Below are 57,671 nucleotides of genomic sequence, written 5' to 3'. Positions count from 1 at the left end.
ATTCTCCTTTTGAATTGATCAGCCTAAAATCGTGACCGTGTAAATGCATCGGATGCCGCATCATCGAGTTATTGTACAAAGTAATTCGCAAAACCTCTCCTTTTTTCACTAAAATCTTATCTGTTTCTGTAACCGTTTTATTATCTAAAGTCCACAGATAATGATTCATATTTCCTTCCAGCGTAAATTTCATTTCACGAACATTTTCTGTAGGAAGAATTGTTTTTTCTGGAGATTTTAAAATATTGTATGATAATCTTTTGATTGATTTCTCTTCTTCCATTCCCGAATGTTGAGAATGGTCTTCTTCTTTTTCTGATTTTTTTTCTTTAATCCCCATCATTTCATTCATGTGCTTCATCGTCATTTTTCGCTGACTTTCAGAAAGTTCAGGATACATCACTTCATTCATGTCCATCATCTGATTTCCCATGACCATGTTCATCGGTTTCATATTTCCGCTCATCTTCATCATGCCGTTCATCATTTTCATCCCTTCGAAAAGCTTTAATCTCGGTAAATTGGGAGCTTCAATTTTCTCACCTGAACCTAACCATAAAGAAGCGTGACCAATTCTGTCTTCTGAAGTTGCACGAAATTCAAAACTTTTGTTCTCAGGTATCGTAACTTCGATATCATAGGTTTCCGAAACACCTACAATTAAGCGATCTACTTCTACAGGGACGACATCATTTCCGTCATTTCCGACCACTTTTATTTTTCCGCCTCCAAAATTTAGCCAGAAATAAGTGGAAGATCCTCCATTGGCGACTCTCAAGCGGACTTTATCTCCCGCTTTTAGATTTGAATATTCAGAACTTGGAAAACCGTTGATCAAAAATTTATCGTAATAGACATCGCTTACATCCATAGCTTCCATCCTCTTCCATTCATTAAGGGCTTTTGTTCCAAAGTTTCCGGATTTTATTGCTTCCCAATAACTCTGGACTGCATTTTTCTTAATCGCATACCAATCGGTATTCGCCATATGAAGTCTTCTTGCAATCTGCATAGGATCTTCGTCACTCCATTCACCTAAAAGCACCGGAATTTCTTTTGTGTATTCCGTTTTAGGCTCGCCTTCTCTTTTATTGAAAACCAGAATTCCGTTCATCCCGATTTGCTCCTGCAAACCCTTGTGTGAATGATACCAATACGTTCCGTTCTGCGAAACTCTGAATTTATATAAATGAGTTTCTCCGGGCTCCACAGGTTTCGTCGTCAAATAGGGAACTCCGTCGTGTTCATTAGGTAAAATCACGCCATGCCAATGGAAACCCGTATTTTCTTTCAACATATTATGAAGATAAATCTCTGCAGTGTCACCTTCTGTGAAATATAAAGTCGGAGCCTGTAATTTCCCATTCACAGCGATTGCTATGCGGTTTTCTCCCGTGAAATTGACAATTGTATCTTTTACATATAAATCATAGCGAACCGTTTTCCCACCAAATGACACTTTTCCGTTTTCTGAATTTCTTTTTAAAAAAGAATTTTTAGGTGTAGGTTCAGACTCAGATTGAGCATGATTTTCAACTTCCACTAAATCCATTCCGCATTTTGGGCATTTTCCAGGCTTGTCGGAAAGTACTTCAGGATGCATCGGACAAGTGTAGCTTATTTTAGACTGAGATTGAGACTCAGGTTTAGTTTGAGTTTTTAAATGTAAAATTGGTTTAGCACTAAGAGTTTTATTAATCTCTTTAGATTTCTTACCACTGCTTACTTTTCTAACTTCAACTTTTTTCTCAACCTTAGGCTTAGCCTTGATTTTTATTTCTGATTTTACTTTTGCTTTCGGTATATTTTTTACTGATGGTTTTTCTACAATCTTAGGTTTTATGACAACGGTTTTCTTTACCAAAGTCATTCCGCATTTAGGACAGTCACCGGGTTTTGATGCAATAACATCTTTATCCATTGGACACGTATAATATGTCTTAACGGATTGTGAAAAACTGAAAATAGAGAACAAAAGCATCAGAAACATTATTATTTTTTTCATAATATTTCAAAATTCTTTATAGCTGAATATTAATCCACTATATTAAAGTAGATTTTAATTAAATACATCTAACTGATTATTAAACAAATAAATAAGATATTTATTTAATCTCTGATTTTACAGAACCACAAGAAAGCATAGAACTTCCGTAATAAGGATTAATGATTTTTTTCTCGTTGCTCAACCAGCTTCCATCTGCCATCGGACAAAACTGAACAAAAACCGGATTTGCTGAAACTTTAAACTGCTTTGCCAAAGCAATCATGTTGTCTGAAAGATTAAAGAAACTCTCTCTTTGGGCCGCAATATCTTTAGCACCTGAAATCGCTGTTGCATCTTTTTTCAGAGTACCTACATTCCCTTCAGAAAGAACTTTGTAATCTATAGCAGAAGCAGTTTTAATAAACTCTGTTGCCGCTTGAGAAGTTTTGTCGGCATTATCTGAAGCCAACGCATCTTTGATGGTGATATAGTTTTGGTAAAGCTTTGTTACCTGAGCGTCAGATTTTAGCTGAGCAGAAACAGAAATAATTGCAAATAAAGAAAATAGGGCTGTAATGATATATTTTTTCATTGTTTGAAAATTTTAGATTGAATAATAATTTGAAAATCGCATGATGCGACAAAGTATGTCGTTCATTATGATATGAATATCAAACGACTAACAAATTTTAAATTCTAAAATTACAATGATGAATAAAGATCGGAACCGGCCAGTTTTCCGGCGGAGCATTGATCTGAATTTGAGTGAATTTTGTAGCTGAAAAAGATCTGTCTGTGAAGATAAACTGATGATTTTGAATTTCTGAAATAGTTTGCAGAAATTCAATTTTCAAGAAATCTGATTTTTGAGAATCATCAACTTTCACCAATTTTATTTCGGTTTTGCAGCAGTCTCTCTTTTCTTTCGTTCCGCATTTGCTACAGGTATCATCAGATTTTTGAGTCACTGAAACCAATTCTTTCATACAATAATGCATGCTAAAAACTGCTCCGGAAGAAAAACCGAAGTAGAAAATAGAAAATAGTATGACAAGAATCTTTTTCATAAGCTGAAACAAAGGTAAAAATATCCGTTGAATGATTGTTACAAAATTGAGGGATATTGTTATAAAATTAAGGCTAAAAAAAACTCCTGAAAATTTCAGGAGTCATTGTATATTTTTGATAAAATTTAAGTTTTTATTTAATCTTAAACTCAAGCTTGACATTAAAGAACCTTCCCGTCAAACGTACTGGAACTGGGTACATCAAATTCGTATTCGCATCAGTTATCCATTGGTTAGAAACTGTGTTGTTAATATTAAATGCATTAAAGACCTGAACTCCTAATGTTAATTCATCAAAATTACTCAAGAAACCATAAGTCTGTTTTTTTTCTTTAGCATCTACAAATGCATAAGAAAGACCTAAATCCACTCTCTTGTAAGAAGGCAGAGTTTTCTGATACTGATAAGGATCTGTGAAAACCGGCGCTCCGTTTGGTAATCCCATTGCATAGGTTAACGTAAGATTCACACGCATTTGCGGAAATCTTGGCATATAATCCTGATAAAACATTGCAAATCTGAATCTTTGATCAGTCGGTCTTGGAATATCTCCTCTTCCATCAATATTTTCATAGATTCTTGCATAACTTGCAGACAACCAAGAATCTACCCCTGGAACAAATTCTCCAAACAATCTGGTATCAAGTCCGTATGCATATCCTGAAGCGTTATTTTTACCCGAATAACGGATTCTCACATTATCCATATAATATGGAATCAGATTATCCATTTTTTTGTAGTATGCTTCAGTCGTTAATTTGAACGGACGGTTGTCAAACTCAAATTCAAAATCATTAGCTACAATTGCCTGAATCGAACGTTGGGATTTTATATTCGCATTAAAATTTCCATTTAAATCTTTAATTTCTTTATAGAAAGGTGCCTGGTAATAAATACCTCCCGAAACCCTGAACAACATATCGGTATTCCAATCTGGTTTTATTGCAAACTGAGCTCTTGGTGAGAATATGGTTTCATCATTAAAACTCCAATGGGCAACTCTCGCCCCAGCGTTTACAAAAACTTTGCTCGAACCCCAATAAAACTTCTGAGAATACTGTCCATACGCTGACATTCTCGTCGGTTCGATATGATTATTACCCTGAATGCTGTAAAATAAATCAAGATCTGAAGCATCAGGAAATCTCGGATCATCCGGAGGTCTTGGCACGCTGTATCCAGATGAATCTACTAATTTATACTCATTGGTTAAATCACGAAGATTTTCTTTTTCATATTTAAAACCAAATTCAATATCTGTATTTACATTCGGTGAAAAACGAGTTCTGAACTGCGTTCCGTAAGTTCTTACAAACAAATCATTACGAGCATGTTCAATCTGTCCGCCTATATCGTAAGATGTAATCGGATTCCCTGTAATCGGGTCAAAAGTCTGTAAAATATAACTCGAAGCGATTGTATAATATTCTTTTTCTCTGTTTTGATAAGCAAAACTGTCTAAAGTAAATCTCCATTTGTCAGACGGTTTATAGTTCATAGAGAACGTTCCCATCATGTTTTTGTACTGATCGTTTTCTTTACCGTTGTAAAAAACAGAAAGATTAATTGGCCTCTGCAAAGAACCAAAGTCTACACTTCGCTCTTTGGGAAACATTTCATAGTCGTTCTTTGAATAATATCCGATGAATGACATGGTAAATTTATCACTCACATGATAATTCAGATAGGTCTGAAAATCGTAGTATACCGGGTTAAAATCAGTATCTTCATTCAAAGTATTCAGTACCAAATTGGTATTTCTATATCTTCCTGAAAATAAAGCTGTTAATTTTTTATTTTTTGAAGCTAAACCAGTTGTTAATCTTCCACCAATTAAACTTGCCTCTCCTGAAATTTCAAATTTTTCAGGCTCACGGTAATAAATATTTAATGCTGAAGACATCTTATCACCATATCTTGGCTCAAAACCGCCGGCAGAAAAATTCACTGTAGAAACCATATCAGGATTGATGATGCTTAAACCTTCCTGCTGAGAATTTCTTATCAAGAAAGGTCTGTAGATCTCAATATCATTAATGTAAATAAGGTTTTCGTCGTAGTTTCCACCACGCACCATGTATTGCGAAGACAGTTCTGTGTTGGAGTTTACAGAAGGTAACGTTTTAATAATTCCTTCGATCCCTCCGGAAATGCTTGCCACATTCTGAGCATCTTTTGCAGATATTTTTACAGTGGTAAGGTCATTCGTGCTTCCTGTTACTTTTTTCTGGAAAACGACTTCCTCAATATCTGTTGTTCTTGTTGTATCTCTCTTTTTGGTTTGGGAGAATACTAACATCGGAACCATGAGGCTCAGTGGTAAAACTAGTTTTTTCAAAAGAAATTATTTAGAATTCTAAAATTAAGGATTTTTTAACAATTACAAAATGGATTCTCTAACTCTTGTTAATTTTTGTAATAAATCTTCTAATAAATCAAGTCTAAGCATGTTGGCTCCGTCAGATAAAGCAGTTTCCGGTGTTGGATGTGTTTCGATGAAAATTCCGTCTGCGCCAACTGCAATTCCTGCTTTGGCAACGGTTTCTATCAAATCTGGTCGTCCTCCGGTAACGCCTGAACTTTGATTAGGCTGTTGAAGAGAATGCGTGACATCCAAAATTACAGGAGCATAAGCTCTCATTGTTGGAATTCCTCTATAATCAACTATTAAATCGGTATATCCGAAAGAATTTCCTCTTTCAATGATGGCTACTTTTTGATTATCTGAATCGGTTACTTTCTGAACTGCAAACTTCATCGATTCCGGAGAAAGAAACTGGCCTTTTTTTAATGAAACACATTTTCCGGTTTTTGCAGCAGCAATTAATAAATCAGTCTGACGAACTAAAAATGCAGGGATTTGTAAAACATCAACATACTGCGCCGCCAAAGCCGCATGATCGTTTTCGTGAATATCTGTGGTGGTTGGAATATTAAAAGTTTCCCCAACTTTTTTAAGAATTTCCAGAGATTTTTCTTCACCAATTGTCGTAAAAGAATCTACTCTGCTTCTATTGGCTTTCTTGAAACTTCCTTTAAAAATGTAAGGAATATTGTATTTATTGGTCAGTTCAATTACTTTTTCTGCAATTCTCAATGCCATGTCTTCACCTTCGATGATGCATGGTCCCGCGATTAAGAAAAAGTTTTTTGAATCTTTGTGCTGTATGTTATCTAAGTACTGAATCATTTTTATTTGAATTAAAAAGTTCAGTAAAAATACTTATAAAGTTTCAGAATTGGAAATTATTTATTGCTAAGAGTAGTTAAAGATATCTTGCATGAGAGCAGTATAAAAAACAGTAATCAGAATAAAAAGTATAAAAAATAAAACTAAATACAAATAATAGTTTTCTACTCTAAATACTTTTATTAAAAGTAAATGAGCGAAAGATAAAATTGAAAAATAACCTCCAAAAGTTATAACAGCTTCCAAAATAGAACCATCTCCATCTATCAAACAATAAAATATTGTGAAAAGAATAATTATACTTAAACTTATTGAAAACCTTTTCAGTAAATTTATACGTATTGAAAAAACAAAGTAAAAGAAATTTGCTATAGCAAAAGCTATTATTAATAATAAAATTCCAAACATTAAAACTTTTTCAAAATCTTCTCAAATGTATTAATATTTCTGCTTGTAAACTGATCTTTCATATTTTTTCTGCCTAAAATTTTCCCGAAAGTAGAATCTAAAGTATTCCCTTTTGGAACCTGCCAATAGAAATTGCCGTTAACGATCTTTGCAGCTTCATTTTCTGTTTTTGAAGCGCTTTCAAATTCTTTCATTAAAACACTTTCTACATCTTTATTTCCTATAAATGTATAAGCGTGCAAATCTTCATTTTTCTCAAACGGATTTGAATTCCAAAAACTTTCAATTTCTTCTTTAGATTTCACAAAAAGAAATGCTTCATAATTAAAATGCTCCGACATTGCTTTTTCAAGAATCATTTTTAAATCTTCAACTTTTTGATCTGAAGTAAAAATAATATTTCCCGATGCCAAAACCGACACAACATCCTGCATTCCTGCATTTTTGAAGACTTCACAGACTTCTGCCATTTTCATATTCGTGCCTTTTACGTTGACACCACGGAGGAAAGCACAGTATTTCATTGGTTTAGGTTTAAAGTTCTGAATTATTTATCTTTCATTCTTTCGTAAAGATTGTAATCCGTTCCGGAAGGCTTCAGTTTGTAAATTTTCTCTAAAATCTTGTTGTCACTTTGCAAATGATTCTTCACACGGAATTCATTTAACAATTTATAATGTGTTTTATAATAATAGGCATCTTTTCCTTCAAATAAATTATTGTAGGAAAGCAGATATTTTGGTTGTCTTTTTTTAACGGTATTCAGCCAATAATGAGGTTTGTCTTTTTTTATTTCTTCCTGAATTTGCTTGTCGACCAACCCAACTTCGTCGATGGTTTTTAAGCCAGAAAAATAAGGAATGTATCCCGCAGGTTCGAGCAAAATCCATTGTTTTTTGTCTTTTTCGTAGTTGTTTAAAAATAATCCGATCGATCTTCTGTAATTCCACTCACCGTTTCCGGTTGCGATAGAATGTACGGTTTGGAAAGTCAACATTGGTAAAATATAGAAAATAATCAATGCAGAAAGCCACCAGTTTCTTTTTACTTTTTGTTCTAAAATAAAAACTAAAACCGGAACGAACAGTAAAATCTGCGGAACCCAATAATACCAGTCGAAAAGGCTTTTTTGTGAAAGAAAAATAATTTGTTTCGTCCATGCAAACAGGAAAATAATCCATAGAAAATAATTCCTTTTTTCTCTCTGTCTGACTAAATATATAAAACACAACAACTCAAAAATCGCAATAACAATCGTTAACGGATTGAAGTCACCCGGAATTTTCAACATTCCCCAGAAGTTTCCGTAATTTAATCTGAAATATTCGAAATCCTGATGGAAAGTATACACTCTATCGTACGCCAACTTTTTAGCAACAATCGTATTATTTACAATTTCACCGAAGTAAAACCAATTGAAAGCCAAAGCTGCAGATACTCCTAAAATTCCACCTAAAATATAGACCCATTTTATTTTTCTGTTCCAAAAAGTATCAACCAAAAAGACAATTCCGAGGAAAATTACGGTATCAATTCTTGTGAATAAAATCAAGATTGGAAATACAATGAGTGCCCATTTTTTTTCTTTTTTAAAGCCATAATAGAGCAAAGCCATTTCGAGGAAAAACAAAATTCCGTATTCCATTCCGAGAATCGAAATCTTGATGGAAGGCGGTAAAAGTCCAAATAAAAAGATAAAGATTGCTTTATGCCAAGGATTTTTTAATAATAAATGAGAAAGAAATAAACTTCCAATCGTAAAAAGAATGGTGTTTAAAATCAAAAGAGGTTCGATAAAATTCTCTTTCCCAAAAATTAAATTGAAAAAATAAGAAACGAAAACATACAGATGTGTTGTAGAAGCTGATATTTTGGTATCGCCATTGAAACCAATCACTCCGTAATCCAGTAAATTTTGGGCCACCCGCCAGGTGATGAAAGCGTCTTCCTGAATATGGTGCGTTAATAGAAAATAAAGTTTTGCAATCACTGCAAAGATTACAGCATACAGCGGGAGATTTTTACTGGTGTTTTCGGCCATCGCGTTTTTTTGATGCACAAATATAATTCTATTATTCTTGAATATCAACAATAAAAAAAACGGAACCGAAGTTCCGTTTTGAAGTATTTTAAAAATTGATTTTTACTGTGTCGCTTTGATAATTGCTGAAGTAATCTGATCTTCTTTTTCTTTTGAATAAGTAGAATCAAATGGCTCCATAATATCAAATAAATACTGATAGAAAGGGGTGATTTCCTGTACTTTCTCAGATTCTTTCATCGCTTTTTCTTTGCCCATCTGCTGAAGATCTTTTACGAAAACATTGAATTTCTTATCAATTGGTTCGATAGATTTTACCAGGTAAGCGTAAGCTTTTTCGTTTTGTCCGATCTTTTTATAAGCATCAGTCACTGCAGTTACTACAAGAGAATATTCCATTGGTTTTGATCTCATCTGTCTTCCGGTAAATGCCTGCTCAGATTTACTTAAACTTAAGTAATAATCGTACTCTTCAAAAATTCCTTTCTTCAAGATTTCAGCTAATTTTAATGCTTTTTGCTCTTGACCGGCAACGATGTAACCGTAAACCATTGAACTTAAAGAACGTGGATCATTGTATTTCTCTGCAGGAATTTCTTTTGATGCTAAATCTAAAATTTCTAAAGCTTTCGCTTTCTGTCCTGACAAAGCTAAAGCTGCGGCAGCTCTACTTGCAGAACTTCTGTAGCTGATAATATTTGAAGTAGCTGTCTCATCAAAATGAACGTTCAGGTCTTTGAAATTACCCCATTTGAAGTTTTTCACAACGTTGTACAATGAGTTGGCATCTACTCTACCCATTTCTCCATCACTGCTTCTTGGTGTATGAATAGGAACCAATCTGTAACTGAAACCGTCAAACTGAAGATATTCGTCTAAGAAGAAAATGTTTTCGCTTTCATAAACTCCACCTGAAGAGAAGTTAATCGGACGTTTCCAATCGAAGTTTGCCAAAATATCAAACATCATCAGGTTGTTTTTATATAAAGTACCTGATTTGTAATCAATCATAATCTGATCAACTGTATTTGGAACATCAGCAGCATTAATGATTCCTGCTTTCAAAGCATTCTGCTTGTTTACCGGTAAAATAAATTTGCTTACAGGTAAGAAATTGTATTTCTCATAACGCGCTTCACCAAAGATCATTTTTAAAATTTCATCTTTTTCAGGAGACTTCACTTTAAGAAAATTCACAGCTTCTTTTAAAGTCATTGAATCCTGAACCAAGTATTTCTGGAACGGCTGCAAAAGATTAGCAGGAGCTCCTGACTCTTGAAGATTGGCTAAAATATTCTTCCAGTCATCTTTTTTCATCAGATAAATCTGGTCATTAGAACCGTCTCTGTAATCGTCGTGGGTCAACTGACTTGGGATTCCGCTGGCGTTGTATGTTTTTCTTTTTACCTGATCGATATTCCAAGGGGTTGAAAGAAGGGTAAAGTTCACCACTTTCACATCATCACGGAATCTTTCAGTTTCCTGCATTGCCCAAACCGGATACGTATCGTTATCTCCATAAACAAATAGAATATCATCTTTTGGTAAAGATTTTAACATTGAATATGAATAATCGTACGCTGTATATCTACCGCTTCTGTCGTGAACATTATAATTCTGGAAGCCCATCATCAAAGGAACTGCCATTAAAACAACTCCAAAACCGATGTTGGCAGCATTTGATTTTACTTTAGACTGTAAATACCAGAGAATTGCTCCAGCACCGAGCCCAATCCATATTGCAAAGGCGTAGAAGGAACCGACTACTGCGTAATCTCTTTCTCTTGGCTCGAAAGGTTTCATTCCGGTGTAGAAAACAATTCCCACACTCGTTAATATAAATAAAGATAAAAGGGCATAGAATCTGCCAAAATCTCTCATAAATTGGAAATAACATCCGATAATTCCTAATAATAAAGGTAAGAAGAAGAATGCTACTGTACTTTCGTTATGAAATTTCGCAGGCATTGCATCCTGATTTCCTAAATTGAAGTTATCGATAAAAGGAATTCCGGAAATCCAATTTCCACTCGTATTTTCACTGCTTCCTTCCAGATCGTTTTGTCTTCCTGCGAAGTTCCATAAGAGATATCTAATGAAATAGTATCCATTCTGAAAGGTGATGAAATAATTCATATTCTGAGCAAAAGAAGGTCTTTGAACAGTAATTAATTCATAAGGTTTTACCTTCAAATAATCCGCGGCAGTTATACTTCCATCTTCATATTTACCTCTCAGTTCGTCAAAAATTTCTTTAGCCTGCGGATCATCAGCAATATTTTCATTGGCATAATTAAACTGAAAATCTGGCGCTCCGTACATCGAGATATAATTGCCCATTACAGCTTTGTCTTCGCTGAACATTCTCGGCATCAAGCTCACATGAGCTGGATTGAAAACATAGTTAAAACGGTCACTTGTTTTTCTGTACGTTCCTGTTTTTTCATCTTTTTCAAAAACTTCTCCTGTTTTTGTAGTTTTAAAACTTCCGTCTTCATTCTTTTCAATCCCGCTGTTATCTAAAAATGCAGTGTAGTTTTGACCGTAAATTGTAGGCCAGTCACCGTATTGCTCTCTGTTGTAATAATCAAGCATACCAATTGCGGTATCCGGATCATTCAGGTTCATTGGCGGATTTGCATTAGCTCTGATCGGAATTACCATCCAACATGAGAAACCAATCATCATATATACTACCGATAAAGCAATCGTTTGAAAAATATTTTTCTTCGCCTGTCTCGCATATTTTAGAATGAAATAACAGATAGCAACCAATATAATGAAACCGGCAATCGTTCCTGAATGGAAAGGAAGACCTATACCATTGACAAAGAATATTTCAAGTTTTCCGAATAATGACATAATTACCGGGAAAATAATTTTGAAGACAATAATTAATATTCCTAATGTAATAGCATTTGCCCAAAGGAAATTCTTCCAGGTAAATTCATAATTTCTTGCATAGTATACTAAACATATTGCAGGAATTGCCAACATACACATCATGTGAACACCTACAGAGAGACCTACAACAAAGAAGATTAAAATAATCCATCGTTCATTATCTACTTCTTTGTACTCGTTCTCCCATTTGGTGATAAGCCAAACTAAGATAGCAATAAACAGTGAAGCCATTGAATAAACCTCTCCTTCTACCGCAGAAAACCAAAAAGTATCTGACCAAGTAAAACAAAGAGCTCCAATTGCTCCGGCAAAAAGAATAGCAATTTCCTGATGTTTTGTAACTTCCTCAAAATCTTTGTTCAGAAGTCTTCTTACAAAATGGGTAATCGTCCAGAACAAAAACAGAATCGTAAATGCACTGAATAATGCAGACATTGCATTAATTACAATAGAATAATTTTCACCTTTTCCAAACGCAAAAATTGCAGCAACAGCACCCACAATCTGGAACAAAGCTGCTCCCGGTGCATGTGTTACCTCTAATTTTACGGCTGAAGAAATGTACTCACCACAATCCCAAAAACTAAAATTGGGCTCTATCGTTGATAAGTACGTGAAAAATGCAATAACGAAAATCACCCATCCGAGAAGGGTGTTCCATTGCCTAAAAGTCCAGTTTTTCATAGTATAAAATCAATTAGTGCGAAAATAAGGTTTTTAGATTAGTTTATATTCGATTTTAACAAAATTTAAAAAATTGGCGTGCTTTTTGTCAACGTTTCGAGGCTGTAATCAAAAGCTTAAAAGAGATAATTCTACTTTCAGCACTTATAATTTCTGAAAAGTTTAAAAATTATTTATTTTTTTGTATTTTTGCGGTCAGATTTTATTTGAAAAAAATAACAAATAATGAGTAATGTTTACGATAATATTCTTGGCTTGATTGGGAACACCCCTTTAGTGAAACTAAATATAGTAACTAAAGAGATTCCTGCAAAAGTTTATGCCAAGTTAGAATCATATAATCCTGGACATTCCACCAAAGATAGAATCGCACTTCATATTATTGAAAACGCTGAGAAAAAAGGTTTATTAAAGGAAGATTCTGTAGTTGTAGAAACTACTTCCGGAAATACTGGTTTTTCACTGGCTATGGTTTGTATCATCAAAGGATACAAATGTATCTTAGCTGTGAGTGACAAAACAAAAGCTGAAAAAATAGCTTATCTGAAAGCTCTTGGTGCTACAGTATATATATGTCCTGCGAATGTACCTGCGAATGACCCGAGATCATATTATGAAGTAGCAAAAAGAATTGCTGCAGAAACCCCAAATTCTGTTTATATCAATCAGTATTTTAATGAATTGAATGTTGATGCCCACTATCAGACAACAGGTCCTGAGATTTGGGAACAGACGGAAGGGAAAATTACTCACCTTTTTGCATGTACAGGAACTGGCGGAACATTATCCGGTTCTGCAAAATTCTTAAAAGAAAAAAATCCAAACATCAAAATCATCGGTGTAGATGCTGACGGATCTATTTTGAAAAGTTACCATGAAACCGGAGAAATTCATAAAGAAGATGTTCATCCTTACCAGATTGAAGGAATGGGGAAAAATTTAATTCCTTCAGCCCTGCTTTTTGATAAAGTGGATGAATTTGTAAGAGTAAATGACGAAATGTCTGCGTACAGAACCCGTGAAATTGCTTTAAAGGAAGCTATCATGGGAGGTTATACAACCGGAGCTGTTACTCAAGGATTGATACAATATGCACAATCTCATGAACTGACTGAAAATGATTTCGTTGTCATGATTTTTCCTGATCACGGATCAAGATACATTACAAAAGTGTACAGTGATAAATGGATGGAAGAACAAGGATTCATCAACAACTGTTTTCACAACTATGATGAAGTTTTCAAAACAGAATTCATCAAATAATAAGAATTTATAAATACAAATTAAGCCTTTTCGTAAATTACAAAAGGCTTTTTTACATAAAACATACTCATACAATGGTAGATATTTTTGAAAGAATAAAACAAAATCCGGGACCTCTTGGTCAGTTTGCAGATTACGCAGAAGGATATTTTGTATTCCCAAAATTGGAAGGTCCGATTGGCCCGAGAATGAAATTTCAAGGTAAAGATGTAATTTTCTGGAGTGCTAATGATTATTTAGGATTGTGTAATCATCCTGAAGTTTTGGAAGCTGACGCAAAAGCTGCTGCAGAATTCGGAATGTTTTATCCGATGGGCGCTAGAGCAATGTCCGGAGAAACTCAACAGCACCAGCAACTGGAAAAAGAATTGGCAGAATTTACTCAAAAAGATGCTGCTTATCTTTTGAATTTCGGTTACCAAGGGATGGTTTCATGTATCGATGCGTTGGTGACAAGACATGATGTGATTGTTTATGATGCAGATTCTCATGCTTGTATCGTTGATGGAGTTCGTCTTCACATGGGAAAAAGTTTCACTTTTAAACATAATGATATTGAGAGTTTAGAAAAAAACTTAGCAAGAGCAACCAAAGTAGCTGAAGAAAACGGCGGTGGAATCTTAGTGATTACAGAAGGTGTTTTCGGAATGAGAGGAATGCAGGGGAAACTGAAAGAAATTTGTGATTTAAAATCTAAATTCAATTTCAGACTTTTGGTTGATGATGCACACGGTTTCGGAACTTTGGGTAAAACCGGAGCCGGAGCTGGAGAAGAGCAAGGATGTCAAGATCAAATTGATGTTTACTTCTCAACTTTTGCTAAATCAATGGCTGGTTTCGGAGCATTTCTCTCGGGAGATGAAACTATCATCAGATTCTTAAAATACAATCTTCGTTCTCAGATTTTTGCTAAATCTTTAACAATGCCAATGGTAATCGGAGGTTTAAAAAGATTAGAATTGCTTAGAACACGTCCCGAAATTAAAGCTAAATTATGGGAAAATGTTTACAAACTTCAAAACGGATTGAAAGAAAGAGGTTTCAATCTTGGAAATACCAACACTTGTGTAACACCGGTTTTCATTGAAGGAACTACGATTGAAGCGACACTTTTGGCAAAAGATTTAAGAGAAAATTACGGTGTATTTACTTCAGTTGTTGTATATCCTGTAATTCCAAAAGGAATGATTTTATTGAGATTAATTCCTACGGCTTCACACACAGATTCAGAAATTAATGAAACTTTGGCAGCTTTTGAAGGCATCAAAGAAAAATTAAATTCCGGAGTTTACGCAGAAATGGAAAAGCAAATGAATATCGAGTACAAACAAATGTAATTTTGATTTTCAATTAAATAAAAAAACCGTTAGAATCTTCTAGCGGTTTTTTTATTTAAATTTTAAAACATTAAGAAGATGAAAAGATTAAGTTTAATTAAGATTTAAATAAATTTGAATGAAGCAGTCTGCTTAATAATCTTTAGATATTAACTTCATAATTCTTACCATCTAACTTTCTTAATGTTTATTTTTTTAAATTACTCAAAAATTTTCTTCATTTTCCATTTAAACCCATAAATTTGCAAAAAATTACTTTTGAAAGATCTTCTTCTCATCACTCCTCCTTTCACGCAACTCAACACTCCTTATCCGGCGACAGCTTATATCAAAGGTTTTCTGAATACCAAAAATATATCAAGCTATCAGATCGATTTGGGGATTGAAGTGATTTTGGAATTATTTTCAAAAGAAGGAATTCAAAGAATTTTTGCCAAACAAATTGATTTAAAAAATAGTTCTGAAAACTCTCAAAGAATTTTTGCTTTACGAGATGAGTATATTAAAACCATCGATCAGGTTATTCTTTTTTTACAAAATAGAAACCCAACTTTAGCCAGACAGATTTGTTCGATGAATTTTCTGCCTGAAGCTTCCCGTTTCAATCAGCTGGATGATATGGAATTTGCTTTTGGAAATATGGGTTTACAAGACAAAGCTAAACACTTGTCTACTTTATATTTAGAAGATTTATCTGATTATATAGTTGAACACGTTGATTCTGATTTTGGTTTCAGCAGATATGCCGAAAGATTAGGAAAGTCTGCCAATTCTTTTGACGAATTATATTTAAAATTAAATTCAGACCAAACTTTTATTGATGGTATCACTTTAAAAATTCTTCACGAAAAACTAGAATTGGTTCAACCAAAACTGGTTTGTTTTTCCGTTCCGTTTCCCGGAAATTTATATTCTGCATTTCGATCTGCGAAATTTATTAAGGAAAATTATCCTCATGTAAAAATTGCAATGGGCGGTGGTTTTCCGAATACTGAATTGAGAGAAGTAAAAGACACAAGAGTTTTCGAATTTTTTGATTTTATCACTTTAGATGATGGAGAAGTTCCTCTTGAATTGGTCTACGAAAATTTAAATAAAGATGAAAACTCTCAGTTTAAAAGAACCTTTTTACTTGAAAACGAAGAAGTTGTCTACAAAAATAATTCTATCAAACACGATTATAAGCAAGCACAAGTTGGAACACCTGACTACACTGATTTACAATTAGATCAATATATTTCGGTCATTGAAATCGCTAATCCGATGCACAGTTTGTGGAGCGACGGAAGATGGAATAAACTCACGATGGCGCATGGTTGCTATTGGGGAAAATGTACTTTCTGTGATATTTCTTTAGATTACATCAAAATTTACGAACCCATTTCAGCCAAAATTTTGGTTGACAGAATGGAAGAATTGATTGCAACAACTGGAGAAACGGGATTTCATTTTGTTGATGAAGCCGCACCACCAGCTCTAATGCGTGAAGTTGCTTTAGAAATTCTGCGGAGAAATCTAGTTGTAACTTGGTGGACGAATATCAGATTTGAAAAAAGCTTTACCAAAGATTTATGTTTTCTCTTAAAACTTTCAGGTTGTGTTGCGGTTTCTGGCGGACTTGAAGTAGCAAGTGACCGATTGTTAAAATTAATTGATAAAGGAATTTCCGTAGAACAGGTTGCGCAGGTAACAAGAAATTTTACTGAAGCCGGAGTGATGATTCATGCTTATCTGATGTATGGCTATCCTACTCAGACCATTCAGGAAACGGTAGATTCTTTAGAAATGGTTCGCCAGCTTTTTGAAATGGGAATTCTGCAAAGTGCATTTTGGCATCAGTTTGCGATGACCGCTCATTCGCCTGTCGGATTGAATCCTGAAGAATTTGGAGTCACTCCGATTAAACAGGAAATTTTATTTGCCAACAACGATATCGATTTTACAGACAGAACCGGAATCGATCACAGCAAATTCAGTTTTGGTTTAAAAAAATCTTTATTCAATTATATGCACGGAATTAATTTTGAATTACCGCTGCAAAATTGGTTTGACTTTAAAATTCCAAAAACAACGATTCATCCTGATTATATTCACGATTCACTTTTGGAAGAGGAAAATTTTACATTTAAAGGAAATTCAAAAATTATTTTTTTGGAGAAAAACGTAATCGCTGAGAATTACATAAAAACAAAAAAACAAAACTCTTGGGCGTACAAGAGAATTACATTCCATTTAAAAACAAATATTATTTCTGTAGATTTTGAACAGGAAAAAGGAGAATGGCTGACTAAAGTTCTACAAGAAAATACGTTTGAGAATCCGAAACGGATTACTTTGCAACAATTGAAAACTGATTTTGAAAATAGCTTAGAAGATTTTGAATTGTTCTGGTTTTCAAAACCGATGCAGCAGTTGAAAGAAAATGGAGTGATTTTGAGTTTGTAGGTTTAGGTTTAGGTTTAGGTTTAGGTTTAGGTTTAGGTTTAGGTTTAGGTTTAGGTTTAGGTTTAGGTTTAGGTTTAGGTTTAGGTTTAGGTTTAGGTTTAGGTTTAGGTTTAGGTTTTAAAATTATAACTAATGTTTGTCATTCCGTAGGAATCTAAGCGTTTTTATTATGAAATTATTGCCTAGATTCCTACGGAATGACAAACCGAACATCAAGAAAATTTATATAAAATAAAAATCCTGAAAATTATTTTTTTCCAGGATTTTTTATGTTTAGGCTAAAAGCCAATTGAATTTTATTTTTTGATAAACAGCCTTCCTTCGACAGGCTCAGGATGACATGCAATTTCCTATTGAAACAATATTAGAGTTTTCATTAAAAATTTGTTTGAAAAATTTACTTTTTATCTTTTTCAACTCCATCTTTTACCACATCGCCTACAATTACTTTTTCCTGAATTTTTATAAAGTTTGGATCCAAAATTGCCATTCGTTCTGCAATTGCTTTGTAAGTTGGATATTTCAAAATCGAAGCTCTTCCTGACATTTCTCTGTACAATGTAAAAGTTTTTCCACCAGCAGTTTTGATCTGTTTTGTGGTTGTGATGTACTTTCCGATGTACTTGCTTTTAGCATCATAAATTTCAATGTCGATAAAAGTTTTGTCAGTAACACGATCATCTGAACCGAAACTTACTGGTAAATTAGTGAAATATCCCACCGGAACGCCATTGCTTAAAATCTCACCAACACTGTTGACTTCAAGATTTAATTTATCAATTTTTGTTCGAATTGTGTATGCTTCTTTTGTTTTACTATCAAGTTTCCGTTTAGGCATATTTTTAAAAAGCTCATCCAGATTTTTGATGTTGATTCCTCTTTCATCAATAATTTTTAAACCTTTTATACAGGTATATACCGCAGATTTCTCATCACCAGAAAATGCAGATGGTGATATATAATCTAAATCTAAAGTTTTTTCACGGTTATACACCCGATTAATTTTCACGTAACTATCTCGTACTGAATCCACAACACTTTTATCAACAAATTCAACAGTGAAAATCGGCGTTTCCTTTAAATCCATAAATGTATATTCATTAGATTTATTGGTAATTTTGGCTACGTGAGTTCCGTCGAGACTTACAATTCCTCTTTTAGTTTTAATAATTTGAGCATTGCATATAAAACTCAGAACTGTAAAGAATAAGATTAAACTTTTCTGCATGAATCAGATTTTATAAGGCATAAAAAAAGTGTAACAAAGTTACACTTTCTTGAAAATATATTTAGCTTCTCAATTTAATTATTCGCAAAGGATAATTCCTTTATCGTGATTAAATTCTATCACACCGCTTTTTATAGGATAAGAAAAAACAGAGTCTTTTTCATTTTCTTTAGTAAAGTTTTTAGCAAAAGCTTCGTTGATAGAATTTGCATACAATTTAACTTTACCTCCAACTAATGAAGAAACGATTCCTGCGTGGTTTTTCATGATGTGGAATTCACCATTTTTTCCAGGCAACAATACAGAGTTTACCTCTCCTTCAAAAACTACGTATTCTGGTGTTAAAATTTTTATATTCATTTTAATTTAGATTTAAAGATTTCAGAATTCAGATTTCAGACATAAAAGTCTCATGTCTAGAATCTGACATCTTGTGTCTAATTAATTTATTATGCGTTGTCTGCTAACATTTTTTGTCCGGCTTCGATCGCTTCTTCGATAGTTCCTTTCAAGTTGAAAGCAGCTTCCGGTAAGTGATCCAATTCACCATCCATAATCATGTTGAATCCTTTAATAGTATCTTTGATATCTACCAATGATCCTTTAAGACCTGTAAACTGTTCTGCAACGTGGAAAGGCTGAGACAAGAATCTCTGAACTTTTCTAGCTCTGTAAACTACAGATTTATCTTCCTCAGAAAGTTCTTCCATCCCTAAGATTGCGATAATATCCTGAAGAGCTTTGTATCTCTGAAGAATCTCTTTCACTCTCTGAGCACAGTTATAATGTTCTTCACCGATAATTTCCGGAGCCAAGATTCTTGACGTAGAAGCCAATGGATCTACAGCAGGGTAAATACCTAATGAAGCAATTTTTCTATCTAGTACAGTTGTTGCATCTAAGTGAGCAAACGTCGTAGCAGGAGCCGGGTCAGTTAAATCATCCGCAGGTACGTAAACCGCCTGTACTGAAGTAATTGAACCATTTTTAGTTGAAGTAATTCTTTCCTGCATCGCACCCATTTCAGATGCCAATGTTGGTTGGTAACCTACCGCAGATGGCATACGACCCAATAGTGCAGATACCTCAGAACCAGCTTGTGTAAAACGGAAGATGTTGTCTACGAAGAACAATACGTCTCTACCTTGTCCGCTTTCACCACCGTCTCTGTAGTACTCAGCTAATGTAAGACCAGAAAGTGCTACTCTAGCTCTTGCTCCTGGCGGCTCATTCATTTGTCCGAAAACGAATGCAGCTTTAGATTCTTTCATAACCTCTAGGTCAACTTTAGAAAGATCCCAACCACCGTTTTCCATAGAGTGCATGAAGTCATCACCGTATTTAATAATACCTGACTCAAGCATTTCTCTCAAAAGGTCATTTCCTTCTCTCGTTCTTTCACCTACTCCGGCAAAAACTGAAAGACCACCGTGTCCTTTCGCAATATTGTTAATCAACTCCTGAATCAATACTGTTTTACCTACACCGGCACCACCGAACAATCCAATTTTACCTCCCTTTGCGTAAGGCTCAACTAAGTCGATTACTTTAATACCTGTGAATAAAACTTCTGCAGAAGTTGAAAGTTGATCAAATTTTGGAGCTGGTCTGTGAATTGGAAGACCACCTTCCTTAGAAATATTTTGAAGCCCGTCGATAGCATCCCCAACAACGTTGAATAGTCTTCCGTTTACAGCTTCACCAATTGGCATCATGATAGGATTACCATATCCTATAACTTCCTGCCCTCTTTGAAGACCGTCTGTAGCATCCATTGCGATACATCTTACTGTATCTTCACCAATATGTTGTTCTACCTCTAAGACTACTTTTTCACCGTTCCCTTTGATAATCTCTAACGCATCATAAATACTAGGAATTGCTTCCACATTATTAAAAACTACGTCGATTACAGGACCAATAATTTGAGAAATTTTTCCTTTAATTTGGTTTGCCATTGCTAAATTTTTTCTTGGTGCAAATATAATGAATCTTAACAAACCTGCAATTGCTAAAAAAAAGATTTTTATCATGCTTTTTCAATAATTTCCCATTGTAAAAATTTATTAGTTTCCCAATCATTTTGCGGTCGAAAACATTGGTAAATTGTTATATCGATACATTGTTACATTATACTTATATTTGCTGTCAAAATTTTTCCGTTTTGAATATCTTCAAGAATTTTAAAGATTACCACTCAGAAAAGCCTTTAGCATTATCTTTAGGCATGTTTGACGGGGTGCATCTTGGTCATAAGTACATTATCGACGAGTTGAAAAAAGTGGGTTCTGAGAATGATTTAGAAACGGCAATCCTCACTTTCTGGCCGCATCCTCGTTTTGTTTTTAATCCTAATGAAGATTTAAAGCTTCTCAATACGATTGAGGAAAAGAAATTTTTGATGGAAAAATATAACATCCATAATTTATTTGTAAAAGAATTTGATGATGAATTCAGAAATCTTACAGGAGAAGAATTTGTACGCCAGATTTTAATTGAAAAATTAAATGTAAAATATCTGATAATCGGTTACGACCATTCTTTCGGGAAAAATAAAAGCGGTAATTTCGAATTGCTTCAAAAATTGTCTACAGAATTGGATTTTGAGGTCGAACAAATGGAAGCCATCAATATTCACGAGAATAATATCAGCTCTACCAAAATAAGAAATGCACTCTTAGCAGGAAATATTAAAGAAGCCAACGAAATGTTGGGTTACTCCTACTCGATTTCCGGAACAGTTGTTCATGGAAAGAAATTAGGCAGAACTATCGGCTATCCAACTGCTAATATCGAAACCGAATCCATTAAACTTTTACCTAAAAAAGGAGCTTATATTGTTGAAGTTTTTATAAAAGATCAACAATATAAAGGAATGTTAAGCGTCGGAACAAACCCAACCGTGAACGGAGAAAAATTAACCGTTGAAGTTTATATTCTTGATTTTGAAGGAGATATTTATGATGAAAATATCACAATAAAATTCAGAGATTTCATTCATGAGGAAATCAAATTTGAAGGTTTGGATAAATTGATTGAAAGATTGGATGAGGATAAAAGATTGACGGAAGAGTTTCAGTTTTAAGAATTCTCAATTTCCTCTTTCGCTTTTTTCGTTAAAGATTTAAACACTAGATCATAAGAATGGTCAATCATTTTTAGAACTAATTCTCTTTTCAGCCCATCTAAAGAAACAGAATTCCAATGGGTTTTGTTCATATGAAATGCTCCTGTAATCTGATGATGTTGCTCACGAAGTTCTGCGCTCCATTCCGGATCAGTTTTCACATTAATTCCTACGGGTTGTCTTTCTAATGACATCAATAGGAAAATCTTGATTCCTACTTTCATCACAAGCGTTTCATTATCAAAAGGAAAACTCTCAGTAACTCCCTTTTTGGACAAACAGTAATCTAAAATCTCGTTGGCATCCATCTTTATAAGTAATATTTAATAGGTAATGAGCGATGATAAAATAATTAATTCTTAAACTTTGGTCTAAATTTAGTAAATTTAAGAAAGAAATCTCAGGATTTTTAAACAACCATAAATCAAAATTATTATGAAAGCTTTGGTCATCGGTGCAACAGGCGCTACAGGAAGAGATTTGGTTAAACAATTGCTGAATGATAATGATTTTGAGCAAGTAGATGTTTTTGTAAGAAAGCCTTTAACTATTCAAAACGAAAAACTAAAAACTCACATCGTAGATTTTGAAAAACCTGAAGACTGGAAAGATTCGGTAAAAGGTGACGTTGCTTTTTCATGTTTGGGAACGACCTTGAAAGATGCCGGAAGTAAAGAAGCCCAAAGAAAAGTTGATTACGATTATCAATTTCAGTTTGCAAAAGCTGCCAAAGATAACAATGTGGAAGATTATATTTTAGTTTCTGCTTACGGAGCCAATCCGCAATCTAAAATTTTCTATTCTAAAATGAAAGGTGAATTGGAAGATGCTGTGAGAAAGCTTCATTTCAATAAAATCACCATTTTCAAACCCGGAATGCTTGAAAGAAAAGATTCTGAAAGATCCGGCGAAGTTTTAGGAAGCAGAATTATCAAATTTGCCAATAAACTTGGTCTTTTTGAAAGTCAGAAACCTTTGCCTACAGATGTTTTGGCGAAAGCAATGATTAATTCAAGCAAAATAAAAAGCAACGGTTACTCAAGTATCAAGCTGGGAAATATCTTTGGCTTTGCCGAGAAAAGCAATGAGTGATATTTGTGGATGGTCAATTTTCAGAGATAAATATTCATTAGAATACAAAATAAACTCCGCTTAGAAATAATTCTAAGCGGAGTTTATTTTATTTAATACTAAGATTTTTTATTTCAAATACTTAGTAATCGCCTCATCAGTAGGTTTTGTAGTACTGATAAATGAATCTATTAACTTACCGTTCTCATCAACCAAAAATTTAGTAAAATTCCAAAGAATACTTGTGTTTTTTACTCCGTTCAGTTCTTTTTCCGTTAGATATTTAAAAATCGGTGCGGTGTCATCTCCTTTTACAGAAACTTTTGCAGCTAAAGGAAATGTTACGCCGTAATTTTTTTGACAAAATGCTCCGATTTCAACGTTTGAACCAGGCTCCTGTCCGCCGAAATTGTTGGCAGGAAAACCTATTACAACCAATTTATCTTTATATTCATTTGATAATTTTTCAAGATCAGCATATTGTGGCGTGAAACCACATTCTGATGCTGTGTTTACAATAAGAATTTTCTTTCCTTTGAAGTCAGCGAAATTGATTTCTTTCCCTTCTTCAAGAGCTTCTACTTTGTAATCGTATATTGTTTTTCCCATAAGTTCTTTACTTTTAGCTTTAGAAACGTCGGTTTTTTTCTGAGCGCAGCTGTTAAAAAATGCTACGAAAGAAAGTAATATTAAAAAGATTTTTTTCATTTTTTATTTATTTTACAGTTTCGCTGTTATGTTAATTCAAGTATTAAAATTTAAAAATATTGGCAGGAAATACTTTATTTATTTCCACTTTGTTCAGAAGCATGACGTAGTCTCCGTCTTTTTTTGTGCTTGCAGATTCTATTCTGAACGGCATAACCAAGTTACCAACTTTTTTATAATCTGAATAATTTAATGTTTCTTCTTTTTTTATCTCTTTTAAAAGCATAAAATATTTAGTATCAAAATAATACAGATTTTTATTAACATTTTTAGTCAGTTCTACTTTGTGACAATAGATATCTCCTACTTTTTCTTTGCCTAGATATTTAGCTTCAAAACCTTTGTTTTCCCAATCGATAAAATCATTATCAAAACTTTCTGAAACATATTCCGGATATACCTGAAGTTTATTGGTTGCGTAATTCATCGCATACCCTTTAGTTCCATCGTAGCCTTCAATTGCGGTATCTTTTCCGTTGATGGTCAAGACGGTTTTGGTTAAATTCGGGCGTTGTTGATAAATTTTGATTGGATATTCATCTTTCACACCTAAAATTACTTTCCCTTGAAGTAATACTGAATTTAAAAGCTTCCAGTTCGTTAGTCCTCCGGACAATTCAATGTTTTTATCAATAATTTCTTTAGCGGTCTGAGCGAAAGATAGTTGCGAAAATATAAGGACGAATACTAAAATTAATTTCTTCATTCAATCATTTTTATCAAGTCAAATATAAGTCTTTCTAGTCTAATGTAACAATCTATCAATCTAACAGTGTAACAAAATTACGGAATTCTGTAATGTAAGATTACTTATTAACTTTCTTTTAACTCTTCACATTAGCCTTTCAACTTTTTAATTGTTTTTTTTTACTTTACAATAACTTTTTTGCTTTTTCCAAATCCTCAGGCGTATCAATTCCGACTCCAATGAAATTGGTTTCTATTAGCTTGATTTTCATACCATATTCCAGATAACGGATGCATTCTATTTTTTCTGAAATCTCCAATGGTTTCATTTCTAATTTTGAAAATTGAAGCAAAGCATGTTTTCTGAAAGCATAAACTCCGATGTGTTTAAAATAATCAACATTATAGGAAATTTCTCGGTGAAAAGGAATCACAGAACGGCTGAAATAAAGTGCAAAACCATTATTATCAGTTATCACTTTTACATTATTCGGGTTTTCAATTTCTTCTTTTTCGTGAAGTTTTATTTTTAATGAAGCTAAGGAAATTTCCTGATTGTCATCTTCCTTAAAAACCTGAATCAGTTGCTTTAAAGGTTCTAATTTTAAAAACGGTTCGTCGCCCTGAACGTTGATCACAATATCACAATCAATGTTCTGCACAGCTTCTGCAATTCGGTCGCTTCCCGTTTCGTGTTGTCCGGTCATTACTGCTTTTCCGCCGTGATTTTGAATTTCATTAAAGATCAATTCAGAATCTGTTGCGACGAAAACTTCATCAAAAAGTCCGGTTTCTACAACATTTTGATAAGTCGTCGTAATAACTGTTTTTTCACCTAAAATCTGCATCAGTTTTCCGGGAAAACGGCTGGCTTCATAGCGCGCAGGAATAACAGCGATAATTTTCATTTTATTTAAATATAAATTATTAAAAGTGAGTTTTAGTTTAAATAATTGACTAAAAAGATGATTCCGTAAATCCATGAGATATATAGAAATGAATAGAAAAATCCAAATCCTAAACTTCTTAAAAGATTATCTTTACAGCTTTTCGAATTTTTAAATACCAATCGTAAAGCTCGGAAAAAAATCCAATATAGCATTGCCGCAAAAAATAAAATTGCTGCCCAAAAGAAGAATCCTAAGAAATATAATAGAAAAGCGAACACAATAGAAATCAAAAACCATAGAATAATTGAAAAGATAACTCCTCCTATGCCATCTCCTACAGCTGGTGGATCAAAACCGGAAACCTCTGGTAAAGAAATATTATCCGAATATTTTTTGATTCTTTCTTTATGTAAAATATGTCCTACATTCTCTTTCAGTTTTAAACCAAAATATAATCCTGAACTAATAAACACAAAGAATGTTGCCGCTAAAATAGAAGTTGATAGTATAGAATTTTGAAATAAAGATCTGTGAGAATTTGTTCCGGAAAGCCAAACACTCAGAATAACTAAAATGATGATTGCTAACGTTAAGTAGCTTAACCATTTTGTTTCAAGAAAAGTTTTCCTCTGAAATTTCATCAATAAATTATGGATAATTTTTAATTAAATATTTCGGCTAAAAAAATTGCCGAAGTACAAACCTTCGGCAATTTATGTGATTTTTCTTAAAGTTCAAATTCTACAATAAACAAAAAACTTATTTCAAATTATTTAAAGCATTCTCCAATTTCGGCATCATTACTTCAATTTCATTGATATCTAAGCCTCCAACAGAAGCTCTGAACCAAGGCTCAGATTGAGCTTCCCCAAATGCTGAGAAAGGAACTAAAGCAACTCCTGCATCATTGATTAAATAGAAAACTAAGTCTGAAGAATTCTCAATTACCGTTCCGTCAGGTTTTGTTTTTCCGATATAGTCTAATTTTATGGTCAAATAAAGCGCTCCCATCGGTTCGATGCTCTCTACTGCTAAACCTTTAGCTTTTAAATCCTGAATTCCGTTGTGAAGAACTTTTAAACTTGCTTCTAATTTTCCTTTAAAATCATTGATAAATGTGTTTACATTATCAGCATTCTGAAAATATTTTGCCGTTGCTTCCTGCTCCGGTTTTGGTGCCCAAGCTCCCACGTGCGTCAATAAAGCTTTCATTTTGTCAATTACATGAGAAGGACCAAATCCCCATCCTACACGAACTCCAGTCGCTGCAAGACATTTGGAAATCCCTTCAATATAAATCGTGAATTCTCTCATTTCAGGGAAAAGAGAAACCGGATCAACATGTTTTGCACCGAAAGTAAGATTAGAATAAATCTGATCATACATTAAATACAACGGTTTTTCGTCTACACCTCTTTTGCTGTTTTCCTCTAAAATCATTTCACAAATCTCTCTCAACTGAGATTCTGTGAACATCGTTCCTGTAGGATTTAGTGGCGAACAAAGAGCCAAAAGAACAGCTCCGGTTAAGTGAGGTCTTAAATCATCAGCAGTGGGTAAGAAATTGTTTTCCGGAGTTGTCTTAACTTCAATTGCATCTGCAGAAGTAAGATATGCGTAATGATTGTTGTTCCAAGACGGTGTAGGATAAATTACTTTATCACCTTCGTCAACAATTACTTTATAAACTGCATAAATCAACGGTCTTGAACCTGCTGTAATTAAAATATCATTCGCTGAATAATCTAAATTCCATCTTGTTTTCAAGTCTTTTGAAACTTCATTTCTCAATGACAACAATCCGTTTGCTGGCGGATAATTGGTTAAATTATTCTGATACGCTTTCTGAATTTCTTCTTTTAATTCTGCAGGAATCGGGTAAAGATTAGAATTCAAATCACCAATCGTAAGATTAGCAATCTCTGCCCCTTTCGCCTTTAAATCATTTACTTCGTTACCAATTTTTACAATTTCAGAACCAATAAGGTTCGCTGCTAATTTTGAAACTTTCACTTTTATTTACTTTTAAGATATTATATTTTAGGTGGCAGAAATTAGGTTATAGGATAACCGTTATTTGTTATAATTCTAATTTTAACGCAAAGTTCGCAAAGTTTTATTATCAGCTAGCTGTTTTTAAGTTCGCAAAGGCGTTTCACTCAGCAAAGAACACAAAGTTTTCAATTGTGACAAAGATTACAAACAAATAGTAAACTTTTATCTAAAACCTAATTCTTGCTACCTTATTTAATTTAACTGAAGATCTTTTCTTACTTCTTCTATTTTTTGCTCTAAAGATTTCAACGTTTCTTCAAAGTCTTCTTTTGAAGTTATTTGTTCCTTTACAGAAACATAAAATTTAATTTTTGGTTCTGTTCCTGAAGGTCTTACGCAAACTTTTGTTCCGTCCTGTGTATAATAAATCAAAACATTCGATTTTGGAATGTCATCCATCACATGTTTTTTATTTTCAGAAACTACGAAATTGGTTTGCTCTTTAAAATCTTTTACTTCTTCAACCGCTGAACCAGCCAATGATTTTGGAGGGTTTTCACGGAAATTCTTCATCATATTCTGAATTTCTTCCGCTCCATCTCTACCTTTTTTAACGATGTTAATTAAACCTTCGTAATACATTCCGGTTTCCTGATAGATTTCGATAAGGTATTCGTACATCGTTCTTCCGTTTGCTTTGCACCAAGCTGCAATTTCGCAGGCTAAAACGATACTTCCACAAGAATCTTTATCGCGAACGAAATCTCCCGTCATAAATCCGAAACTTTCTTCACCACCGCAAACAAATTTTTCCTGACCTTCAAAATCCCGGATCATTTTTCCGATCCATTTGAAACCTGTTAATCCAACTTTACAGTCAACACCGAATTTTTTAGCAATATCAAAGAAAATATCTGAAGTTACAATCGTAGAACCGATGAATTCTTTTCCAGTAATTTTACCCTGTTTTTTCCATTGATCCAAAATATAATACGTTAGAATCGTATTACATTGGTTTCCGTTTAACAATTGTATTTCGCCTTCCAAATTTCTTACAGCAATACCCAATCTATCACCATCAGGATCTGTTCCGATAACGATATCTGCGTTGGTGATTTTAGCTAAATCCATTGCCATTTCCAAAGCTGCAGGCTCTTCAGGGTTCGGAGAATCTACCGTTGGAAAATTTCCACTTGGAATCATTTGTTCTTTAACCAAGTCAATTTTCTTGAAACCAGCTTTTTCCAAAGCTTGAGGAACTGTTGTGTAAGTTGTTCCGTGAATTGATGTGAAAACAATATTTAAATTTCCTTTTTCAACATCCTGATACGTTGAATTTTCGATACAGGCATCGATGTATACTTCATCCTGCTCCTCTCCGATCCATTCGATCAGATCATCGTTTCCGTCAAATTTAATTTCTTCAAATTTTACAGAATATACTTCATTGATAATTGCTTCGTCATGTGGCGGAACAATTTGCGCTCCGTCATTCCAATAAACTTTGTAACCGTTGTATTCTGGCGGATTATGAGAAGCTGTCAACACAATCCCTCCGTTGCATTTTCTGTCACGAACAGTGAAAGACAATTCAGGGGTTGGTCTGTGGTTTTTAAACAAAAGAACTTTAATTCCGTTTGCCGTTAAAACATCTGCAACCAATTTTCCGAATTCTTTTGAGTTGTGACGAACATCATAAGCTATCGCAACACTAATTTCTTTACCTTGAAATTGCTGCAACATATAATTCGCAAGTCCCTGTGTTGCTTGACCTAATGTGTATTTATTTAAACGATTGGTTCCAACACCCATAATTCCACGCATTCCTCCTGTACCGAATTCCAATTCTCTGTAAAAAGAATCTTCTAAGTCCGGAGAATTGCTGTCAATTAATGTTTGAACAGCATCTTTTGTTTCTTTATCGAATGTATCACTCAACCAAAGTTTCGCTTTTTCTAATGTTGTCATATTTGTATTTGTGCGTTTTTATAGTTTGTTAATTTATAAATTATCGTTTATCAAATTTGGAAATCCAATTTCGACAGATTCAAATTCTTTTTTATTTGTGTTAAATCTATATTTTTTTGAAATCTGATGTGTTGTTTTTTCAATAATTTCTTCATCAAAAATCAGATAATTTTTATCTAAATTGTACTTTCCAAAGTAATGACAAGTTACATGAGGAGAACTTGCAATTATCTCATAAGTTTTATTTTTATATAAATAAATTGTCAACCTTCCTGGAATACTACCATCAACTAAAAATCTGCGCCCAAGTTTTTTTTCTGAATTCAAATTGTTGAAAAGAACATGAACCGAAAAAACAAAAACCAAAGCGAGCAAAACATAATTGGTTATTTTATATTTTTTTCTTCTAAAATCAATACTATAAAGAATTATAATATTAATGAGAATTAGAAATACAATAAATGGAACAATAAAAATATTATAAACCGTTTTACAATAATCGCCACCATAAAATTTTGTGATCATTATTAACATCCAAAATAGAGCAACTAAAGTTGAATATTTAAGAATGCTTATAATTATTTTCTTCGTCTTCAACAATTACTGCAATTTTTTGTTTTCTACTTTTGTTGTTTTCTCAACTTTAAAAGCTCTGATCGGATCATTGTAATAAACAAATTTCGCAGTATTCTTCACTGTTCCTTTCAGTGAATCTTTTACATTGACTTCAGCATAATTTCCATTTTGAGAATCAAGATTAAGATTGGTTATTTTCCAATACGGAGCAATCAAACTTGCTGTATCAGAGATCTTTATCACTGCATCTTTCGTTTCGCCTAAAAAATTAGCGCGACTTCTGTTCAGCATTTCCACTTCTGCTCTTCTTGTGTTCACTGAACCCATAAAAGTAGCATTATTTTTTAAATTGAGTCTAAAATTATCAGTTTTAATTTCGCTCGAAATATTCATTTCAACAGAATCTGAAAGAGAAACTTTTTCCAAATTGTACTTAGAATAAATCGTCACATTGTAGAAATCTACACCTTTTGTCCCTCTGCCTTCTTTGATGGAAAGTGTTTTATCATCTACGTCAACATCAAGATTATCAGCGATATTCGGATAGGTTTCAATTTCAACAAAATTCTTTGGACCTCTTGCGTAAAATACACGAAATTTTCCGTCCAAATCTAAATTAACGAATTCTTCAACGTCAATTTCCTTTTTTTCTAAGTTGCCTTTCGGAGAAATTTTACAGCAGGAAATTAAAGCTAAAAATGAAATTATATAAAAAATCTTTTTCATCTTATATCACTTCGTCAATATTATAATTCTTGTGCTCTCTGTTGGTTCGGATGATCATTTCACCTAAGAATCCTGCGATGAAAAGCAAAGTTCCCATCAACATCATCGTTAATGCAATGAAAAACCAAGGATTATTGGTGATTAAATGTCCATAAATTCCTCTTGCAACATCAATCAGTTTTGAAATGCCCAGCCAAAATGCTGAGAGAAAACCTACGATAAACATTATAGTTCCAACCGCTCCAAAGAAATGCATGGGTCTTCCACCAAAACGACTTACAAACCATAGCGTTACTAAATCTAAAAATCCACGAACGAATCTTTCTGTACCAAATTTTGAAGTACCGTAAGGTCTTGCCTGATGTGGAACTTCTTTTTCTGTAATTCTTCTGAACCCTGCATTCGCCGCCAAAACCGGAATATAACGGTGCATATCTCCGTACACATCAATCGATTTTACAACCTGTTTTTTATAAGCTTTCAGACCACAATTAAAATCATGCAAGTACACACCCGAAACTTTTCTTGCCGCAGCATTGAATAGTTTTGAAGGTACATTTTTGGTCATTACATTGTCAAAACGCTTTTTTTTCCAGCCTGAAACAATGTCGTAATTATCTTCAATCACCATTCTGTACAGTTCAGGAATCTCTTCCGGAAAATCCTGTAGATCGGCATCCATGGTAATGATTACATCACCGTTTGTTCTTGCAAAAGCGGCATGTAAAGCTTGGGATTTCCCGTAATTTTTGGAAAATTTTATTCCGTGGATTTGTGGATGCTGAACTTTTAAATTCTCAATAATGCTCCACGATAAGTCTGTACTTCCGTCGTCGATAAACCAAACTTCATAAGATAAGTTACTGGTTTTACAAACGTTATCAATTCTTGTAAAAAGCTCTTCGAGAGATTCTTCCTCGTTAAGCAACGGAATAACTATAGATAAATTCATTTAAATTTTAATAAAAAATTATTCTTCAATGATTTCTTCAGGCATTGTTTTCTTTCTGAAAAATGCCCCGAAAAATACTGACAAAACTACGTAAAATATAAGAATTGCTGCAAAATATCCTGAAAAATGACTTGCTGTCAACATATCTTTTCCCTTAATTGTTTTAGGATCAAATCTCTGAAGACCTTCCTGATATTTTTGCTCGAGCTCATCGATGTCTTTTTGGTGTTTCAAAATCTTTTTTGCAGACAAATATTCTTTGTCCAGTTCTGATTTTTGTCTCTGTACATATTGATAATTCAAAAGATCTTTTGCATCGGTATCAATGAAATTTAGGAAAGAAAAAATGCTTACAATTGATAAAATTCCGCCTACAAACATCGGAACAAAAGCTCTTTTGAATGCTTCTCTGAAACCCATTCTATATTTATTCCAACGAGATTTTACAGACCAAAACGCTGCTAAAGCGTAAAATATTGGCAACACGAATGCGTTGACTTTCAACGAAGTATCAAAATACTCAACTCCTGAAAAAAGAAAATAAACTACAAAAAAGATCAACATTGTAGCGGCATACAATAAAATTCCTAAGGTTACTGGACTTTTCGTCATAATTCTGATTTTTAGAAAATTTCTTAAAAAATATTGGTCTAAATTTCAGCGGTTTAGCTTTAATAAAGGGATTTTCTAAGATTTTTTCTTTAATAATATTTTTAAGTTTACAATTAATTCCTATCTTTGCAACGGCAAGTCCTAAACAACCAGCTCCTAAAAACCCTCCAGGGTGGGAACGCAGCAAAGGTAATTGGTTGAGCGGTGTGATTTAGGTAGCTTGCCATTTTTTTATTTTTAAAATTAAGAGATTAAGATGATTTTATTTAAATTACTTAATCTCTTAATTTTTTTGTTATATATCGAAACTTTCGCCCAATTTTGGAAGAATCAATTCAACATTTTTATCACTAAAATTTTTCACAGCATTCTCATGATCAATCTCAATTGCCGGGAAAGTATCAAAATGACATCCGATTACTTTTGGAGTTTTCAATAATTCTGATGCTGCAAAAGCCGCTTTTCTTGAACACATCGTGTAATGACCACCAATCGGAAGGATTGAAAGATCTAAATGACCATACAATGCAGGAAATAACTGCATATCTGCCATTACTCCGGTATCACCAGCCAAATACACGTTTTTACCTTCAGGAAGCCTGAAAATATATCCCACAGGAACTCCACCGTAACTTCCGTCAGGGAATGAACTTGTATGATGAGCCGGAACCATAGAGATTTTCAAATCACCGATTTTCGCTGATCCACCTAAGTTTACATCGTCTTTATTTTTAGCATCTTTGAAGTATGCACAGATTTCTGGCTGACCAATAATGGTAGCTTCAGGATAGTGTTGCAAAACCTCTCCGACGTCAGCAATGTGATCGCCGTGAGCATGAGTGATCAAAATATAATCGATTTTCTGTGCACTAATATCAAATCCTGATTCTGCTTTTTTGTAATTATAAAAAGGATCGCAAAGGATCGTTTTTTCTTTGTACGTGAACAGGAAACAGTTTTGTCCTAAGTATTGTATTTTCATTTTAATTTATTTTTATTAAACACTAATTACACAAATTTTATCACGAATAGCACTATTAAAACAGTGTATTTGTTAAGAAAATACAAGTTTATTAACTGAAAAAGTTAAGTCCGAAAGCAGTAAGAACGGCCATCATAAAGGTGATAATCCCGACTTGCTTTAAGAAAGGGTCAAGTTGTTTAGGCTCTTTTACTTCCATTATTTTTCTTCTCAGTTTTGCAAGAGGTAATAAAAGAATCATCACGATGAAAACATAATATTGCTTCGATTGAATGAAACCATTCATTGCTAAAAAAATTAGGATTAAAATCAAAGGAAACTGCAACAAAACCATTTCGTAAATCATTGCATTTCTAAAGCCCATTCTCAATGCAAGACTGTTTTTACCCGATAATCTGTCGCTTTCAATATCACGCATATTATTAAGGTTTAAAACCGCCATACTCATCATTCCTACAGCTGCTCCGGGTAAAAGCATATCCCAGCTGAATGTTTTGGTAAACAAAAAATAACTTCCGCAAACCGAAACCAAACCAAAGAAAATGAAAACAAAAACGTCTCCCAATCCCATATAACCATAAGGTTTTTTGCCAATCGTGTAACCAATTGCCGCCAAAATACTCGCCACACCCAAACCAATAAAGATGTAAAACTCATTCATAAAATCTGGAATGAAAGCCAAATATAAAAGTGTAATCGTTGCAATAAAAGATAAAACAGAAAATAGAATCACTGCATTTTTCATCTGTTTTGCCGTAATTTTTCCGGAGGCTACTGCTCTTGCTTCTGCCTCGCCGATTCTTTTTGCATCGGTACCTTTCACACCATCACCATAATCATTGGCATAGTTTGATAAAACCTGATACAATAATGTCACTAGAAGTGCCAATGCAAAGATTTTCCAGTCCCAGGTACCGCCTTCGCCCCAAAGTCTCCATTTTGCGATGAATGACCCCATGATAATTCCGCTCAGAGAGAGCGGTAATGTTCTAAGCCTTGCAGCCTTTATCCAATCTGACATTAAATTTTATTTAATTATTCTTAGAATTTTCAATTTTGTAGATACAGTAATTCAGCAGTTTTTTGAGTTTTAAATAGTTTAAAGCTGCTATTTTAAAGCGTCCTGCGGAGGTATAAAAAGTGATTGTTCCTAAGTTTGTTTTCCGTTGCCAAAAATACTGAGAAATTTTCACAGTTTGAAGTTTTTCGACCTCAAAAGTTCGGTTATCGATGTCCCAAATTCCTGATTTTAGTCTGATAAATTTTTCGTTGTAAAATAATTTTAAATTTCGGAAAGAAATCAAAATCAATAATTCCGTTAAAACAATGTAAATGACCGCTAAAAACCAGTAGTTTATCCATATTTCCTTTTCAATAATAGAAATTAAAAGCAATGGCAAAATAATCCACTGGAAAGTATTGACAATAATTAATCTGAAATTAGGTTTTAAATAATTTTTAAAAACCGGAATCTCATTCCAAATCGCTGAGATCAGTTTTACTTTTTCATCATCATTAATTCCCGGAACAGCTGCTACATTTTTTTCACCCTCTTCTTCATTCTTACCAATCTGAAGAAATTTTACATGAGAAATCTTCAATTTTTTCTGAATCCAGTTTTGCGTTTCGGTGACTACCTGCACTTTCGATTTGTTGACAATCGAATTTCGGGTATTAAACAACCCGTATTCAAAAGAAAAACTCTGATTGTTTTCAGTAATTTTAAAATTGAAAAATTTAATTAATGTACGAACTGTGTTAATTAAAATTCCGACAACGATCACAACCAACACAATTCCCAAAATAACAGGAATTGAAAATGCCAAAAACTGAGATTCTACGGTATCATAGTCTAAATCTGTTTTAAATTCTGCTTTTTTAAGCAAGTTCGTAAGTTCAGAAAAACCATAAATTATTAAACTTAACAGCGCAAAAAAACTTTGAATATAATTTGCGGTAATGCCGTATTTTAGAATGCTGAGCGTTGAAATTTTAATTGAACGAAGTTCTTTATTCTCTTCTTTATCTAAAACTTCATCAAGGTGTTCGGTACTGTTTTCTGTTTTCTTCTCCGTTAAAAGATATTTTTTTAGATCAATCGCATTTTGTTTTGTCAATGCTGAAATTTTCACTTCTTTTTCAGAACTTCCAGGTGTGTCAATTTCAAGTTTATAAATATTAAAAAACCGATGAATAAAAGGTTGCGAGATATTAACTTCCTGAATATTTTCCCTTTTAATTTTAGTTACCGAAGTATTGATAATTCCTTCATGAATAACAAATTCTTCATTTTCTTCGTCAATATAATATTTGAAATGATAATATTGTAAAACCGCAGAAACAATAAGAATTAAGAGTCCGGCAATTATAGCAAGAATAACAATCCAAGGCTCTATTTTATCTTTTCTGACAAAAAAAAGGATAACGAAAACCCATAGATTTTTGATGACCATTCCGATATTGTACAGAAAAAGTAGTACAATTCCCGTTTTGGACTGACGTTGAGGCTGAAAAAAAGAATTAAGCTTCTCCTCCATCTTCTGTTTTTTCCTTAGAAATACTTCTTCTGATGTGATTGTTAATTCCCTCTGCAATGTCTTCTGGCAGACCGTTGATGGTAATATCACCCCCACTTACTCCAGCTGTGAATACAGAAACTGATTTTAAATTTAATATTTTAGAAAACCAACCCTGCTCTACTTTGATGTGCTGAATTCTGCTAAAAGGGACAATGATAATACTTCGTTTCAGCCAACCGTATTGGTAGACCAAATCCTTTTCACGAACTGCATATTTTCTGAATCTAAAACCAATCACTGTATTTAGAAAAAGAAAGCAAATCATTAGAAAAATTCCAATAACAATTGCCCAAACCTGAATTTTACTTAAATTAAAATAAAAGAAATAAAAAGCGACACCAACAATACCAACTAAGAAAATCGAGAACAAAGCAAGATTCAATAAAATAATCTTGAGATATTTTGGCGACACCGCCGTCAGTTTTAAATCACTAAAATCAGGAATTTCAAGGTCGAAAATCTGAGGGTTTTGAAAGTTTTGTTCCATTTAATTTAAATATTGAAGCTCAGTTTTTCTAACAGTGCATCTTTAATTAAATTAAAGATGCACCATTTAAATCTGTTGTAAGAACCTCGCTCATGTAATCAAAAAAAGGACGCATTGCTAGAAAAGTGGCAATGACTTCTTTTTGAAAATTGTCAGAAAAAACCTCTTGATCAGAAAATCTTCTCATGACAACAAATTGTTTTTTCTTGATCAGATTAATAGCGGGATGATTTTTATCAAAACCTTTCGGAGCAATTTTCGCACCTTCTTCACCCTGTAATTCGCCGAAGTATTCTACAAAAATTTTATCTGACATAATTTTTCTGATTTCAGTATCACTGGTTTCAAACTCCTTTCGAATTCTAAGCAAATCTTCCGAGTTTGGACTCCAAAAACCACCTCCAACAAAACTGTTATTTGGCTCTAAATGAATATAATAACCACCTCTAAGCATTGGTTTTTTCCGAGATATTCCTGCACCAAAATTGGTTTTATAAGGCGTTTTGTCTTTGGAAAAGCGTACATCTTTATAAATTCTGAAAATATGAATCTTTCCTAAACTATCATATTCTTCAAGCTGAGAATAAATTTGATTAAAAAAAAATTTATTTTCCTTTATAATTGAATCATATTCTGATTTGTGCTCAGAAAACCAAACACGGTCGTTGTTTTTCTCTATTTGTTCGAGAAATTCAAATCCTTTTTTCAATATGAGCATATTATTATTTAAGAAATCCACTGATCTTTTCCGAAATCCGGTTTTCTCTTTTCCAGGAAGGCATTTCTACCTTCTTTTGCTTCTTCTGTCATGTACGCCAATCGGGTTGCTTCGCCTGCGAAAACCTGTTGCCCAACCATTCCGTCGTCGGTAAGGTTCATTGCAAATTTCAGCATTCTGATGGAAGTTGGAGATTTAGCTAAAATTTCCTGAGCCCATTCGTAGGCAGTATCTTCCAATTCGTCATGAGGAATTACGGCATTCACCATTCCCATATCAAAAGCTTCCTGAGCAGAATAATTTCTTCCTAAAAAGAAAATCTCACGAGCTTTTTTCTGTCCGACCATTTTAGCCAGATAAGCTGATCCGTAACCACCGTCGAAACTCGTTACATCGGCATCAGTTTGTTTAAAAATAGCGTGTTCTTTACTCGCTAAAGTAAGATCACAAACCACATGAAGCGAGTGACCACCACCAACAGCCCAACCCGGAACTACTGCAATCACAGCTTTTGGCATAAAACGGATCAAACGCTGCACTTCAAGAATATTCAAACGGTGTCTTCCGTCTTCCCCAACATAACCCTGCTGACCTCTAGCTTTTTGATCTCCTCCACTGCAGAACGCCCAAACTCCGTCTTTAGAACTTGGCCCTTCTCCTGAAAGCAACACTACACCAATAGAAGGATCTTCTGACGCATCATAAAATGCATCATACAATTCTGAAGTTGTTTTGGGTCTGAAAGCATTACGGATTTCCGGTCTGTTGAAGGCGATTCTTGCCACACCGTTGCATTTTTTATAAGTAATATCTTCGTATTCCTTTACGGTTTTCCACTCGATCATTCTGTAAAAATTTTTCTCAAATATACGGAATTAGAGAGAGATTTCAGATTGATTTTTAAAGATAATGATGCAACATTTAAACTAAACTGATTGATCATCTTTAAGAAATCAAAACTGAAATACACATAAAAAAAAACCGAAACAAAATGCTTCGGTTTTATATGAATTCAAACTAATGAATATTATTTTGGCTGTTTAGCCTTAAGTGCAGCTTCTTTAGCTTTCATTTCAGTAGCTTTTGCCTGATTTTTTGTAATAACATAGATTTCTCTCAAAGTAGTAATGGCATCCATATTTTCTGGATTTGTCTGATGCCATTTTTCAGCATAAGGCAAGGCTTTGTTGAATCTTTCCTTTCTTGCCTCAATTAATGTTGTAGCCTTATCCGGATCTGACTTTCTCAACGCATTAATGCTTTCAACCGCCTTTGCATCATCACCAAGTGATGTATATACTAAATTCTGATATGAATTGTTAAGCAATGCCGCGTTAGTTCCCGCAAGTTCAATTGCTTTTTGAAATGAAGCAATTGCATCAGCTTCAGTCGCAGGAGTTTTCGCCTGCAAAACTCCTAAATTATACCAATTGGTAGCATCATTAGGATTTTTGGCTAATTGTTCTTTCAGATTTGTTAAGAATTTATCTGTGTTTCCAGTAGCATACAATGCAGAACCTTGATATTCTTTCAATTTAGCATTATTCGGAAATTTAGCCAAACCTTTTTCAATTAAAGCTAAAGCTTCATCATTCTTTTTAGCATTTAAAAGTAGGGTTGATAAAGTTTCATACAAATCTGGCTCTACACTTTTAGTCTGTTCAGTTTTAAAATCTGAATAGTCTTTTGAAGATGACTTCTTCAATAACTCCCAAGTATTTTTATCATACGTTTCAACGTCGCCAGACTTATTTTGTTTTGCAGTGTACTGGGTTGTAACGCCTGTATATCCTGAATTAATTAAATCAGTATAAATTTTAATCGATTCATCTACATTATTTGCAAGAGCATAGCTTAATCCTGCGTAATACATATAGATTTTATCGTCTTGACCACTTGTCTTCATTAAGTTGTAAACTTCTAAAAACTTTGGAGCTGCAATGGCATAGTTTTTCGCCTGGTAAGCATCCATTGCTGCTTTATTAGAAGCTTGTAATTGCGCATTTACATCCTTTGCATCTTTCTGTCCGAAAACAAATGCTGATGAAATGATAGCTATACCTAAAATTAGCTTTTTCATAATAATAACAATTTTATTTTTATTTTAATTATTCTTCAGAAGCGGTATCTTCAGTTGTATCTTCTGAGCTTTCGTTTTCTAAATTATTTTCTATTTCCGGAGCGTTACCTTCTTCTGTAGGAAGAACTATTCCTTCTTCGCCTTCTAAAAGTTCCTCTTCTTCAACAACGTCTTTATCCATTTCTACTTTGGCGATAGCTGCAATTTCGTCATTCTTTTTCAGATTGATCATTTTCACACCCTGAGTATTTCTACCCATCACACGCATCTCATTCATATTCATTCTGATCGCAACACCAGATTTATTGATAATCATCAATCCATCGTCATCTGTTACATTCTGAATTGCAATAAGATTACCTGTTTTTTCAGTGATATTAAGCGTGATAACACCTTTTCCACCTCTGTTGGTAATTCTGTAATCTTCAACAGCAGTTCTCTTTCCGTATCCTTTTTCAGATACTACAAGCACTGTGTCATTTTCGATGTCATTCACCACAATCATACCGATTGCCTCATCATTATCTTCCATGCTGATACCACGAACTCCAATAGATCCTCTACCCACTTCTCTAACTTTCGCTTCAGGGAAACGGATACATTTACCATTTTTAGTAGCAATCATGATTTCAGATGTACCATTTGTAAGGTATGCACCCAACAACATGTCATTCTCTCTAATTTCAATTGCATTTACACCATTTACTCTTGGTCTAGAATATGCTTCAAGAGAGGTTTTCTTAATTGTACCATTTTTGGTGACCATTAATACGCTCATTTGATTTACATATTCAGAATCTTTTAAGTTATTGGTTCTGATGTATGCTTTAATCTTATCATCTGGCTCAATGTTGATCAAGTTTTGTACCGCTCTTCCTTTTGCAGTTTTAGAACCTTCAGGAATTTCAAATACTCTTAACCAATAACACTTACCTTTTTCTGTAAAGAACAACATGTATTGGTGATTGGTTGCAGATACGATGTATTCTAAGAAATCTGAATCTCTCGTCGTCGCTGCTTTATTTCCTACACCACCTCTGCTCTGAATTTTGTATTCTGAAAGCAACGTTCTCTTCACGTATCCTGCGTGAGAAATCGTAAGAACTACCGCTTCATTCGGGATAATATCTTCAATAGACATTTCACCGCCAGAATAATCGATTTCTGTTCTTCTTTCGTCACCGTATTTTTCTTTAATTTCAACTAATTCATCTTTAATGATCTGGAATCTTCTTGGTTCATTAGCCAAAATATCTTCCAAATTATTAATTTCTTTCATAATTGCTTCATACTCATCACGGATTTTGTCAAGCTCCATTCCTGTCAAACGAGCCAAACGAAGGTCTAGAATCGCCTGAGCCTGAAGTTCAGACAAATCAAATTCCTGAATAATTCCTTCTTTCGCTGCCTGTGGATTGGCACTGTGACGAATAATTGCAATCGCTTTATCTAAAGAATCCTGAGTTCCGATCACCTTCATGAAACCTTCAAGAATGTGCGCTCTTTCTTTTGCTTTTCTAAGCTCATACTCCGTTCTTCTTACGATGATAACGTGTCTGTGCTCAACAAAATGATGGATGATATCCTTTAAATTCAATTGCTCCGGTCTTCCGTGTACCAATGCAATATTATTAACACTGAAAGAAGTCTGAAGCGAAGTATATTTATATAATAAGTTAAGGACAACATTAGGAATCGCATCGTTTTTTAATTCATAAACAATACGCATCCCGTTTCTGTCTGATTCGTCTCTGATTTCGTAGATACCCGGAATTTTCTCATCCTTCACCAACTCAGCAGTTCTCGCAATCATTTCAGCTTTGTTAACCTGATAAGGAATCTCAGTTACAATAATTGCATTTCTGTTGTGAACTTCCTCAAAGCTTACTTTTGCTCTCAGAACGACTCTTCCTCTTCCGGTATGGAAAGCATCTCTTACCCCGTCATAACCGTAGATAATTCCTCCTGTAGGAAAATCTGGAGCAACGATGTGCTGCATCAATTCGTCAATAGTAATTTCTCTGTTATCGATGTATGCTGTAATTGCATCTACCGCTTCAGTTAAATTGTGAGGTGCCATATTGGTCGCCATACCTACTGCGATACCAGAAGTACCATTTACCAAAAGATTTGGGATTTTTGTAGGCATCACGCTTGGCTCCGTCAAGCTATCATCAAAGTTGTTTTGAAAGTCAACCGTTTCCTTGTCAAGGTCAGATAAAATTTCGTCTGAAATTTTCTTTAATCTTGCCTCGGTGTAACGCATGGCTGCAGGCGGATCACCATCCATTGACCCAAAGTTACCCTGCCCATCTACTTGTGGATAACGCAAACTCCATGTCTGAGCCATTCTTACCATAGCATCGTATACAGAAGAATCTCCGTGTGGGTGATATTTACCTAAAACATCCCCTACAATTCTTGCAGATTTTAAGTGTTTTCTATTTGAAAAAACGTTCAAACCATACATACCATAAAGTACTCTTCTATGAACAGGTTTCAAGCCATCTCTTACATCCGGTAAAGCTCTTGAAACAATAACGGACATTGAATAATCAATATAAGATGACTTCATTTCATCAACGATGTTGATAGGAATCAATCTTTCTCCTTCTCTTTGCATATATAACTTTTATTGTAATGATAATCAGATGTTTAAAAAACAACCTGAAAACTATTTATTTTGAATATTTAATAACGGGCTAATTTACGAAAATTTTACCGATTTTTGCCGAACTATTTATTCAAATAATCTTAAAAATTCTTAAAAATATGAGCGTATTGAGCATTACTTTCCATTGCACAAAAGACAATATCGAAGAATGGGAAAATTACGTGGATGACACCTTGGTTCTGATGACGGAAAATCTTTTGGATGTCGAAAAATATATCCTCTCTGAGGTACACAGCGACTTCATTGAAGACGGCAAAAACTATAATCTTCTTTTAATTTTTGATGATGAAGAAAAAAGAACTGAGTTTATGGAAAGTGAATTATTAAACATCTCTGAAAGAATCGAAAAAAAGTTCGGACAGGAAGTAATGATCTTTAATACTTTTTTAAATCCTAAGAAAAAGAAGATCTAATTTATATTTTAGACAAAATCTTTTCAATCTGATAAAATAAATAGGCTGTCCCATTTCTGAGACAGCCTATTTTTATAAATTAACTACAACAACCGGTCTGCTATGATAAACACGGGGTTGTCTGTATCTCTTGTGAGTATAATGCCTGTAAGGTCTCGCAGGTCTGTAATAGTGTTTCTTATAATGATGCCTTGGAGCCTTATGATACGCTACTCTTTTGTACTTCATCTTGTGATGTCCACGATGATGATGTTTGTACGAGTGAGGATGATGGCGTTTTTGGGTAGGTTCTGCCTGATAAAATGCAACTGCAAAAATAACTAAGAACACACCAATTACTTTAGATAACAACTTCATAATGATAAAAATTTCAAGTTAACTTCTCAAAAAATACAATGATAATGCCAAAAATTGAGAAAAATTATAATCGTATAACGAAATAATTTCTAAAATCATATGTGTAGAACCTTATCTATTTCTGTTTCTTGGATGAGCTTCTTTCAGTTTTTCTACTTTTTTATCGTGTCCCGGCGGCATTGGTCTTTGACTTGGATGTGGAACACATGATGAAAAAAATCCCGCTAAGATTAGCATTGCGACTGTATTTTTAAGAAAATTCATAATCAAATTATTTTAAATTAATAATCTGAATGATACAATCAAAATGCCAAAAGACTACTCGCCCAATTCCCAAAAAAATTAATAAGATTTAAAGTACAATCTCACTTCTTCTTTCAAGCATCACCAAATCTTTCCATTCGCCATGAAGCTTTCCTACTTTCTCACGGACACCAACCGTTCTGAAACCATTTTTTAAATGAAATTTGATAGACGCTTCATTTTCTGGAAAAATATTAGACTGCAAAGTCCAGAATCCGTGGTTTTCACTGTCGACAATTAGCTTTCTTAATAAAAGTGACCCTAAACCTTTCCCGACATAATTATGGTCAAAATAAATACTTACCTCAGCGACCCCTTTAAAACATTCTCTTTTACTTACAGGCTTCAAAGCAGACCAACCAATCACCTCACTCTTTTCATTTTCCAAAACCCAGCGGCAGTCGTTAATAAAACTTGTATTCCAGACCTCAACATTCGGAAGTTCGGTATCGAAAGTGGCAATTCCGCCATCTATCCCCTGCTGAAAAATTTCCATCACACGGGTTTCGTCTTTTGGGAGCATTTCTCTTATTTCGTAGTTCATTTTTTAATGATATTTTCTTTTATTTTTTCTCTTAATTCTCGAATAATGCGTTTGCTTATCTTTTTCATCCTCAGAAATTACACTGATATTTCCATCGACTTCCAGAATCGAAAGTTTTACATTCTCTATCTTTTCTATTCCGTGTTCTCTGATGGATTCGTTCAACTCGTCAAAACTAATTTTTACCTTTCGCAATGCAACGTGGTCTACAACTCCGTCTTTTACTAAAATCACAGGATCAGCTTCCATAAAACTCGCAAATGTACGATTGGAAAACATGAGTCTTTTTAATATAAAATTTGCAGCAAACAAAACTAGGGCAGCTATAATTCCGCCTTCCAGTGAAGTATTATTGCCCACCATCGCATTCTGTACAGCATTTGAAATTAAAAGCAACAGAACAACATCTCCCGCATTGAGCTGTGAAAGCTGGTTTTTCCCAAACAGACGAATGGCGATCACCATAAAAAGGAAAACGCAGAGAGAGCGGACAACAACATCAAGAATAGGATTCACAGGATGGAAAATTTAAAATCAAATGTATGCAATTACAGGAAATAAAAAAACTGCTTTTTCAAGCAGTTTAGGGAAATTGTATATAGTTTGTTTGATCAATTATTTCAATTTATCTGTGGGTAATATCAACCGTCACCGGCATCACATAAGATGAGGCAATCATGTTTTCATTAAGCTTTCTTGAATCAATTTTATACTGAAGATGGCTTAAAACATTTTCAATTTCTTTACTTACATTTTTACAATCACCTTTTGAACGTACATTCACGATTTTTCCATTCTCAGCAACATCAAACTTCACCTCAGACTTTACAATACCTTCTTTATACTCAGAGTTTGTAAAATCAAACTGATCCATTAGCAGACTTCTGATTTCATTGAATGCATCATTTTTATTCAACTGAACTTCCTGAATGGTATTACTTGAAGTGGTCTGAGCTTTTACATTACCTGCGACTGCAGTTAATCCTAATGCGAAAAGTGAAGCAACAAATATTTGGATTTTATTTTTCATATGTATATTTTTTTATTGTTTTTAATTGGTCATATGTTATCGCCAGAAAATTTAATTTTTTACACTAAAATTATAAATAGCGATTTCATAACTCTTTGGTTTTAAATTATATATTAAACTTGTTTTGATTTCTAAACCAAAGATATAAAAAAATATTCATACTAATTTCACATTGAGTTAACATTGAGTTAACATTGTAATATAAAATACTGAAATTCAATTATTTAAATTTCTAAAATAATTGAATTGTTAACATTGGAGTTTAAATTATGTGCATAAAAAAGGCTAAACATCATCAGTTTAGCCTTTTCATATTCTGTTTGTCATTCCATAGGAATCTCGACAGTGAATTTTAAAGTAACAGTTTAGATTCCTACGGAATGACAAAGATTCTGTTTAAATTTTTAGATTAAATTTATCACATCTCCTTCTTCAAATACTTCCCTGTCAAACTCTTCTTTGATTTAATAATCTCTTCCGGAGTTCCTTTGGCAATAATCTCACCGCCGTATTTTCCACCTTCTGGACCAACGTCAATAATATGATCTGCCAATTTAATCACGTCCATATTATGTTCGATGATAATGAATGAATTTCCTAATTCCACCAATTTATTAATGGCATCCATCAGAATTTTCACGTCTTCAAAATGAAGTCCGGTAGTTGGTTCGTCAAGAATATATAAAGTATTTCCTGTTTGTCTTTTTGCTAATTCTGTTGCAAGTTTGATACGTTGCGCTTCACCACCGGAAAGTGTTGTCGATTGCTGTCCCATTGTGATATAACCCAAACCAACATCTTGCAAAGTTTTCACTCTTGCAAAAATCTTAGGAATCGGCTGGAAGAAATCTACCGCTTCATCAATCGTCATATCCAAAACATCGGAAATCGATTTTCCTTTGTAACGAACTTCCAAAGTTTCTCTGTTGAAACGTTTTCCGTTACAGGTTTCGCAATGCACATAAACGTCTGGTAAAAAGTTCATTTCAATGACTTTCAAACCACCTCCCTGACAAGTTTCGCATCTTCCGCCTTTTACGTTGAAAGAAAATCTTCCCGGTTTGTAACCACGGATTTTACTTTCAGGCAATTCTGAAAATAAATTTCTGATATCGGTGAACATTCCGGTGTACGTTGCCGGATTTGAACGTGGTGTTCTTCCGATCGGAGTCTGGTCAACATCTACGATTTTATCAATATTATCTAGACCTTCTATTTTCTTGTAAGGCAAAGGTTCCTGAACGGCTCTGTAAAAATGTTTGTTCAGAATCGGATACAAAGTTCCGTTGATCAGAGAAGATTTTCCGCTTCCTGAAATTCCTGTCACAACCACCAATTTTCCTAACGGAATATCAAGCGTTACATTTTTAAGATTGTTTCCTGTAGCACCTTTTAAGACGATACTTTTACCATTTCCTTCTCTTCTGACTTCCGGAATGGCAATTTTTCTTTTTCCGTTGATGTAATCTGCAGTGATGGTATCTGCTTTCAGTAAATCTGCAGGTTTTCCCTGCCAAAGAATTTCTCCACCGAATTTTCCGGCTCTTGGACCAATATCCAAAACCTCATCGGCTTCCATGATCATATCTTTATCATGTTCTACAACCAAAACCGAGTTTCCGATATCACGAAGATTTTTTAATGACTTGATCAGTCTTTCATTATCTCTTTGGTGCAAACCGATACTTGGTTCATCCAAAATATACAGAACATTTACCAACTGCGAACCAATCTGCGTTGCCAAACGAATTCTCTGAGATTCTCCACCGGATAGGGTTTTTGAACTTCTGCTCAGACTTAAATATTCCAAACCAACATCTAGTAAAAACTGAAGTCTGGTTTCGATTTCCTTTAAAATTTCATGAGCGATAATTGCGTGTTTCGGCGAAAATTTATCTTTTACATCTCTCAACCAATCTTTCAGATCTGATAAACTCAAACCATTGATCTCAGCGATATTTTTTCCGTCGATTTTAAAGCTTAAACTTCCCGGCTGAAGACGTGCTCCTTTACATTCAGGACAGGTTTCTTCGGTTGTAAAATGTCTTTCGAGCAAAACACCTTCATAAGACTCTTTTTCGTCAATGATTTCTTCCATAAAAGGAATCAAACCATCAAAACTGATCTTTATTTTTTTGGCAATTCCTGCATACTTCAGGTCTTTATTAAATTCTTTGTGACAACCGTTGTACATATAATCCAACGCTTCTGCAGGAATATCTTTAAATGGAGTCGTCAATCCTAACCCGAAAATTTCAAGTATATTTTTGACCTGTGCTAAAATCCATTTATTCGATTTAATATCTTCCAAAGGCAACAAACCTCCCTGATTAATGGATAATTTAGGATTTTCAACAAAATAATCGGTGTTGATTTTCTTGATGGTCCCTAAACCTTTACAACTTGGGCAACTTCCTTTCGGAGAGTTGAAAGAAAAAGTATTTGGTTCCGGCAAAGCTAATGAATGACCTGTTTCGGCATCCATTAAATTTTTAGAAAAATATTCAATTTCGGTACTTCCCAGCTTTTGAATTCCGATTACACCTTCTCCCATTTCCATGGCGGTTCTCAGTGATTTCTCCATTCTCGTTTCAGAGGCAGATTCACCAATGATCCAACGGTCAATGACGATGTCGATATCGTGGGTTTTGTAACGGTCGAGTTTTAAATCATACTCAATATCCTGCAATTCACCATCGATTCTTGCCTGTCCGTATCCTTTCTTCGCCATCTGAACAAAAAGTTCGTGATAATGACCTTTTCTTGAACGAACAACAGGTGCCATCAACATCAGCTTTTCGCCTTTGTAGTTTTCTTTAATTGTATCAAGAATCTGATCTTCGGTGTAGCTAACCAATTTCTTGCCTGTCGTTTGAGAATAGGCATCAGAAACTCTCGCAAACAATAAACGAAGGTAATCGTAGAGCTCAGTCACCGTTCCCACTGTAGAACGGGGATTTTTGTTGGTCGTTTTCTGTTCAATCGCAATTACGGGAGACAATCCTTCAATTTTATCAACATCGGGACGTTCCAAACCGCCTAAAAACTGACGTGCATAAGCAGAAAAAGTTTCTATGTAACGACGCTGACCTTCGGCAAAAATCGTATCAAAAGCCAATGATGATTTTCCGCTTCCGGAAAGTCCGGTGATTACCACCAGTTCATTACGCGGAATTTTGACATCAATGTTTTTAAGATTGTGTTCTCTGGCTCCGTAAACTTCTATATATTCTTTTGATTCACTCATAATTTGGGGTGACCTTACATGAAAATCACGATTTGCAAAAATACGGAATTTTATGGAATTTATTGAGTTAAAAATTGTCTCGATTTTAATTGGAATGCCACATAATTTTCATGAGTTTTAAATCTAATATCCTACCGTATCATTATCATTTATCTTAATTAATTTATTTAAAAATTTTCAAGAATTTTCACTATTTCTGTTCTCTTTTAATGAGTCCAAAACGTTTGTGATACTAATAATCTTTTTGTCATTATACCATTTTAGCGATAAACTGAGATTCTTCTTTACTGAAATTCCATTATCAAAAGTAATAATTAAAAAATATGTGAACATACATCTTTTTATTTCAAAATCTTTAAAATGAGTAACAGGCATTTCTACAAATGGACGTATGTAACCACTCTTAAAAACAGAATATTTTTTAAAAGAAATACATTCTCCGGAATATTCAAATTCGCGATAATTAAAAAATATAATAAAACATAAGATTGCATTTGCAATACATATCGTGAAAATCTGAAAACGTCCCCTTAAAATAAAAATTGCGATGATGATTAATATGATGAAAAGAAGTAGAAGATGAAATCTGATATTTCTAACGTTATTTTTGTTATTGATTTTCATAACAAGATGTAAATTTTGATTAAAAAAATCACTAGCTCTTTATATAAACTAGTGATTTTTGGTATAGAAAAAATTGTATTTTGAATACTTAAGTTTGGTAAAATTACAAATATCGAAGTATAACAAAGTTTGGTACTTCAATCATTTTCAGGAAAATAAAGACTAGCATTTTCATTATAATGCTTTTTTTAAATTCATCAATAACAATTTCATATAACTAGAATAAATAAACGTAATGTGTAAAATAACAGCATCAATCTCCATTACTGTGTAAAATATCATAAAAATCTCATATTCAGTAAATTAAAACACAAAAACTATTATTTAAGCTATTCATTTTCAGGAATACGTCAAACTCTTTCTTTTATAATTATTTCCAAAACCGTATTTTTATTGGGGTAAAATGAAATGGATTTGAACTTTTATATAATAATCCAATACTAAATTCAATCATATCATTCTACTGATTTTGAATGATATGATTCAAGATCTCAAAGTATACATTTTCATCATTTTATATATCAAAAGTTTAACGACTTCTAATAGTGGGATTTTTACTCATAAATCAATCAGATTTTATTCAGATGGTTTCCACTACCAAACCCCTCCATTTTAACAAATATTAAAATATAATCACAATTAATACATTCAGGTAACACTAAATTTGAAATTAAAATGCAAAAGCATTAAAACTAATGATATATGGTTAAAAATCTATTGACACTCTTATTGTATTTTGTAATATTTATAATTACAAACAATCTAAAAGCACAAGACCCGGAGAAATACAATCTAATATACAGCAAAACCTATTTGGAAACCTCTCAAAAGGATTTTAAAAAAGCTTTAGAAATTGCAGATTCTCTTTATAAAATTTCAGAAACCCCAAAATTTAAAGCTAAAAGCCTGATGCTTTCTGCAACGCTTATACAACAATCCGGTAATGATAGAAAATCTTTAGAATATGCATTAAAAGCTGAAGAGTACGTTAGAAATTCTGATGATTATCTATGGCAATCAAAAATTTATGGCTTTTTATCATCTCAATATAGAAGTCTGGGATTGTTTAACCAAGCTAAAGACTATATCAATAAGTCTGAGTATGTGATTAAAAAGATTAATAATGCATCTGTTGCAAGTAATATGCTGGGGTTAGTGATGCAGGAAAAAGCCTATTGTGAAATAGAATTTAACCATTATAAAAAAGCCTTATATTATGTAAATCAATCAAATCATCTTTTTAAGAGTATTGGTAACAGAGAGCCTACGCTTGTTGCTAACAATTACCAATTAGAAGGAATCTGCTACTACAAGTTAGGTGACAATAAAAGAGCGCTAAGTATTTATCAGAAAGCAGCATCTACTTTAGCTCCAATGTCAGATAATTATTTAAAGGGTTTAATTTTTAGTGGAATTGCACAAGTATACATTGAAACAAAAAATCTTGATAAAGCAAAATTATACCTTGATAAAGCAGAAAGTATTGCAGAACAATCTAACTATCTGAGCTTAAAAGATGAGATCTACAATACTTCTCAGCAGTACTATTTTGCTACAAAAAACATCGAAAAACTGGCTGAAGTAAAAATTAAACAAGATTCTACAAAAGAAAAAATATCTTATAACACTTCTGCTTTTATTGACAAAGAATATTCTGATTCACAACAAAAATACCAAATTGAAGAAAAAAAATCTCACAGAAACAGCCTTATATTAATTCTGCTTATTACACTTTTTTGTGTATATATTATTTTAATTTTTATTAAAAGTTCGAATTATAAAGCAAACCATACAAACATCAAAGTAAACACAAAGCAAATACAAGATAATCACATTCATCAGGTTTTCAGCTTAGAAGAAAATATTCAGCAAGAAAGTACAGATAAAGAAATCATCACTAATTTAGATTTTGGGCAGCCTGCAATGATGACCCCTGCAACAGAGAAAAAGCTGCTTGCAAAACTTGAAAAATTTGAAAATTCTACTTTATTTACTCGAAATTCTATATCACTGCCCTATCTCGCCACCTACTGTGATACCAATACTAAGTATTTGTCTTATGTGATTAATAATTTTAAGCATAAAGATTTTAATAATTATATCAATGAATTACGAATAAAATATATTCTTGAAAAACTTAAAAGCGATTCTAAATACCAAAAATATAAAATAGCAAGTTTAGCCGATGAAGCAGGTTTTTCTTCTCAGAGTAAGTTTGCGGTTGCATTCAAAAAAATCACAGATATTTCCCCTTCACATTATCTTCAGGCTTTAAATGAAGAAAAATTAAATAATTAACATACAATAAGCACATATTTAAACAACAAATTTCGAAAACAAAAAACATTATAAAACAAAATATAAAATACTGAAAATCAATATTTTGAAATTTAATTATAATCACCCATTTTCCTGAATACTAGCCAGTAAATATTTGTAGCACTAACTCAACAAAGCTACTTTTGAAACGTCACAAAAAACAATTCATACGGAAATAATAAATCTCAGCTAAAATGAAAAAATACACACGATAATAAAATACAGTTCTAAAAATTTACAAACAAATGAAAAAACAATTTATTCTCTTCAGCAGTCTCATTACCGGATTTGCTTTTTCCCAAGTAGGTATTAACACCGAAACTCCCAAAGCTACGTTAGATGTAATGGCATCCCCCTCAGACATTACAAAAATCGATGGATTTATTGCTCCCAGACTCAAAGGTTCTGAACTAAAAGCTAAAGATGCTAATTATGATACTCAACAGACCGGCGCTATTGTTTACATAACTGAGGCTTTGCTTTCAAGTTCTACAACTACAAAAACTGTTAATGTAACAACATCCGGCTATTTTTATTTTGATGGTAATATATGGCAAAAAATGAAGGGGGATTCTATTGCAGCTGCAAACCCTTGGAATTTAGAAAACACAACAACCGCAGCCACAATAAATACCCAAAATATTTATCAAAATGGTAACGTAGGTGTTGGTGATTTTGCCGCAATAAAACCGCTTGCAAAATTTGATGTCAGAGGCAATATGCGTGGAGGTATACCTCATGCTGATGAACTTAGCGGAACGTCTATACCTGGTGTAAATTCTTTAGCTTATGGCGTAGAAAACAGAGCTTCCGGAGAAAACTCTACTGTACTTGGTTGGAGAAATAATGCAAGTGGTATAAGAGCTCAAGCAATTGGATCATTTAATATTGCTAGCGGCCCATATTCATTATCAATGGGAGGAAATCAATCAGAAGCTACCGGAGATTATTCAGTTGCCATAGGACAAAATGCGAAAGCTACTGGTTACTATTCATCTGCATTTGGCATGAATCCTACATCCAGTAATATATTCAGCATGGCTATAGGTCTAAATGCAGTGGCTAGTGGATTATATTCGCTTGCCTTAAGTACACACACTGCAACTGCAAGTGGAGATCAATCTGTAGCAATAGGAGCCTATACAACTGCCCAAGGAATTGCAGCAACAGCTATGGGAAGACAAACATTAGCAGCCGGATTTGTTTCAACTGCCATTGGAGAAAGAAATGCTATTCGAACAGGATCACTTACTTCTACACCCATACAGGATGATGCTTTATTTCAAATTGGTAATGGTAATTCTTATACACCACCTTACACCTTCAATAATGCGATGACTGTGCTTAGAAATGGTAACACTGCAATAGGCGTAAGTGGTGAAGAAGATGATGCAAAACCGACTGAATTATTAGACTTAGGAGGTACACAATTTGCAGGCAGAGGTGGTCTGAGAATCCGAAATATCAATACAACTGCTTACACAGGAACATCAGCAGACAGGATTGTAGTTGCAACTTCTACAGGTGTTATAAAATCTGTAACGAGAGCTTCGGTTTCTGCCGCAGATTTTAATTTTAGTACCCTTCCAACATATGCTAATGATGCAGCTGCGGCTACCGGAGGTTTGGCCGTTGGTAAGTTATACAAAACAAGTACTGGCGAAATCAGAATTAAATTATAACATATCAGAACAGCTTAATAATTCTCATCATAACAACTTGAAATTTAAAGCCGAAAAAAATTACATATTTTATAATTAGATTAATTATTGTAAAACATGACTGTCATTAACTTTTTAGTTAGTGACAGTTCTTTAAATACATAATTTTTATAAAATTTAAATATATTTCTTAGCTTTAGTCAAATCTTTATTCTTATTTAAATATTTTTTGTAAAAAAGTTTACATCCTCATAAGTAATTGTTACACAATATTCTATTTCGTTGATTGCTTAAATTTATCGAGCGAACAATAGATACCAACACTAAACTCTTTTTTTCCTTTATAGTTTCTGAAAGCCTATCAAGAATCATTATATTTTATCTTCATCAATTTTATCTAAATTTACAGTGTATTAATCAACATTCATGAACAGATTACGGCAGCATATCGAAGAAATAAGTCGCATTACCGATGAAGAATTTGAATCTATCAAAACATTTTTCACACTTAAGAACGTCCGTAAAAATCAGTTTCTGCTTCATGAAGGTGATGATGTACAATTTGAGTTTCTGGTCTTAGATGGAATTTACAAAGTCTATTATCTCGACGAAAACGGAAAAGAACACATTGTACAATTTGCTAAGAAAAATTGGTGGATGACTGATTACAGCAGTTTTTTTAAACAAAACAAATCGACGATGTTTGTAGAATGTCTTTCAGACGGAGAAGTTTTGTGTCTTACTTTGGAAGGAAGAGAAAAGCTGGCTTCAGAATTTCATACCATGGAGCATTTTTTCAGAATAAAACTGACCAACGGCTATGTTGCTTTGCAGGATAGAATACGACTTCTGTTATCAAGCACTCCTCAGAAACGATATGAAGAATTTTCAAAATTATATCCTGACCTCATCCTGCAGATTCCTAAAAAATATATTGCTGAATATCTTGGAGTAAGTAGGGAAACATTGAGCAGGCTTTATTCAAATGCTAAATAGTTTATTTAAAGTTTTAAAGAATTTGAAAAGTTTAAGTGTGATTTCGGTCACACTTTTTTGTGACTTCTCTCCTTCTGTTTCGCCTTGCCGCCACCATACATTTGCTATAGAAATTTAAACAATTCCAAATCGGTTAAACTAAATATTTATTAACAAAAAATTTTAAAGTCATGAAACCAAAAGTATTAATAATCGTATCCAATGCAAACGCTATCGGACCGAACAACAGAAGAACCGGAACTTTCTTATCAGAAGTTGCACATCCGTATGCAGAATTTGAGAAAGCAGATTATCAAATTGATTTTGCGAGTTTAAAGGGTGAATCTCCATTTTTAGACGCATTAAATTTAGCAGACGATCCTGATAATTTAAAATTCCTCACAGGTAAAGGTTGGGAAGACATGCACAAAGCTGCTAAACTTTCAGAAGTTGATGTCAATAATTACGATGCAGTTTTCATTCCTGGTGGTTTGGCTCCGATGGTCGATATGCCTGAAAATGCTGAACTAAAGAAGGTAATCGCTGGAGCTTATGAAAGAAATGCAATTGTAGGAGCTGTTTGTCACGGTCCGGTTTCTTTACTCAATGTAAAATTAAGTGACGGAACTTATTTGGTAAATGGTAAAAATATCGCCTCTTTCACAACGGAAGAAGAAGACAATTACGCAAGAGCCGATGTTCCTTTTGATTTACAAACTGCATTGACTGAACAAGGTGCTGTTTTCCATGCTGCGGAAGCCTGGTTCGCAAACAGTATCGCTGACGGAAATTTAGTAACCGGACAAAACCCCGCTTCTGCAAAAGGTGTAGGTGAAAAAATAGTAGCAATTTTAGAGTCTAGAAATTCATAATTTAAAATCTAAAAAGATGAGCGAACAAGCAATTTACGTTTATGCCCAATGGCAGGTAAAAGAAAGAAAACTGGATTCAGTATTGGAAATTATGAAAAAGGCTGCCCAAAAAAGTTCTGAAGAAGAAGGAAATTTATTTTACAAAATTCATCAGAGCAAAGCCGATAAAAATACATTGATCCTATTTGAAGGATATGAAAATGAATCAGCTTTAGAATTTCATAAAAACTCAGAACATTATCAGAATCTGGTTGTGCAGCAGATTATTCCTTTGCTGGAAAAAAGAGAGGTTATTCTGATGGATCAGATTATTTAAATTAAAATTCCGAAAAGCTTTAGTTGTATTTAAAGCTTTTCGGAATTGTTTTTTATATTTAAATAAGATTAATTTTCAAAAAAATCTACATCCTCATTGGTAATCATTACCCGATATTCTATACCGTCGATGGCTTTTGAGATAATCTGATTTCTAAGAATATTCGCCATATTTTCCCAATACACTCTTCCGTAGAAAGAATAATTTTGTGGAATAACCTCGACTTCAACCGTTCGAACGAAACCTTCCTTTGGTTTGTTACTGATCATGGTTCCTCTTTTTACACGGACATCTTTTAATTCATCTTTTAAAACCATTCGCACGTAATTTTTAACGTCTTCAAGCGAAATAATTTTATCTCTGGTCGTTAACGCATATTTGTATGCCTGAATACTGTCTGAACCTTTCTGCTCTTCCGCACCACCGATGGTTTCGGTAAGAAGTATCAGTGACTGAGATTTTAATTGGTTCGAAAGTTCAGTTCCAGGACGCATATGGTTGGCAAAAGTACAATGCGTAATCCAAAATGACGCATAAGTATGATCGGTTTTCTCAACAGGTTCCATAATCACGTAGTTGAGCTCCTGCTTGATGCTTCTTTTGGCGTTATTTACTTTCTGCACCATCGACTTCATCTTGTCAGACATTTCGCTCAGCATTCCTTTGACGTTGTCACGATTTAATAAAGAAAAAGCTGCAATTTCATCTCTCGTCAACTCAAGAACATTCGAAATCATATCCACCGCATTTCTGTTGTTGAATCTTTCCATTCCACCTTTTCTTACAGTATACAGACCTTTTTTCAGATCATCTGAAGGAGTGAAAGGAATTTCGGTATACTTTCTTCCTTCCCCGTCCTGTACTTCATCTACGTACAGAAAATGTTCACCTTCCTCAGTAATCAGAGGAATATTATTTCCCATGATATCTAAACTGTACTCTGTCTTTTTCCAGCCACGATTGTAAATGGGGAAAGCGTTTAATACAAAAGTGAAATTATCTAAAATCTCAGCGGAAAACTGCGGAGGAAATTCAAAAGTCAGCCACAAGAAGTTTTTGCCGTCAATATATTTCTGAATCTCTTCTCTTCCGTTTAAAAAATCTAAATCCTGAGGCAATGTTCCCGCTTCTGAAAATAAATCTCTTGAAAGTCCGGTTACTTCAATGAATTTATGATGATAAATACTTTTGATGTCTTCAATGATTTTCGTCTGAATAGATTGCTCATGAAAAAGTTGTTCATAACCTTCTGCCTGTTCTTTTTTAAGATACGTTAAACCTTCCTTCACAAATAGAGGATTCCCGTTACTTGAAACGGTGATGTAAGGAAGTAATTTATACACAAAATCTAAATGCTCAAATGCAGGATTTGAACAATACAATCCCAAAGCTCTTGGGAATTTTTCGTTGGTGTATTTTGAAACATTAATTCCAATCGTTACTTTCCTATAATCAGACGGTCTTCCCTGAAACCTTGAAATTGGGATTTTATTTAAACGATCATCAATGCTGTAGCATGTGTTGCCAACGAACATAATGGCAGTCTGTGCCTTATTTGTTTTTACACTCCCAATAGGTGTAAAAGGAATATTCAGTTGTTTATCTGATTCTGATTTTACCGTTGAATTCATCTGCTTTCTGAAGAAAAATTCAGTATGCTCAAGCAAAACCTCTGAAGATTCAAAAGGAGCCGTATATGCAACGGCGTGCGCAGGAATCGGATGGGTGTATATAGATGGGGTTAAAAGTTTCGCAAGCTTTTCTAAAATTCTCGCATTAACGGTTTGAATTTCATTATTCGCTTTAAAAACTTCCGTACTGAAAGCATCGATTAAAAGTTTAACAAAAGGATCCAGCGACTGCGGACTTTTCAATCCCCAGACTTTGGTAGCATTTTGCAACATTCGTGCTTTTACAGACTCTTTCGAATAAATATTCTGATCTAAATTCATATTTGTGATAAGGTGGTGATTAATCGATTGACATAGGACTCAAGAACAGTTCTGTGGAAAAACTAAAGCGTTCTCCGGTAGCTTCCATTTTTGCATTGATGGCGATCCTTACTTTTTTCTTGATTTCTGTATGTTCTTTGGTGTCATAGTTGTGCTCTACGACTTCTACATGGGCGTCGACCTGTGGCTGAACGATTCTCGGTTCAAACTCCTGAATCTGCCTTTTAAGACTTTTGATAAAAACATTTTCCCATACGGCTGATGTAATTCCATTATCAAATTCCAGATTCCAAACGTCATTGCCATAATTTTCATCATATCTGTTTTCACCTTTTTTTGTGGTAATCAGGAGCATAATGTTGTGGGCAATACTTTCACCCATATCGCAGGTGTCTATACTTCCACCTTCAGACATCAGCGTTGACGGCACAAAGGGCATTCTGTAATTTGGTGTGTCCATAGATTTTTGTTCTCTATTTTAATTTTTTGGTGTCATTATTTAAAATGAAATACCAAATTAATCATTTTCGGGAAATAATATGCAGTAATATTTTGAAACTTTTAAGTGAATTCGAAGTTTCAGATAATGGTGAAACAAATTTTCCGAGAACCTTGGAAATCTTAAAAGTATTATTTCAAATTTTATAGAATGGAGATTTATGAGATATTATATGGTTTATTTTACGAGATTATCTGTTACAAAATACTTACCTGAACTTTTAACGTTATTAAATTCAGCACTATAGTATATTTCATTTTTATCAAACTTAATTAGGCTTATTTTCATTTTATAGCCAATTTTGAAGCTGGAATCATTGCCGATAACTTTTGTTATGGTAGCACTTATTTCACAAGGTTTTTTTTCATTACGTTCAAGGTGACTGATTATAACACTACCTGTCGAATAGTCTTCCCTTAACTCATTATCAGAAACGGTTATAATTGATTTTGTTTTGCCGATGTCTGAGATCGTATACATTTTTAGCTGATTAAATTCTCTGCATCTTTTGTCTAAATCAATTTCGTTGATCATTGTGGCTCTCTTTGGTAAAACTATGATCTTATCGCTTAGCTCAGGAAAAAGCTTCAACATTGTTTCTTTATCATTTCCTGAAGTGTCAATAAACTTCCAATTTTTACCATCGTTTATTGAAATTGCAATCATTGTATAATCACTTTCTATTTTTCCTTTTGGAGTCTGCATCAAAATTGTCTGTGTAAAACTTGTTTGTAGTTGATTTTTTACTTTAATCATTTTCGAAAAGCTTTTAAAGTTTATATCTAAAAATATGTACCCTTCAGCTTCCATTTTTTCGACAGCAGATCTTGATAAATTGATTACCTTCTCTCTTCCTCCAGATATTTTGAAAACATTGGGATAAACGAAATCACCATAAGCTTCGAATCTTTTGTTTAGGAATAGTAATTTTGTTTTATTTAAGTCTGAAACTAAATTTTCATCCGGAGTTTGAGAATACAATAAGTTGAAAAAGACTAAAAATAATATGCTAAGGTTTTTCATGAGAATTATTGACTGTAAGTTCTATTTTTATTCATAGCCCCGATTGAACGGCCTGTTTGAGCTCTTTTCAGATTTTTGGGGGGGGGGGGGGGGGGGCCCCCAAAAGTGAAAAGAGGGGGGTGGGAAGGGGGATAAGGGACGAAAAAAAAT

Annotated in this window: 50 protein-coding genes and 1 other RNA gene (1 of these 51 running past the window's edge); 12 read left to right on the top strand and 39 right to left on the bottom strand. The window is 33.7% G+C overall.

Annotated features, from left to right (window positions below; translation table 11 throughout):
- The 8 genes from MQX03_RS02500 to MQX03_RS02465 all read right to left on the bottom strand — a co-directional run.
- Window positions 1-2,005 carry the 5' portion of a multicopper oxidase domain-containing protein gene (locus MQX03_RS02500; protein ID WP_242801226.1) on the bottom strand. Its footprint begins 779 nt before the window's first position, so 2,005 of the gene's 2,784 nt are visible here — the first part of the coding sequence; the start codon lies at window positions 2,003-2,005; the stop codon falls past the left edge of the window.
- 100 nt (window positions 2,006-2,105) lie between these two features.
- Window positions 2,106-2,579 (bottom strand): DUF3347 domain-containing protein, encoded by a 474-nt coding sequence (locus MQX03_RS02495; protein WP_242801224.1) that lies wholly within the window; start codon window positions 2,577-2,579, stop codon window positions 2,106-2,108.
- Between the two features lie 97 nt (window positions 2,580-2,676).
- Window positions 2,677-3,054 carry an HYC_CC_PP family protein gene (locus tag MQX03_RS02490; RefSeq protein ID WP_242801222.1) on the bottom strand — a complete coding sequence of 126 codons (378 nt, stop codon included), beginning with the start codon at window positions 3,052-3,054 and terminating at the stop codon, window positions 2,677-2,679.
- Between the two features lie 133 nt (window positions 3,055-3,187).
- The gene (locus MQX03_RS02485) at window positions 3,188-5,392 is read right to left on the bottom strand and encodes a TonB-dependent receptor plug domain-containing protein (protein ID WP_242801220.1); all 2,205 of its coding nucleotides are present in this window, start codon (window positions 5,390-5,392) and stop codon (window positions 3,188-3,190) included.
- A gap of 42 nt (window positions 5,393-5,434) precedes the next feature.
- Window positions 5,435-6,244: a 3-deoxy-8-phosphooctulonate synthase gene (gene kdsA / locus MQX03_RS02480; RefSeq protein WP_129536958.1), complete on the bottom strand. Its 810-nt coding sequence runs from the start codon at window positions 6,242-6,244 to the stop codon at window positions 5,435-5,437.
- 407 nt (window positions 6,245-6,651) lie between these two features.
- On the bottom strand, window positions 6,652-7,176 hold the full coding sequence (locus MQX03_RS02475) for a DUF1697 domain-containing protein (RefSeq protein ID WP_242801218.1): 525 nt from the start codon (window positions 7,174-7,176) through the stop codon (window positions 6,652-6,654).
- A gap of 23 nt (window positions 7,177-7,199) precedes the next feature.
- Complete coding sequence (locus MQX03_RS02470; RefSeq protein ID WP_242801216.1) at window positions 7,200-8,693, bottom strand: LTA synthase family protein; 1,494 nt, start codon at window positions 8,691-8,693, stop codon at window positions 7,200-7,202.
- A 102-nt stretch (window positions 8,694-8,795) separates the two neighbouring features.
- Complete coding sequence (locus MQX03_RS02465; protein ID WP_242801214.1) at window positions 8,796-12,281, bottom strand: glycosyltransferase family 117 protein; 3,486 nt, start codon at window positions 12,279-12,281, stop codon at window positions 8,796-8,798.
- A gap of 225 nt (window positions 12,282-12,506) precedes the next feature.
- Here MQX03_RS02465 and MQX03_RS02460 point away from each other — a divergent pair, with 225 nt between their 5' ends.
- From MQX03_RS02460 to MQX03_RS02450, 3 genes are all read left to right on the top strand, one after another.
- Window positions 12,507-13,544, top strand: a complete 1,038-nt coding sequence (locus MQX03_RS02460; RefSeq protein WP_242801212.1) for a PLP-dependent cysteine synthase family protein — start codon at window positions 12,507-12,509, stop codon at window positions 13,542-13,544.
- 74 nt (window positions 13,545-13,618) lie between these two features.
- Window positions 13,619-14,881 carry an aminotransferase class I/II-fold pyridoxal phosphate-dependent enzyme gene (locus MQX03_RS02455; protein WP_242801211.1) on the top strand — a complete coding sequence of 421 codons (1,263 nt, stop codon included), beginning with the start codon at window positions 13,619-13,621 and terminating at the stop codon, window positions 14,879-14,881.
- Window positions 14,882-15,139: 258 nt separating this feature from the next.
- On the top strand, window positions 15,140-17,326 hold the full coding sequence (locus MQX03_RS02450) for a B12-binding domain-containing radical SAM protein (protein ID WP_242801209.1): 2,187 nt from the start codon (window positions 15,140-15,142) through the stop codon (window positions 17,324-17,326).
- 397 nt (window positions 17,327-17,723) lie between these two features.
- Here the strand turns inward: MQX03_RS02450 and MQX03_RS02445 are convergent, their stop codons facing one another.
- From MQX03_RS02445 to atpD, 3 genes are all read right to left on the bottom strand, one after another.
- Window positions 17,724-18,554 carry a hypothetical protein gene (locus MQX03_RS02445; protein WP_129536952.1) on the bottom strand — a complete coding sequence of 277 codons (831 nt, stop codon included), beginning with the start codon at window positions 18,552-18,554 and terminating at the stop codon, window positions 17,724-17,726.
- A gap of 78 nt (window positions 18,555-18,632) precedes the next feature.
- On the bottom strand, window positions 18,633-18,914 hold the full coding sequence (locus MQX03_RS02440) for a F0F1 ATP synthase subunit epsilon (protein ID WP_129536951.1): 282 nt from the start codon (window positions 18,912-18,914) through the stop codon (window positions 18,633-18,635).
- Window positions 18,915-19,003: 89 nt separating this feature from the next.
- Window positions 19,004-20,512: a F0F1 ATP synthase subunit beta gene (atpD, locus tag MQX03_RS02435; protein WP_242802110.1), complete on the bottom strand. Its 1,509-nt coding sequence runs from the start codon at window positions 20,510-20,512 to the stop codon at window positions 19,004-19,006.
- Window positions 20,513-20,718: 206 nt separating this feature from the next.
- On the opposite strand from atpD, the gene MQX03_RS02430 reads away from it, so the two are divergent.
- The gene (locus MQX03_RS02430; RefSeq protein ID WP_242801207.1) at window positions 20,719-21,639 is read left to right on the top strand and encodes a bifunctional riboflavin kinase/FAD synthetase; all 921 of its coding nucleotides are present in this window, start codon (window positions 20,719-20,721) and stop codon (window positions 21,637-21,639) included.
- Here the strand turns inward: MQX03_RS02430 and MQX03_RS02425 are convergent.
- Window positions 21,636-21,989, bottom strand: a complete 354-nt coding sequence (locus tag MQX03_RS02425; protein WP_242801205.1) for an MmcQ/YjbR family DNA-binding protein — start codon at window positions 21,987-21,989, stop codon at window positions 21,636-21,638. The genes MQX03_RS02430 and MQX03_RS02425 overlap by 4 nt on opposite strands.
- Window positions 21,990-22,116: 127 nt before the next feature.
- On the opposite strand from MQX03_RS02425, the gene MQX03_RS02420 reads away from it, so the two are divergent.
- Window positions 22,117-22,773 carry an NAD(P)H-binding protein gene (locus MQX03_RS02420; protein ID WP_242801203.1) on the top strand — a complete coding sequence of 219 codons (657 nt, stop codon included), beginning with the start codon at window positions 22,117-22,119 and terminating at the stop codon, window positions 22,771-22,773.
- A gap of 108 nt (window positions 22,774-22,881) precedes the next feature.
- Here the strand turns inward: MQX03_RS02420 and MQX03_RS02415 are convergent, their stop codons facing one another.
- From MQX03_RS02415 to MQX03_RS02370, 10 genes are all read right to left on the bottom strand, one after another.
- Window positions 22,882-23,460, bottom strand: a complete 579-nt coding sequence (locus tag MQX03_RS02415) for a glutathione peroxidase (protein ID WP_242801201.1) — start codon at window positions 23,458-23,460, stop codon at window positions 22,882-22,884.
- Window positions 23,461-23,503: 43 nt separating this feature from the next.
- On the bottom strand, window positions 23,504-24,166 hold the full coding sequence (locus tag MQX03_RS02410) for an outer membrane lipoprotein-sorting protein (RefSeq protein ID WP_242801199.1): 663 nt from the start codon (window positions 24,164-24,166) through the stop codon (window positions 23,504-23,506).
- 166 nt (window positions 24,167-24,332) lie between these two features.
- A complete protein-coding gene (kdsB, locus tag MQX03_RS02405) occupies window positions 24,333-25,055 on the bottom strand; it encodes a 3-deoxy-manno-octulosonate cytidylyltransferase (protein ID WP_242801197.1) in 723 nt (240 codons plus the stop codon).
- Between the two features lie 32 nt (window positions 25,056-25,087).
- The gene (locus MQX03_RS02400) at window positions 25,088-25,678 is read right to left on the bottom strand and encodes a hypothetical protein (protein ID WP_242801195.1); all 591 of its coding nucleotides are present in this window, start codon (window positions 25,676-25,678) and stop codon (window positions 25,088-25,090) included.
- A 118-nt stretch (window positions 25,679-25,796) separates the two neighbouring features.
- Entirely contained in the window at window positions 25,797-27,050 is a 1,254-nt protein-coding gene (locus MQX03_RS02395) for a pyridoxal phosphate-dependent aminotransferase (protein ID WP_242801193.1), read from the bottom strand.
- Between the two features lie 234 nt (window positions 27,051-27,284).
- Window positions 27,285-29,000, bottom strand: coding sequence for a phospho-sugar mutase (locus tag MQX03_RS02390; RefSeq protein WP_242801191.1), 1,716 nt, complete (start codon window positions 28,998-29,000; stop codon window positions 27,285-27,287).
- 33 nt (window positions 29,001-29,033) lie between these two features.
- On the bottom strand, window positions 29,034-29,525 hold the full coding sequence (locus tag MQX03_RS02385; RefSeq protein WP_242801189.1) for a hypothetical protein: 492 nt from the start codon (window positions 29,523-29,525) through the stop codon (window positions 29,034-29,036).
- Window positions 29,526-29,600: 75 nt separating this feature from the next.
- Window positions 29,601-30,302: a GIN domain-containing protein gene (locus MQX03_RS02380; protein WP_242801187.1), complete on the bottom strand. Its 702-nt coding sequence runs from the start codon at window positions 30,300-30,302 to the stop codon at window positions 29,601-29,603.
- Window position 30,303: 1 nt separating this feature from the next.
- The gene (locus MQX03_RS02375; protein WP_242801185.1) at window positions 30,304-31,254 is read right to left on the bottom strand and encodes a glycosyltransferase family 2 protein; all 951 of its coding nucleotides are present in this window, start codon (window positions 31,252-31,254) and stop codon (window positions 30,304-30,306) included.
- Window positions 31,255-31,272: 18 nt separating this feature from the next.
- On the bottom strand, window positions 31,273-31,866 hold the full coding sequence (locus MQX03_RS02370) for a DUF4199 domain-containing protein (protein ID WP_229985072.1): 594 nt from the start codon (window positions 31,864-31,866) through the stop codon (window positions 31,273-31,275).
- 132 nt (window positions 31,867-31,998) lie between these two features.
- Here MQX03_RS02370 and ffs point away from each other — a divergent pair.
- An RNA gene (gene ffs, locus MQX03_RS02365) (signal recognition particle sRNA small type) lies at window positions 31,999-32,095 on the top strand.
- Window positions 32,096-32,161: 66 nt separating this feature from the next.
- On the opposite strand, the gene MQX03_RS02360 is transcribed toward ffs, so the two are convergent.
- The 8 genes from MQX03_RS02360 to gyrA form a co-directional block, all read right to left on the bottom strand.
- Window positions 32,162-32,848 (bottom strand): metal-dependent hydrolase, encoded by a 687-nt coding sequence (locus MQX03_RS02360; protein WP_242801184.1) that lies wholly within the window; start codon window positions 32,846-32,848, stop codon window positions 32,162-32,164.
- Window positions 32,849-32,939: 91 nt separating this feature from the next.
- The gene (gene menA, locus MQX03_RS02355) at window positions 32,940-33,869 is read right to left on the bottom strand and encodes a 1,4-dihydroxy-2-naphthoate octaprenyltransferase (protein WP_242801182.1); all 930 of its coding nucleotides are present in this window, start codon (window positions 33,867-33,869) and stop codon (window positions 32,940-32,942) included.
- A gap of 10 nt (window positions 33,870-33,879) precedes the next feature.
- Entirely contained in the window at window positions 33,880-35,385 is a 1,506-nt protein-coding gene (locus MQX03_RS02350) for a PH domain-containing protein (protein WP_242801180.1), read from the bottom strand.
- Window positions 35,369-35,914 carry a PH domain-containing protein gene (locus MQX03_RS02345; RefSeq protein ID WP_242801178.1) on the bottom strand — a complete coding sequence of 182 codons (546 nt, stop codon included), beginning with the start codon at window positions 35,912-35,914 and terminating at the stop codon, window positions 35,369-35,371. The genes MQX03_RS02350 and MQX03_RS02345 overlap by 17 nt, the downstream gene beginning before the upstream one ends.
- Before the next feature lie 46 nt (window positions 35,915-35,960).
- Window positions 35,961-36,632: a DUF2461 domain-containing protein gene (locus MQX03_RS02340; protein ID WP_242801176.1), complete on the bottom strand. Its 672-nt coding sequence runs from the start codon at window positions 36,630-36,632 to the stop codon at window positions 35,961-35,963.
- Window positions 36,633-36,640: 8 nt separating this feature from the next.
- On the bottom strand, window positions 36,641-37,477 hold the full coding sequence (locus MQX03_RS02335) for a 1,4-dihydroxy-2-naphthoyl-CoA synthase (RefSeq protein WP_034676149.1): 837 nt from the start codon (window positions 37,475-37,477) through the stop codon (window positions 36,641-36,643).
- A gap of 182 nt (window positions 37,478-37,659) precedes the next feature.
- On the bottom strand, window positions 37,660-38,712 hold the full coding sequence (locus tag MQX03_RS02330; RefSeq protein WP_242801174.1) for a tetratricopeptide repeat protein: 1,053 nt from the start codon (window positions 38,710-38,712) through the stop codon (window positions 37,660-37,662).
- A 28-nt stretch (window positions 38,713-38,740) separates the two neighbouring features.
- Entirely contained in the window at window positions 38,741-41,335 is a 2,595-nt protein-coding gene (gyrA, locus tag MQX03_RS02325) for a DNA gyrase subunit A (RefSeq protein WP_242801172.1), read from the bottom strand.
- Window positions 41,336-41,484: 149 nt separating this feature from the next.
- Here gyrA and MQX03_RS02320 point away from each other — a divergent pair, with 149 nt between their 5' ends.
- Window positions 41,485-41,799, top strand: coding sequence for a DUF4286 family protein (locus MQX03_RS02320; protein WP_047444144.1), 315 nt, complete (start codon window positions 41,485-41,487; stop codon window positions 41,797-41,799).
- Between the two features lie 72 nt (window positions 41,800-41,871).
- Here the strand turns inward: MQX03_RS02320 and MQX03_RS02315 are convergent, their stop codons facing one another.
- The 6 genes from MQX03_RS02315 to uvrA all read right to left on the bottom strand — a co-directional run bounded on the left by MQX03_RS02315 (window position 41,872) and on the right by uvrA (window position 47,280).
- Window positions 41,872-42,156 (bottom strand): hypothetical protein, encoded by a 285-nt coding sequence (locus MQX03_RS02315; protein ID WP_242801170.1) that lies wholly within the window; start codon window positions 42,154-42,156, stop codon window positions 41,872-41,874.
- A gap of 111 nt (window positions 42,157-42,267) precedes the next feature.
- Window positions 42,268-42,420, bottom strand: coding sequence for a hypothetical protein (locus MQX03_RS02310; protein ID WP_242801168.1), 153 nt, complete (start codon window positions 42,418-42,420; stop codon window positions 42,268-42,270).
- A gap of 88 nt (window positions 42,421-42,508) precedes the next feature.
- Window positions 42,509-43,003 carry a GNAT family N-acetyltransferase gene (locus MQX03_RS02305; RefSeq protein ID WP_242801166.1) on the bottom strand — a complete coding sequence of 165 codons (495 nt, stop codon included), beginning with the start codon at window positions 43,001-43,003 and terminating at the stop codon, window positions 42,509-42,511.
- Window positions 43,004-43,006: 3 nt separating this feature from the next.
- Window positions 43,007-43,519, bottom strand: coding sequence for a DUF421 domain-containing protein (locus tag MQX03_RS02300; protein ID WP_242801164.1), 513 nt, complete (start codon window positions 43,517-43,519; stop codon window positions 43,007-43,009).
- Between the two features lie 109 nt (window positions 43,520-43,628).
- Window positions 43,629-44,033, bottom strand: a complete 405-nt coding sequence (locus MQX03_RS02295) for a hypothetical protein (protein ID WP_242801162.1) — start codon at window positions 44,031-44,033, stop codon at window positions 43,629-43,631.
- Between the two features lie 418 nt (window positions 44,034-44,451).
- A complete protein-coding gene (uvrA, locus tag MQX03_RS02290; RefSeq protein WP_242801161.1) occupies window positions 44,452-47,280 on the bottom strand; it encodes an excinuclease ABC subunit UvrA in 2,829 nt (942 codons plus the stop codon).
- 1,326 nt (window positions 47,281-48,606) lie between these two features.
- Here uvrA and MQX03_RS02285 point away from each other — a divergent pair.
- From MQX03_RS02285 to MQX03_RS02265, 5 genes are all read left to right on the top strand, one after another.
- Window positions 48,607-50,202: a helix-turn-helix domain-containing protein gene (locus MQX03_RS02285; RefSeq protein ID WP_242801159.1), complete on the top strand. Its 1,596-nt coding sequence runs from the start codon at window positions 48,607-48,609 to the stop codon at window positions 50,200-50,202.
- A 266-nt stretch (window positions 50,203-50,468) separates the two neighbouring features.
- Complete coding sequence (locus MQX03_RS02280) at window positions 50,469-51,905, top strand: hypothetical protein (protein WP_242801157.1); 1,437 nt, start codon at window positions 50,469-50,471, stop codon at window positions 51,903-51,905.
- A 405-nt stretch (window positions 51,906-52,310) separates the two neighbouring features.
- Window positions 52,311-52,880 (top strand): Crp/Fnr family transcriptional regulator, encoded by a 570-nt coding sequence (locus tag MQX03_RS02275; RefSeq protein ID WP_242801155.1) that lies wholly within the window; start codon window positions 52,311-52,313, stop codon window positions 52,878-52,880.
- A 170-nt stretch (window positions 52,881-53,050) separates the two neighbouring features.
- Window positions 53,051-53,731: a type 1 glutamine amidotransferase domain-containing protein gene (locus MQX03_RS02270; protein WP_242801153.1), complete on the top strand. Its 681-nt coding sequence runs from the start codon at window positions 53,051-53,053 to the stop codon at window positions 53,729-53,731.
- Window positions 53,732-53,747: 16 nt separating this feature from the next.
- Window positions 53,748-54,047 (top strand): putative quinol monooxygenase, encoded by a 300-nt coding sequence (locus MQX03_RS02265; protein ID WP_242801151.1) that lies wholly within the window; start codon window positions 53,748-53,750, stop codon window positions 54,045-54,047.
- Window positions 54,048-54,115: 68 nt separating this feature from the next.
- Here MQX03_RS02265 and MQX03_RS02260 read toward each other — a convergent pair whose 3' ends face one another.
- From MQX03_RS02260 to MQX03_RS02250, 3 genes are all read right to left on the bottom strand, one after another.
- Window positions 54,116-55,999 (bottom strand): type VI secretion system baseplate subunit TssF, encoded by a 1,884-nt coding sequence (locus MQX03_RS02260; protein ID WP_242801149.1) that lies wholly within the window; start codon window positions 55,997-55,999, stop codon window positions 54,116-54,118.
- Between the two features lie 19 nt (window positions 56,000-56,018).
- Window positions 56,019-56,459, bottom strand: coding sequence for a GPW/gp25 family protein (locus MQX03_RS02255; RefSeq protein ID WP_242801147.1), 441 nt, complete (start codon window positions 56,457-56,459; stop codon window positions 56,019-56,021).
- Window positions 56,460-56,675: 216 nt separating this feature from the next.
- Window positions 56,676-57,521: a hypothetical protein gene (locus tag MQX03_RS02250; RefSeq protein ID WP_242801145.1), complete on the bottom strand. Its 846-nt coding sequence runs from the start codon at window positions 57,519-57,521 to the stop codon at window positions 56,676-56,678.
- Window positions 57,522-57,671 lie beyond the last annotated feature (150 nt).

Source organism: Chryseobacterium aahli (assembly GCF_022699665.1).
GTDB classification, from domain to species: domain Bacteria; phylum Bacteroidota; class Bacteroidia; order Flavobacteriales; family Weeksellaceae; genus Chryseobacterium; species Chryseobacterium aahli.
This window is presented reverse-complemented; position numbering and strand designations above follow the sequence as displayed.

Coding starts and splice junctions, on each gene's coding strand:
- MQX03_RS02285 (WP_242801159.1), top strand. CDS start 48,607: ATGGTTAAAAATCTATTGACACTCTTATTGTATTTTGTAATATTTATA.
- MQX03_RS02420 (WP_242801203.1), top strand. CDS start 22,117: ATGAAAGCTTTGGTCATCGGTGCAACAGGCGCTACAGGAAGAGATTTG.
- MQX03_RS02380 (WP_242801187.1), bottom strand. CDS start 30,302: ATGAAAAAGATTTTTTATATAATTTCATTTTTAGCTTTAATTTCCTGC.
- MQX03_RS02255 (WP_242801147.1), bottom strand. CDS start 56,459: ATGGACACACCAAATTACAGAATGCCCTTTGTGCCGTCAACGCTGATG.
- MQX03_RS02440 (WP_129536951.1), bottom strand. CDS start 18,914: ATGAATATAAAAATTTTAACACCAGAATACGTAGTTTTTGAAGGAGAG.
- MQX03_RS02475 (WP_242801218.1), bottom strand. CDS start 7,176: ATGAAATACTGTGCTTTCCTCCGTGGTGTCAACGTAAAAGGCACGAAT.
- kdsA (WP_129536958.1), bottom strand. CDS start 6,244: ATGATTCAGTACTTAGATAACATACAGCACAAAGATTCAAAAAACTTT.
- MQX03_RS02330 (WP_242801174.1), bottom strand. CDS start 38,712: ATGAAAAAGCTAATTTTAGGTATAGCTATCATTTCATCAGCATTTGTT.
- MQX03_RS02375 (WP_242801185.1), bottom strand. CDS start 31,254: ATGAATTTATCTATAGTTATTCCGTTGCTTAACGAGGAAGAATCTCTC.
- MQX03_RS02445 (WP_129536952.1), bottom strand. CDS start 18,554: ATGCAGAAAAGTTTAATCTTATTCTTTACAGTTCTGAGTTTTATATGC.
- menA (WP_242801182.1), bottom strand. CDS start 33,869: ATGTCAGATTGGATAAAGGCTGCAAGGCTTAGAACATTACCGCTCTCT.
- MQX03_RS02350 (WP_242801180.1), bottom strand. CDS start 35,385: ATGGAGGAGAAGCTTAATTCTTTTTTTCAGCCTCAACGTCAGTCCAAA.
- MQX03_RS02385 (WP_242801189.1), bottom strand. CDS start 29,525: ATGATCACAAAATTTTATGGTGGCGATTATTGTAAAACGGTTTATAAT.
- MQX03_RS02465 (WP_242801214.1), bottom strand. CDS start 12,281: ATGAAAAACTGGACTTTTAGGCAATGGAACACCCTTCTCGGATGGGTG.
- MQX03_RS02295 (WP_242801162.1), bottom strand. CDS start 44,033: ATGAAAAATAAAATCCAAATATTTGTTGCTTCACTTTTCGCATTAGGA.
- MQX03_RS02270 (WP_242801153.1), top strand. CDS start 53,051: ATGAAACCAAAAGTATTAATAATCGTATCCAATGCAAACGCTATCGGA.
- uvrA (WP_242801161.1), bottom strand. CDS start 47,280: ATGAGTGAATCAAAAGAATATATAGAAGTTTACGGAGCCAGAGAACAC.
- MQX03_RS02410 (WP_242801199.1), bottom strand. CDS start 24,166: ATGAAGAAATTAATTTTAGTATTCGTCCTTATATTTTCGCAACTATCT.
- MQX03_RS02275 (WP_242801155.1), top strand. CDS start 52,311: ATGAACAGATTACGGCAGCATATCGAAGAAATAAGTCGCATTACCGAT.
- MQX03_RS02360 (WP_242801184.1), bottom strand. CDS start 32,848: ATGAAAATACAATACTTAGGACAAAACTGTTTCCTGTTCACGTACAAA.
- MQX03_RS02460 (WP_242801212.1), top strand. CDS start 12,507: ATGAGTAATGTTTACGATAATATTCTTGGCTTGATTGGGAACACCCCT.
- MQX03_RS02415 (WP_242801201.1), bottom strand. CDS start 23,460: ATGAAAAAAATCTTTTTAATATTACTTTCTTTCGTAGCATTTTTTAAC.
- MQX03_RS02310 (WP_242801168.1), bottom strand. CDS start 42,420: ATGAATTTTCTTAAAAATACAGTCGCAATGCTAATCTTAGCGGGATTT.
- MQX03_RS02315 (WP_242801170.1), bottom strand. CDS start 42,156: ATGAAGTTGTTATCTAAAGTAATTGGTGTGTTCTTAGTTATTTTTGCA.
- MQX03_RS02335 (WP_034676149.1), bottom strand. CDS start 37,477: ATGATCGAGTGGAAAACCGTAAAGGAATACGAAGATATTACTTATAAA.
- atpD (WP_242802110.1), bottom strand. CDS start 20,512: ATGGCAAACCAAATTAAAGGAAAAATTTCTCAAATTATTGGTCCTGTA.
- MQX03_RS02305 (WP_242801166.1), bottom strand. CDS start 43,003: ATGAACTACGAAATAAGAGAAATGCTCCCAAAAGACGAAACCCGTGTG.
- MQX03_RS02250 (WP_242801145.1), bottom strand. CDS start 57,521: ATGAAAAACCTTAGCATATTATTTTTAGTCTTTTTCAACTTATTGTAT.
- gyrA (WP_242801172.1), bottom strand. CDS start 41,335: ATGCAAAGAGAAGGAGAAAGATTGATTCCTATCAACATCGTTGATGAA.
- kdsB (WP_242801197.1), bottom strand. CDS start 25,055: ATGAAAATTATCGCTGTTATTCCTGCGCGCTATGAAGCCAGCCGTTTT.
- MQX03_RS02390 (WP_242801191.1), bottom strand. CDS start 29,000: ATGACAACATTAGAAAAAGCGAAACTTTGGTTGAGTGATACATTCGAT.
- MQX03_RS02260 (WP_242801149.1), bottom strand. CDS start 55,999: ATGAATTTAGATCAGAATATTTATTCGAAAGAGTCTGTAAAAGCACGA.
- MQX03_RS02265 (WP_242801151.1), top strand. CDS start 53,748: ATGAGCGAACAAGCAATTTACGTTTATGCCCAATGGCAGGTAAAAGAA.
- MQX03_RS02400 (WP_242801195.1), bottom strand. CDS start 25,678: ATGAAATTTCAGAGGAAAACTTTTCTTGAAACAAAATGGTTAAGCTAC.
- MQX03_RS02370 (WP_229985072.1), bottom strand. CDS start 31,866: ATGACGAAAAGTCCAGTAACCTTAGGAATTTTATTGTATGCCGCTACA.
- MQX03_RS02280 (WP_242801157.1), top strand. CDS start 50,469: ATGAAAAAACAATTTATTCTCTTCAGCAGTCTCATTACCGGATTTGCT.
- MQX03_RS02455 (WP_242801211.1), top strand. CDS start 13,619: ATGGTAGATATTTTTGAAAGAATAAAACAAAATCCGGGACCTCTTGGT.
- MQX03_RS02470 (WP_242801216.1), bottom strand. CDS start 8,693: ATGGCCGAAAACACCAGTAAAAATCTCCCGCTGTATGCTGTAATCTTT.
- MQX03_RS02345 (WP_242801178.1), bottom strand. CDS start 35,914: ATGGAACAAAACTTTCAAAACCCTCAGATTTTCGACCTTGAAATTCCT.
- MQX03_RS02320 (WP_047444144.1), top strand. CDS start 41,485: ATGAGCGTATTGAGCATTACTTTCCATTGCACAAAAGACAATATCGAA.
- MQX03_RS02425 (WP_242801205.1), bottom strand. CDS start 21,989: ATGGATGCCAACGAGATTTTAGATTACTGTTTGTCCAAAAAGGGAGTT.
- MQX03_RS02495 (WP_242801224.1), bottom strand. CDS start 2,579: ATGAAAAAATATATCATTACAGCCCTATTTTCTTTATTTGCAATTATT.
- MQX03_RS02490 (WP_242801222.1), bottom strand. CDS start 3,054: ATGAAAAAGATTCTTGTCATACTATTTTCTATTTTCTACTTCGGTTTT.
- MQX03_RS02340 (WP_242801176.1), bottom strand. CDS start 36,632: ATGCTCATATTGAAAAAAGGATTTGAATTTCTCGAACAAATAGAGAAA.